General features: G+C 72.2%; 49 protein-coding genes and 3 pseudogenes (2 of these 52 running past the window's edge). 32 read left to right on the top strand and 20 right to left on the bottom strand.

What is annotated here, in order from left to right; translation table 11 throughout:
• Positions 1-836: the 5' portion of an SDR family oxidoreductase gene (locus AC5WS8_RS01320; protein ID WP_496101366.1), read on the bottom strand. It extends 694 nt beyond the left edge of the window; the window shows 836 of its 1,530 coding nt (coding positions 1-836); its start codon is at positions 834-836; its stop codon lies beyond the left edge, outside the window.
• Positions 837-1,033: 197 nt separating this feature from the next.
• Here AC5WS8_RS01320 and AC5WS8_RS01315 point away from each other — a divergent pair, with 197 nt between their 5' ends.
• Entirely contained in the window at positions 1,034-1,207 is a 174-nt protein-coding gene (locus AC5WS8_RS01315) for a DUF8839 family protein (protein WP_496101912.1), read from the top strand.
• A gap of 519 nt (positions 1,208-1,726) precedes the next feature.
• Here the strand turns inward: AC5WS8_RS01315 and AC5WS8_RS01310 are convergent.
• Positions 1,727-2,785, bottom strand: coding sequence for an acyl-CoA dehydrogenase family protein (locus tag AC5WS8_RS01310; RefSeq protein ID WP_496101365.1), 1,059 nt, complete (start codon positions 2,783-2,785; stop codon positions 1,727-1,729).
• Positions 2,786-2,964: 179 nt separating this feature from the next.
• Here AC5WS8_RS01310 and AC5WS8_RS01305 point away from each other — a divergent pair, with 179 nt between their 5' ends.
• Entirely contained in the window at positions 2,965-4,329 is a 1,365-nt protein-coding gene (locus AC5WS8_RS01305; RefSeq protein ID WP_496101364.1) for a phosphoinositide-specific phospholipase C-related protein, read from the top strand.
• A 41-nt stretch (positions 4,330-4,370) separates the two neighbouring features.
• Positions 4,371-5,279 carry an oxidoreductase gene (locus tag AC5WS8_RS01300; protein ID WP_496101363.1) on the top strand — a complete coding sequence of 303 codons (909 nt, stop codon included), beginning with the start codon at positions 4,371-4,373 and terminating at the stop codon, positions 5,277-5,279.
• A 379-nt stretch (positions 5,280-5,658) separates the two neighbouring features.
• On the opposite strand, the gene AC5WS8_RS01295 is transcribed toward AC5WS8_RS01300, so the two are convergent.
• Complete coding sequence (locus tag AC5WS8_RS01295; RefSeq protein WP_496101362.1) at positions 5,659-6,339, bottom strand: phosphatase PAP2 family protein; 681 nt, start codon at positions 6,337-6,339, stop codon at positions 5,659-5,661.
• A gap of 176 nt (positions 6,340-6,515) precedes the next feature.
• On the opposite strand from AC5WS8_RS01295, the gene AC5WS8_RS01290 reads away from it, so the two are divergent.
• The 4 genes from AC5WS8_RS01290 to AC5WS8_RS01275 all read left to right on the top strand — a co-directional run bounded on the left by AC5WS8_RS01290 (position 6,516) and on the right by AC5WS8_RS01275 (position 9,462).
• The gene (locus AC5WS8_RS01290) at positions 6,516-6,887 is read left to right on the top strand and encodes a BlaI/MecI/CopY family transcriptional regulator (RefSeq protein WP_496101361.1); all 372 of its coding nucleotides are present in this window, start codon (positions 6,516-6,518) and stop codon (positions 6,885-6,887) included.
• Positions 6,884-7,810 carry a M48 family metalloprotease gene (locus AC5WS8_RS01285; RefSeq protein ID WP_496101360.1) on the top strand — a complete coding sequence of 309 codons (927 nt, stop codon included), beginning with the start codon at positions 6,884-6,886 and terminating at the stop codon, positions 7,808-7,810. The genes AC5WS8_RS01290 and AC5WS8_RS01285 overlap by 4 nt, the downstream gene beginning before the upstream one ends.
• Before the next feature lie 141 nt (positions 7,811-7,951).
• Positions 7,952-8,344 (top strand): VOC family protein, encoded by a 393-nt coding sequence (locus AC5WS8_RS01280; protein ID WP_496101359.1) that lies wholly within the window; start codon positions 7,952-7,954, stop codon positions 8,342-8,344.
• A gap of 47 nt (positions 8,345-8,391) precedes the next feature.
• Positions 8,392-9,462 (top strand): adenosine deaminase, encoded by a 1,071-nt coding sequence (locus AC5WS8_RS01275; protein ID WP_496101358.1) that lies wholly within the window; start codon positions 8,392-8,394, stop codon positions 9,460-9,462.
• Here the strand turns inward: AC5WS8_RS01275 and AC5WS8_RS01270 are convergent.
• Positions 9,444-9,959 carry a mycothiol transferase gene (locus tag AC5WS8_RS01270; protein WP_496101357.1) on the bottom strand — a complete coding sequence of 172 codons (516 nt, stop codon included), beginning with the start codon at positions 9,957-9,959 and terminating at the stop codon, positions 9,444-9,446. The genes AC5WS8_RS01275 and AC5WS8_RS01270 overlap by 19 nt on opposite strands.
• Positions 9,960-10,017: 58 nt before the next feature.
• On the bottom strand, positions 10,018-10,917 hold the full coding sequence (locus AC5WS8_RS01265; protein WP_496101356.1) for a LysR family transcriptional regulator: 900 nt from the start codon (positions 10,915-10,917) through the stop codon (positions 10,018-10,020).
• Between the two features lie 100 nt (positions 10,918-11,017).
• Here AC5WS8_RS01265 and mgrA point away from each other — a divergent pair, with 100 nt between their 5' ends.
• Together mgrA and AC5WS8_RS01255 are read left to right on the top strand one after the other, a co-directional pair.
• A complete protein-coding gene (mgrA, locus tag AC5WS8_RS01260) occupies positions 11,018-12,034 on the top strand; it encodes an L-glyceraldehyde 3-phosphate reductase (RefSeq protein WP_496101355.1) in 1,017 nt (338 codons plus the stop codon).
• A gap of 234 nt (positions 12,035-12,268) precedes the next feature.
• Positions 12,269-14,800, top strand: a complete 2,532-nt coding sequence (locus AC5WS8_RS01255) for an ATP-dependent Clp protease ATP-binding subunit (RefSeq protein WP_496101354.1) — start codon at positions 12,269-12,271, stop codon at positions 14,798-14,800.
• A 6-nt stretch (positions 14,801-14,806) separates the two neighbouring features.
• Here the strand turns inward: AC5WS8_RS01255 and AC5WS8_RS01250 are convergent, their stop codons facing one another.
• On the bottom strand, positions 14,807-15,193 hold the full coding sequence (locus AC5WS8_RS01250; RefSeq protein ID WP_496101353.1) for a nuclear transport factor 2 family protein: 387 nt from the start codon (positions 15,191-15,193) through the stop codon (positions 14,807-14,809).
• A 297-nt stretch (positions 15,194-15,490) separates the two neighbouring features.
• Between AC5WS8_RS01250 and AC5WS8_RS01245 the strand changes: the two genes are divergently transcribed.
• The gene (locus AC5WS8_RS01245; RefSeq protein WP_496101352.1) at positions 15,491-15,901 is read left to right on the top strand and encodes a hypothetical protein; all 411 of its coding nucleotides are present in this window, start codon (positions 15,491-15,493) and stop codon (positions 15,899-15,901) included.
• Positions 15,902-15,923: 22 nt separating this feature from the next.
• Here the strand turns inward: AC5WS8_RS01245 and AC5WS8_RS01240 are convergent, their stop codons facing one another.
• Positions 15,924-17,138, bottom strand: coding sequence for a streptophobe family protein (locus tag AC5WS8_RS01240; protein WP_496101911.1), 1,215 nt, complete (start codon positions 17,136-17,138; stop codon positions 15,924-15,926).
• 397 nt (positions 17,139-17,535) lie between these two features.
• On the opposite strand from AC5WS8_RS01240, the gene AC5WS8_RS01235 reads away from it, so the two are divergent.
• Complete coding sequence (locus AC5WS8_RS01235) at positions 17,536-17,967, top strand: helix-turn-helix domain-containing protein (protein ID WP_496101351.1); 432 nt, start codon at positions 17,536-17,538, stop codon at positions 17,965-17,967.
• Positions 17,968-18,037: 70 nt separating this feature from the next.
• On the opposite strand, the gene AC5WS8_RS01230 is transcribed toward AC5WS8_RS01235, so the two are convergent.
• The 3 genes and pseudogenes from AC5WS8_RS01230 to AC5WS8_RS01220 form a co-directional block, all read right to left on the bottom strand.
• Positions 18,038-18,640: a ClpP family protease gene (locus tag AC5WS8_RS01230; RefSeq protein ID WP_496101350.1), complete on the bottom strand. Its 603-nt coding sequence runs from the start codon at positions 18,638-18,640 to the stop codon at positions 18,038-18,040.
• A 1-nt stretch (position 18,641) separates the two neighbouring features.
• Entirely contained in the window at positions 18,642-19,280 is a 639-nt protein-coding gene (locus AC5WS8_RS01225) for an ATP-dependent Clp protease proteolytic subunit (protein ID WP_496101349.1), read from the bottom strand.
• A gap of 112 nt (positions 19,281-19,392) precedes the next feature.
• Positions 19,393-19,540: pseudogene (locus tag AC5WS8_RS01220) on the bottom strand (epoxide hydrolase); the annotation flags it as partial.
• A gap of 103 nt (positions 19,541-19,643) precedes the next feature.
• Between AC5WS8_RS01220 and AC5WS8_RS01215 the strand changes: the two are divergent.
• A complete protein-coding gene (locus AC5WS8_RS01215) occupies positions 19,644-20,126 on the top strand; it encodes a VOC family protein (RefSeq protein ID WP_496101348.1) in 483 nt (160 codons plus the stop codon).
• 53 nt (positions 20,127-20,179) lie between these two features.
• Here AC5WS8_RS01215 and AC5WS8_RS01210 read toward each other — a convergent pair whose 3' ends face one another.
• The 5 genes from AC5WS8_RS01210 to AC5WS8_RS01190 form a co-directional block, all read right to left on the bottom strand.
• The gene (locus tag AC5WS8_RS01210; protein WP_496101347.1) at positions 20,180-20,440 is read right to left on the bottom strand and encodes a LamG-like jellyroll fold domain-containing protein; all 261 of its coding nucleotides are present in this window, start codon (positions 20,438-20,440) and stop codon (positions 20,180-20,182) included.
• Positions 20,441-20,519: 79 nt separating this feature from the next.
• Positions 20,520-23,336, bottom strand: a complete 2,817-nt coding sequence (locus AC5WS8_RS01205; protein WP_496101346.1) for an NHLP bacteriocin export ABC transporter permease/ATPase subunit — start codon at positions 23,334-23,336, stop codon at positions 20,520-20,522.
• 2 nt (positions 23,337-23,338) lie between these two features.
• The gene (locus AC5WS8_RS01200; RefSeq protein ID WP_496101345.1) at positions 23,339-25,573 is read right to left on the bottom strand and encodes an NHLP family bacteriocin export ABC transporter peptidase/permease/ATPase subunit; all 2,235 of its coding nucleotides are present in this window, start codon (positions 25,571-25,573) and stop codon (positions 23,339-23,341) included.
• The gene (locus AC5WS8_RS01195) at positions 25,570-26,376 is read right to left on the bottom strand and encodes a hypothetical protein (RefSeq protein WP_496101344.1); all 807 of its coding nucleotides are present in this window, start codon (positions 26,374-26,376) and stop codon (positions 25,570-25,572) included. The genes AC5WS8_RS01200 and AC5WS8_RS01195 overlap by 4 nt, the downstream gene beginning before the upstream one ends.
• 92 nt (positions 26,377-26,468) lie before the next feature.
• A complete protein-coding gene (locus AC5WS8_RS01190; protein ID WP_496101343.1) occupies positions 26,469-26,684 on the bottom strand; it encodes a type A2 lantipeptide in 216 nt (71 codons plus the stop codon).
• Positions 26,685-27,344: 660 nt separating this feature from the next.
• On the opposite strand from AC5WS8_RS01190, the gene AC5WS8_RS01185 reads away from it, so the two are divergent.
• From AC5WS8_RS01185 to AC5WS8_RS01160, 6 genes are all read left to right on the top strand, one after another.
• Positions 27,345-28,826 (top strand): S1 family peptidase, encoded by a 1,482-nt coding sequence (locus tag AC5WS8_RS01185; protein ID WP_496101342.1) that lies wholly within the window; start codon positions 27,345-27,347, stop codon positions 28,824-28,826.
• A 234-nt stretch (positions 28,827-29,060) separates the two neighbouring features.
• Complete coding sequence (locus AC5WS8_RS01180) at positions 29,061-31,514, top strand: SpoIIE family protein phosphatase (RefSeq protein ID WP_496101341.1); 2,454 nt, start codon at positions 29,061-29,063, stop codon at positions 31,512-31,514.
• A gap of 32 nt (positions 31,515-31,546) precedes the next feature.
• Positions 31,547-32,068, top strand: coding sequence for a metallophosphoesterase family protein (locus tag AC5WS8_RS01175; protein ID WP_496101340.1), 522 nt, complete (start codon positions 31,547-31,549; stop codon positions 32,066-32,068).
• 25 nt (positions 32,069-32,093) lie between these two features.
• Positions 32,094-33,008 (top strand): aminoglycoside phosphotransferase family protein, encoded by a 915-nt coding sequence (locus AC5WS8_RS01170; RefSeq protein WP_496101339.1) that lies wholly within the window; start codon positions 32,094-32,096, stop codon positions 33,006-33,008.
• A 136-nt stretch (positions 33,009-33,144) separates the two neighbouring features.
• On the top strand, positions 33,145-35,214 hold the full coding sequence (locus AC5WS8_RS01165) for a GTP-binding protein (RefSeq protein WP_496101338.1): 2,070 nt from the start codon (positions 33,145-33,147) through the stop codon (positions 35,212-35,214).
• A gap of 11 nt (positions 35,215-35,225) precedes the next feature.
• Positions 35,226-37,172, top strand: a complete 1,947-nt coding sequence (locus tag AC5WS8_RS01160) for a cellulase family glycosylhydrolase (protein WP_496101337.1) — start codon at positions 35,226-35,228, stop codon at positions 37,170-37,172.
• Here the strand turns inward: AC5WS8_RS01160 and AC5WS8_RS01155 are convergent.
• Positions 37,087-38,340 carry a YncE family protein gene (locus AC5WS8_RS01155; protein ID WP_496101336.1) on the bottom strand — a complete coding sequence of 418 codons (1,254 nt, stop codon included), beginning with the start codon at positions 38,338-38,340 and terminating at the stop codon, positions 37,087-37,089. The genes AC5WS8_RS01160 and AC5WS8_RS01155 overlap by 86 nt on opposite strands.
• A 154-nt stretch (positions 38,341-38,494) precedes the next feature.
• Between AC5WS8_RS01155 and AC5WS8_RS01150 the strand changes: the two genes are divergently transcribed.
• Positions 38,495-39,154, top strand: coding sequence for a TetR/AcrR family transcriptional regulator (locus AC5WS8_RS01150; protein WP_496101910.1), 660 nt, complete (start codon positions 38,495-38,497; stop codon positions 39,152-39,154).
• A 98-nt stretch (positions 39,155-39,252) separates the two neighbouring features.
• Here AC5WS8_RS01150 and AC5WS8_RS01145 read toward each other — a convergent pair whose 3' ends face one another.
• Complete coding sequence (locus AC5WS8_RS01145; protein ID WP_496101335.1) at positions 39,253-39,618, bottom strand: nuclear transport factor 2 family protein; 366 nt, start codon at positions 39,616-39,618, stop codon at positions 39,253-39,255.
• A gap of 183 nt (positions 39,619-39,801) precedes the next feature.
• Here AC5WS8_RS01145 and AC5WS8_RS01140 point away from each other — a divergent pair, with 183 nt between their 5' ends.
• The 6 genes and pseudogenes from AC5WS8_RS01140 (at position 39,802) to AC5WS8_RS01115 (ending at position 44,855) form a co-directional block, all read left to right on the top strand.
• Entirely contained in the window at positions 39,802-40,095 is a 294-nt protein-coding gene (locus tag AC5WS8_RS01140; RefSeq protein ID WP_496101334.1) for a hypothetical protein, read from the top strand.
• 122 nt (positions 40,096-40,217) lie between these two features.
• Complete coding sequence (locus AC5WS8_RS01135; RefSeq protein WP_496101333.1) at positions 40,218-41,675, top strand: aldehyde dehydrogenase family protein; 1,458 nt, start codon at positions 40,218-40,220, stop codon at positions 41,673-41,675.
• A gap of 268 nt (positions 41,676-41,943) precedes the next feature.
• On the top strand, positions 41,944-43,032 hold the full coding sequence (locus AC5WS8_RS01130) for an S-(hydroxymethyl)mycothiol dehydrogenase (protein ID WP_496101332.1): 1,089 nt from the start codon (positions 41,944-41,946) through the stop codon (positions 43,030-43,032).
• Positions 43,032-43,661: an MBL fold metallo-hydrolase gene (locus tag AC5WS8_RS01125; RefSeq protein ID WP_496101331.1), complete on the top strand. Its 630-nt coding sequence runs from the start codon at positions 43,032-43,034 to the stop codon at positions 43,659-43,661. Before AC5WS8_RS01130 ends, AC5WS8_RS01125 begins: the two co-directional genes overlap by 1 nt.
• 103 nt (positions 43,662-43,764) lie before the next feature.
• A pseudogene (locus tag AC5WS8_RS01120) lies at positions 43,765-43,980 on the top strand (short-chain dehydrogenase); the annotation flags it as partial.
• A 149-nt stretch (positions 43,981-44,129) separates the two neighbouring features.
• Positions 44,130-44,855, top strand: coding sequence for a DUF4232 domain-containing protein (locus AC5WS8_RS01115; protein ID WP_496101330.1), 726 nt, complete (start codon positions 44,130-44,132; stop codon positions 44,853-44,855).
• Positions 44,856-44,916: 61 nt separating this feature from the next.
• On the opposite strand, the gene AC5WS8_RS01110 is transcribed toward AC5WS8_RS01115, so the two are convergent.
• Positions 44,917-47,010 (bottom strand): ArnT family glycosyltransferase, encoded by a 2,094-nt coding sequence (locus AC5WS8_RS01110; RefSeq protein WP_496101329.1) that lies wholly within the window; start codon positions 47,008-47,010, stop codon positions 44,917-44,919.
• Between the two features lie 475 nt (positions 47,011-47,485).
• Here AC5WS8_RS01110 and AC5WS8_RS01105 point away from each other — a divergent pair, with 475 nt between their 5' ends.
• The 3 genes from AC5WS8_RS01105 (at position 47,486) to AC5WS8_RS01095 (ending at position 53,393) form a co-directional block, all read left to right on the top strand.
• Complete coding sequence (locus AC5WS8_RS01105; RefSeq protein WP_496101328.1) at positions 47,486-49,153, top strand: NAD-dependent malic enzyme; 1,668 nt, start codon at positions 47,486-47,488, stop codon at positions 49,151-49,153.
• A gap of 221 nt (positions 49,154-49,374) precedes the next feature.
• Positions 49,375-52,263: a bifunctional glycosyltransferase/CDP-glycerol:glycerophosphate glycerophosphotransferase gene (locus tag AC5WS8_RS01100; protein ID WP_496101327.1), complete on the top strand. Its 2,889-nt coding sequence runs from the start codon at positions 49,375-49,377 to the stop codon at positions 52,261-52,263.
• Positions 52,260-53,393, top strand: coding sequence for a glycosyltransferase family 4 protein (locus AC5WS8_RS01095; RefSeq protein ID WP_496101326.1), 1,134 nt, complete (start codon positions 52,260-52,262; stop codon positions 53,391-53,393). The genes AC5WS8_RS01100 and AC5WS8_RS01095 overlap by 4 nt, the downstream gene beginning before the upstream one ends.
• A 75-nt stretch (positions 53,394-53,468) precedes the next feature.
• On the opposite strand, the gene AC5WS8_RS01090 is transcribed toward AC5WS8_RS01095, so the two are convergent.
• Positions 53,469-53,741 carry a hypothetical protein gene (locus AC5WS8_RS01090; protein WP_496101325.1) on the bottom strand — a complete coding sequence of 91 codons (273 nt, stop codon included), beginning with the start codon at positions 53,739-53,741 and terminating at the stop codon, positions 53,469-53,471.
• Positions 53,742-53,881: 140 nt separating this feature from the next.
• On the opposite strand from AC5WS8_RS01090, the gene AC5WS8_RS01085 reads away from it, so the two are divergent.
• The 3 genes from AC5WS8_RS01085 to AC5WS8_RS01075 all read left to right on the top strand — a co-directional run bounded on the left by AC5WS8_RS01085 (position 53,882) and on the right by AC5WS8_RS01075 (position 56,814).
• On the top strand, positions 53,882-54,559 hold the full coding sequence (locus AC5WS8_RS01085) for a response regulator transcription factor (protein WP_496101324.1): 678 nt from the start codon (positions 53,882-53,884) through the stop codon (positions 54,557-54,559).
• Positions 54,556-55,929: a HAMP domain-containing sensor histidine kinase gene (locus AC5WS8_RS01080; protein WP_496101323.1), complete on the top strand. Its 1,374-nt coding sequence runs from the start codon at positions 54,556-54,558 to the stop codon at positions 55,927-55,929. The genes AC5WS8_RS01085 and AC5WS8_RS01080 overlap by 4 nt, the downstream gene beginning before the upstream one ends.
• Positions 55,930-56,118: 189 nt before the next feature.
• Entirely contained in the window at positions 56,119-56,814 is a 696-nt protein-coding gene (locus AC5WS8_RS01075; RefSeq protein WP_496101322.1) for a L,D-transpeptidase family protein, read from the top strand.
• 31 nt (positions 56,815-56,845) lie between these two features.
• Here AC5WS8_RS01075 and AC5WS8_RS01070 read toward each other — a convergent pair.
• Positions 56,846-57,003 (bottom strand): annotated as a pseudogene (locus tag AC5WS8_RS01070) (gfo/Idh/MocA family oxidoreductase); the annotation flags it as partial.
• A 231-nt stretch (positions 57,004-57,234) separates the two neighbouring features.
• On the opposite strand from AC5WS8_RS01070, the gene AC5WS8_RS01065 reads away from it, so the two are divergent.
• A protein-coding gene (locus AC5WS8_RS01065) for a hypothetical protein (protein WP_496101321.1) crosses the window boundary here: on the top strand, positions 57,235-57,384 show its 5' portion. 39 nt of this gene lie beyond the right edge of the window; the window shows 150 of its 189 coding nt (coding positions 1-150); it begins with the start codon at positions 57,235-57,237; the stop codon falls past the right edge of the window.

Raw genomic sequence — 57,384 nt, 5'->3', positions numbered from 1 at the left:
TGGCGCAGTGACTCGGTGAGGGGCCGCGCGATCGACGGGGGCACGGGGGTCACCAGGCCGATCCAGAGACTGGACAGGCGCGGGGAGAGGACCGGGAGAGAGACGATGACCCGGCGCGGAAGGCCCGCGACCGCCGCGTATCTGACCATCATGTCGTGGTACGTCATCACCTCCGGCCCTCCGATGTCGAAGGCGCGGTTCACGTCGCCCGGCATCGACGCGCTGCCGACCAGGGTCCGCAGCACGTCCCGCACGGCGATCGGCTGGATCCGGGTGCGAACCCAGCGCGGGGTGACCATGACGGGCAGGCGCTCGGTGAGATAGCGCAGCATCTCGAAGGAGGCCGAACCCGAGCCGATGATGACGGCGGCCCGCAGCACGGTGGTGGGAACACCGGAGCCCAGCAGGATGCGGCCGACCTCGGACCGCGACCGCAGATGGGGGGACAGTTCACGCTCGGGCACGCCCGCCGGGGTGAGACCGCCGAGGTAGACGATGCGCCGCACACCCGCGGCCCGGGCCTGCTCACCGAAGATCCGGGCGGCCGTGCGGTCCGTCTCCTCGAAGTCGCGGCCGGCGCCCAGGGCGTGCACCAGGTAGTACGCGACGTCGATGCCGCCCAGCGCGTCGGCCACGGACCGGGCCCGCGTGACGTCTCCGGCCACCACCTCCACCTCGCCCGCCCACGGATGACCGCTCAGCTTCCCCGGAGAGCGGGCCAGACAGCGCACCCGATGGCCCGCGGCGAGCAGTTCCGGGACGAGCCGGCCGCCGATGTAACCCGTGGCGCCGGTCACCAGGCAGCGCAGCCCGGTCTCGGTTCGGCCTGCGTTCATCGGACGTGGCTCCTTCCGGTCGGATTGCTGTCGGGGATTGCTCCCCCTCAGGGATCACTTCCACGGAACGCGCACTGCCGGATGCGGCGAAGGGATACTTTCCGCGAGACAGACATGTCGGCGTCTCCTCCGGGCAGGCGACACACAGGAGAGCCGTCGGTTGGAGTCCATGATCGAATCCGGAGGTGCCGACCACTATGGGCGCGAAGGTGCTGGAGCGGTTTCCCGCGGGAGCTCCCCGCGGATCCTGGCCGGCGGAGGAGTACGCGGCGCGGCGCCGCGCCGAGGGCGAGCCCGCCAAGGTGGTCATGGACCTGAACTCGGACGCGTTCCTGGTGGTGGTCCCGGTCCGCGACCGCGAGCAGAACTGAGGGCCGGTCACCGGGGGTGGGACACCCCCGAACCCGGCGACGCGGCGGAACCCGGCGACGGAGCGCTGCCGGTCGGCATTGCGCGCCGGGGTCTGCTCCGGCGCGGCCTCCGGAGCAGGCCCCGGCCCCCGGCCCCCCAACGGAGGAACGCCTCGTACAGGTCCCGAGCCGCCCTCGGCGCCGACTCCGCAGCATCAGCAGCGCCCGAGTGGTGGTGTCGTCGGCGAGCGGCCGGCAGGTGGCGACGAGCGGCTCGGCCGGCAGGTCCGCGACCGGAACGGCCGGCAGGGCCGTCGGCGGACTGTCCGGGCGCAGGCACACCACCGGCCGTCCCCGGAGCAGTTCCGCGCTGCCGAAGCCGGCCCGCATGCCGTCGCCCGGGAGGCGGTGTACCGGGCCCGGGTCGAACCGCCTTCCAGCAGGCTCCGGTGGATGTCGTCCCGCTGCGTGGCGACCACCTCCACCCGCGTCGGCGGAGGCCTGGCACGGAACGCGCGCGGCACCGGGACGAGCAGCGCCTCACAGGTCCCCTGCGCGAGTTGATCCCCGGGCCGCCAGATGGCCGAGATGGGCCCGGCGCGACTCGGCCGTCTGGCCCTGCACCAGCAGGAACATCCCCTCGCGGGCGAGCCGTTGGGCCGTGCTGGTGAGCAGCAGCGCACGGCCTCCGCCCGCCACCACCGCCGCCGTGGTGGCCGTGCGCATCACCTCGTACGCCTGTGTCCTGAGCGCCAGCCGCTCGCGAAGGTGCTCGTGCGGGGCCGCCCGGTCGGCCAGGGCGTAGGCCCGGCGCCGCACCACGCCGAGTCGGGCCCGCAGGGGCGCGGCGGTGTCGTGGTCCAGCAGACCGAGCGCCGCCTCAGCGACGCCGAACACCGCCGGTGACGTGTTCACCGTCTTCGGCCGGTCGGTGGCCGCCCACCGCTCGTACGGTGTCCGCAGCGCCACCGCCTCCTCCGGCAGCCACAGCCCGTCCAGCTCCAGCGCGACCGTGCGCGCCGCGGTGAGCGCCGCCAGCCGCAGCGGCGCCGACGCCCGCAGCCCCGGCTGGTCGCGCGCCTCGGTGAAGGCGAACAGCGCCTCGCCCCTCTCGGTCACCCCGGCGAGCAGCATCACGTCGTTCAGACCCCACCCGGTGTACCAGGGCACCGTCCCGTCGAACCGCCAGCCGCCCCGCTCCCGCGCGGCCCGTACCGCGATCCGCGGATACGACCGCAGATGTGCGTACGCCACCCCCGACAGGAGCTCCCCGCGCGCCATCGGTCCCAGCAGCCGTTCCCGCAGCGGTGGTTCGCTCTGGGTCAGGGTCAGCACCGGTGTGTGGTGCTGGGTCTGCACGAACCACGTCGAGCAGCACGCCCCCGCCAGGATCTCGGCGGTCTCCCGGGCCACCGCGGCGGGCGCGCCCGAGCCGCCGTACTCCACCGGGGCGCTCACCCCGAGCAGCCCCGACCGCTTGACGGCCTCGACATGGCTCATGGGCACGCCCTCCTGGTCGACACGCTCGGCCTGCGGCGCGAGGAGGTCGGCGGCGAGCTGTCGGGCACGGGCGACAAGAGGGTGCGCTGCGGTGGTCATGGGAGGGATTCTCCGATGCCCGCGGGCGCGGTTCGCGGACGACGGTCGCGTCGCGCCGCCGCGTCACGCGGGCACAGGTCCGGATTTCACCGGGTGCAGACTCTTACCTCCTGACGTCCTGCCACCTGACGTGGTGTCATGCACCTGACCATTCTGACCTTCGACCGAAGGGTCACCTCATGCGAACCCCCCACGCCCTGCTCGCGGCGGCCGGCGCACTGGCCGCCGCGACCGTGGTATCCCCCTCCCCCGCGGCCACCGCGCCTCCCGCCGCCGGTGCCTACTACGTCCAGAGCGTCACCACCGGACTCGGCGCGGCCGACCACGGGGGAGCCGTCGAACAGCACAACCCCCAGGGCAACGAGGACCACCAGCAGTGGAACCTCAGAGCGAGCGGACCGTCGTACGTCCTGGAAAGCGCCGACGCGGCGGGCAGCTGTCTCGGCCGCTCCGGCGACCAGGCCCGTACCGTCGCCTGCGCGAGCGCCGACGCGGCCTGGGACATCACACCGGCCGGCGGCGACCGGTACACCCTCAAGGCACCCGGAACCGACCGCTACCTGACCGTGGCCGCCAAGGCCCCCGGTGCCAACTACCCCGCTCAGCTCGCCATCGGCTCCGCGAGCGACCTCGCCTCCTGGTACCTCACCCCGGTCACCTCGCCCACCAGCCCCATGCCGTCCGCCGACCGGCGCACCCTCGACCAGGTGACCTTCCTGACCGCCCACAACGCCTACGCCAACGGCGTCGACGGCGGCTTCGCCCCGCCCTTCGTGAACCTCGTGCCCAACCAGGCGCGCGGGATCAACCAGCAACTCGCCGACGGCGTCCGAGGGTTCATGCTGGACATCCACCAGACCCCCGACGGCGCCATCCTCTGCCACGACAGCTGCACCCTGGTCAGCAGCCCGGTCGCTCTGTGGGTGGACGTCCAGCGGATCGTGGACTTCCTCAGGGCCCACCCCGATCAGGTCATCACCGTCTTCCTCGAGGACTACGTCGATCCAGGGGTCCTGCGCGGTGAACTGGCCCGGGTGAACGGCCTGTCCGACGTGCTCTACCGGCCCGACCGGACGGGAGTGAAGCAGAACGGCTGGCCGAGGATGGCCGACCTGATCGCCGAGAACCACCGACTGCTGATCTTCACCGACCACAGCCGCGCCTCCGACGAGGCTGCCGGACTCACCCGCGACAGCTTCGGCGTGATGTACCAGAAGGACTGGACCGTCGAGAACTACTGGTCCATGGGCTCGGGCCTCGGGTCCTCCGACTGGTCCTGCCACAGCCGCTGGTACGACGCGAACACGAACATCCCGCTGACCCGCACGGAACCCGGCTTCCGCCCGCTGTTCGTCATGAATCACTTCCGGGACGTGACGATCGCGTCCACGGCGCGCACGGACAACACCAAACTCGCCGACCGCGCCCGGCGGTTCTGCCAGCCGGCCGCCCGCAAGAAGCCCAACTACCTGGCCGTGGACCGCTATGACCTCGGCGACCCCGCCTCCGCCGTCACCACCCTGAACACCTACACCTATCCGTAAAGCGCGTGCCCCGCTGCCCCGGGTGTGCGCATGATCCACCCATGACCTCGCAGATGATCACCGCGGACGCCGCGGGCACCTGGAAACTCGGCGACCTGCCCGTCCACCGCATCGGCTTCGGCGCGATGCGGCTGACGGGCAGCGCCGCCTTCCACCTCGGGACGCCGAGCGACCGTGAGCGGTCGGTCGCCGTGCTGCGCAGGGCCGTCGAACTCGGCGTCAACCACATCGACACGGCCGCCTTCTACTTCTCCTCGCTGCGCTCCGCGAACGAACTCATCAACAGCGCCCTGGCGCCGTATGCGGACGACCTGGTCATCGCCACGAAGGTCGGCCCCTTCCGCGACTGCTCCGGGGAGTGGGGCACCTCGGCCCGGCCCGACCAGCTGCGCGGCCATGTCGAGGAGAACCTGCGGCAGCTCGGCCGCGACCACCTGGACGTGGTCAACCTCCGCCGGATGCCCACGTACGAGTCGATCGCCGAGCACTTCGGCGCGCTCGCAGAACTGCGCGACGCCGGGCTGATCCGGCACCTCGGCATTTCCAACGTCACCACCCGCCACCTCGCCGAGGCGCGGGCGATCGCGCCGGTGGTGTGCGTGCAGAACCAGTACGGGCTCCACCGGCCCGATCCGGAAGCAGACGCACTCCTGCGGATCTGCGGCGAACAGGGCATCGCGTTCGTGCCGTTCTTCGCCATCGCGGGCAGGGGCGCCGAGCGCGGGCCGGCCGGCGGCGAGTCGGAGGTGGTGGACGCCGTCGCACGGGCGCACGGCGTCACCCCCGCCCAGGTCCGTCTGGCGTGGACCCTCCAGCAGGGCCCGCACGTCCTGGCCATTCCCGGTACCGGAAACCCGGACCACCTGGTGGAGAACGTGGCGGCGGGCGGGCTGCGCCTGACCGCCGAGGAGATGGCCCGTCTCGACGTGCTGCACCGTCAGGGGGAGTGAGCGTTCAGCTTGTCGTGCATCGTCCGGGTCCGGACCATGCCTCGGAACTTGGCCGTTCACCAGGGCGTTCTCCGGACATGAGGGCGGCCCGGGCTTGAGCCTGTGCTCCGACCAAGGACGCGCGCACCGGGGCCGTGGACATGAGCGTGCCGCAACAGCCGGAGGGGTGCGAGGCCTTCGCGACACCGTCACGCTTGCGGGCGGAGAAGCAGACGCTCGGGTGGACGAAGCCGCGGCCGCGCGGTGCGCAGGCGGCGGACCTCTGGACCTGGCTGGTGATCGCCCGCACGCACTCGGCTGCGGCTCGTTTGGCCATCGGCGGGCGATCTCCGCGGCCGTGGGAGAAGAAGGCCGAGCAGCACACAGTCGAACGGCACGTTCAGGGCGTCGGTGACCGCACGGACCGCGCGGCGCCCGCGAGTATCCGTGGGGCCAGCCGCGCGACCGCGTACGTGGACAGGCCCAGCCAGCCCGCGGCGAGCAGCCAGCCGCCCAGCACGTCGGAGAACCAGTGCACACCCAGGTACACACGGGTCAGTCCGACCGAGACGCCCCAGGTGAGGACGACGGCCAGCAAGCCGGCTCTGCCGCGCGGAGCACGGAGGAGGATCGCGAGCGCCAGCAGCCCGGCGGTGAGCGCGGCCGTCGTCGTATGGCCGGAGGGGAAGGACCAGCCCGAGGCGTGCGTGACCCAGTCCGAGCGCTCCGGGCGCGGGCGAGCGGCCAGCGACATCACCCCGTACCGCACGGCCTGGCCCCCGGCCAGACAGCCGGCGCAGGCCGCTGCGGCGAGAGTGCGGCGGCGCGCCGTGCGGCCCATCACGACACCCGCCGTGGCGGCCAGGAGGTAGGGGACGGCGCCGGTCCCCGTGTACGTCACCGCGCGCGCCGCGGCGACCGCGGCGGGTGGGCGGTGGGCGAGCGACCAGTGCAGCAGGTCCGCGTCGCCGAACAGCGGGGCGCCGCCGCGCCCGGTCACGGTCAGCGCCAGCAGCACGAACGCCACCAGGGCGCCGAGCGCCGCCGAACCGGCGAGGTCGGCCGTGTCCGCCCGCCTCACGACCGCGTCCCCGGTGCGGGGGCCGGGTGCGGCGGGGCGGTGCGCGGTACGGCGCCCATGGGTGGGAGCCCCTTTCATAATGGACGTGCGGGTCCGGCCGGGCCGGACCCGCGAAGACTACACTCCTGTAGACGGTCTACAGGAATGTAGACGACGAACGGGGTGAGGAAGGTTCCATGGCCGAAGCGAAGGACGAGCGCCGCCCGGCGGGCGAGCTGGAAGCCGGCGTCATGGCCGCCCTGTGGGCCGCGGACGCCCCTCGGACCCCGGGTCAGGTGCAGGAGAGCCTCGGCGCCGGCCTCGCCCGCACGACGGTCACGACGATCCTGTCCCGGCTGCACGAGAAGGGCGTCGTCGACCGCCGCCGTCAGGGTCGCGGTTACGCCTACTTCCCCGTCCAGGACGCCCACGGGCTCACCGCGCGGCGCATGCACACGGAACTGGACCGGGACAGCGACCGGCACACCGTGCTGGCCCGCTTCGTCGCCCAGCTCAGCGAAGACGACGAGCGCGTCCTTCGGGACCTGCTGGAATCCGGTGAGCAGTGACCTTCCTGCTGCTCCTGCCGCTCGCGCTGCCGTTCGTGCTCCCCCCGCTCGCGCGGCGCGCCCTCGAACGGCTCGCGCCGCAGGCCGCGCTGTGGGCGGTGACCTGCTGCACGCTCGTCCTCGCCTGCTGCTCCCTGACCGCGCTCGGCGCCTTCGTGCTCACCGGGCTGCTGAAGCTGCCGCTGTTCGCGGCGCTCGGCGACCTGGTACGCCCGCTGCGCGCCGGATCGGACCTGTTCGTCGTGCCGGCGGCGGCGTTCTCCGTCGGCGCGCTCACGGTGAGCCTGTGGGCCCTGTGCCGTACGGTGCTGCGGCAGGCCCGGACGTTCCGCGCCGCCACCAGTGAGGCGGACCGCCGCCTGACCGCCGGAGACCTCTGCGTGATCGACTCCCCGCGCCCGGACGCGTACGCGCTGCCGGGGCGGCCGCACCGCATCGTCGTCACCACCGGGATGCTGCGCAGCCTCAGCCCCGACGAGCGCGAGGCCCTCTTCGCCCATGAGCGGGCCCACAACGCGGCCGGGCACCACTACTTCCTCGCGGTCGCCGAACTGGCCGCGCTCTGCCACCCCGGGCTGCGGTCCGTGGCCCCGGTCATCCGGCTCGCGGTCGAGCGTGCCGCCGACGAGGCCGCCGCCGCGGTGGTCGGCGACCGACGGCTGACCGCCCGGGCCATCGGCCGCGCCGCCCTCGCCACCCGCACCGCCCCCGGCGAACGGCCGGCCTTCGCGGCCGCCGCGGCCACCGGACCCGTGCCCCAGCGGGTCGCCGCCCTCCTGGCCGCCCCGGGTACCCCGCGCCGGGCCGCCCGCTGGACCGCCGCGCTCCTGGTCGCCTGCGCCGCGGTGTCCGCCTGCGCCTCGGCCACCGGGGTCATCGGCTTCCACCACGAGGTCGAGGTCGCCCAGGGCGAGGCGCACTGACTCCGCATCATCCCTGAGCGGCTCGGGAGGTGGCGCAGCCCACACCGGGGCGCCCGGCGGTATGCCGTACGCTACGTGTTACGTATAACGCCTGTGCACGCCCGGTGCTCCCCTGCCGCACGCCGCACCCCGGAAGGCCCCATGAGACGCATCGCCCTGGTCACCCTCGTCGTGGACGACCACGACACCGCGATCCGCTTCTACACCGAGGCCCTGGGGTTCCGGCTCGTGGCCGACGAGACACGGGGCGACGGGTCCCGGTGGGTCGTGGTGGAGCCCGGTGACGGCGGCCACGGCACGGGGCTGCTGCTCGCCCGGGCCGAGGACGAGGCGCAGCGCGGCAGGGTCGGCGACCAGACCGGCGGACGCGTGGGCTTCTTCCTGCACACCGACGACTTCGCCCGCGACCACGCCCGGATGACCGCGGCCGGCGTCACCTTCCTGGAGGAGCCGCGGCACGAGCCGTACGGCACGGTCGCCGTCTTCCAGGACCTGTACGGCAACCGCTGGGACCTGCTCCAGCCCGCCGAGTAGTCCCCCTTGTAACCCCTGACGAACAACCCGCCGAGGAACCACCGCACATGACCGCCCCGCGCATCGACACCGACACCCTCCGCCGCCTGCCCAAGGCCGTCCTGCACGACCACCTCGACGGCGGCCTGCGCCCCGCGACCGTCGTCGAGCTCGCGCGGGAGGTCGGCCACGCCCTGCCCACCACCGACCCCGACGAGCTCGCCGCCTGGTACTACGACGCCGCGAACTCCGGCGACCTGGTGCGCTACATAGCCACCTTCGAGCACACCCTCGCCGTGATGCAGAACCGCGAGGGCCTGCTGCGCACCGCCGAGGAGTACGTCCTCGACCTCGCCGCGGACGGTGTCGTCTACGGCGAGGTGCGCTACGCCCCCGAGCTGATGGTCAAGGGCGGCCTGACACTGGACGAGGTCGTCGGGACCGTGCAGGAGGGGCTCGCCGCCGGCATGGCGAAGGCGGCGACCGCCGGCACCCCGGTGCGTGTCGGCACCCTGCTGTGCGGGATGCGCATGTTCGACCGCACCCGTGAGATCGCGGACCTCGCCGTCGCCCACCGCGACGCCGGCGTCGTCGGCTTCGACATCGCCGGCGCCGAGGACGGCTTCCCGCCCGCCGACCACCTGGCCGCCTTCGAGCACCTGCGCGGCGAGAGCGTCCCGTTCACCATCCACGCCGGTGAGGCGCACGGCCTGCCGAGCATCCACCAGGCCCTTCAGGTCTGCGGCGCCCAGCGCATCGGCCACGGCGTGCGCATCACCGAGGACATCGTGGACGGCAAACTGGGTCGTCTGGCCGGCTGGGTGCGCGACCGCCGCATCGCCCTGGAGATGTGCCCGACCTCCAACCTGCAGACCGGCGCCGCCGACTCGATCGCCGAGCACCCCATCACCGCCCTGAAGGATCTCGGCTTCCGCGTCACCCTCAACACCGACAACCGTCTGGTGTCCGGCACGACGATGACCCGGGAGATGTCCCTGCTGGTCGAGGAGGCGGGCTGGACGCTCGAGGACCTGCGCGCCGTCACGGTGAACGCGGTCAAGAGCGCGTTCATCCCGTTCGACGAGCGCAACGCCCTCCTCCGGGACGTGGTCCTGCCCGGTTACGAGGCCGCGCTCTGAAGCAGCCCCCGTACGTAGGCGGCCTGTCCGGCGTGCTGCAGATCGTCGGACAGAACGCTCACCAGCCGTACCCCGAGACTGACCGCCGGATCCCAGCGCTCGTCCACGATGCGCTCGAGGTCCTTGGCGGCCAGCCCCCGCAGCGCCTGAAGGGTCTGCTCGTGCACGGCGTCGTAGTACCCGGTCAGCAGGTCACCGGAGTCGACCCGCACCTTGGCGACCTTGGCGGGGGTGTGCCCGTACCCGGTGTCCTGGCGCGGCAGATCGAGGCCGAAACGCTTCTCCCAGCCCTGTGACAGCCACACCTGGTCGAGGTCGAAGGCGTCGGCGACATGGTCGTCCTGGACGCGGCTGAGGTGCCAGACGAGCCAGGCGACGGAGTTGGTGTCGGCGGTGGGCCGGGCGTTGAGGTCGTCCGGATCGAGGCCGTCGACGGCGGCGTGGACTTCTTCCTGGATGCGGCCGTAGCCGTCGATGAGGATGTCCTTGGCATGCATGCATCCACCATCGCGCATCGCCGCCCCGCACGCGTCCGGAATGCCGCTCACGTCCGCGTCACCGAGGGCGTGCTTCCGGACCCCCGGCGTCGAGCAGGCCGATCAGAGCCCGGGCCGCCGGGCCGGTGGCCGGCTCGGGCGGCAGCAGAGCGGCGGTCTCGTACTCCGTCCCGGCCGCGGTCCTGAGGGGAAGCGCGGTCAGCGACGCACGCTTGTGCCGGAAGTGTCGGGGCGCGACCGCGATGCCCAGGTTCTCGTCGACCAGGTCCAGGAGGCTGTGCACGTCGTTGACCTCCAGCGCCACCGTCCGCCGCACGCCCGCCGCGGAGAACGCCGCGTCGGTGGTGCGGCGCGGGCCCCAGTCCGGGTGGAAGTCCACGAAGACCTCCCCGCCCAGGTCGTCGGGCGTGAGCACCGCTCCGGGCGACGCCAGACGGTGGTCCGGATGGCACAGCACGGTCATCGGCTCGCTGGTCAGCGGCACGGACCGGAGCTGGTCGGCGTCCGTCTCGGCGCGGTAGGCGAAGGCCAGGTCCAGCCGCCCGGCCGCGACCTCCTCGGCCAGCGCGCCCGACCCCGCCTGCCGCAGCCGGATCTCCACGTCCGGGTGCCGCCGCCGGAACGCCGCGAGCAGCCCGGCCACCTGCACGCCCGGGATGCACTGCTCGGTGCCGAGCGCCAGCGTGCCGCGCAGGACGCCCTGCACCGCGGCCACCGCCTCGTGCGCCGCCCGGACCTGGGCCAGGATCCGCTCGGCCTCGCCCAGCAGGGCACGCCCGGCCTCCGTGAGGGTCACCCGGCGGGTGGTGCGGACGAACAGCGGGGCCCGCAGCTCCCGCTCCAGCGCCCGGACCGACGCCGACAGGCCCGACTGCGACACCATCAGGCGTTCCGCCGCCCGGGTGAAGTGCTGGTGCTCGGCGACAGCGACGAAGTGCCGGAGGTGGCGCAGTTCCATGATTGAGAAGCGTATCCGCTGAATTCCATCGGATTCTTCTGTTGGACCACTGCCCGCCGGTGGCGCGAGAGTGTGACCCGTTCCCCCGGAACCGCTCACCGTGCGCCAATCCCTCTGGAGTCGCGTTGTACACCGCCCCCCCCCCGACCGCTACGAGGCCATGCCCTACCGCCGCACCGGACGCAGCGGACTGAAGCTGCCCGCGCTGTCGCTCGGCCTGTGGCACAACTTCGGCCCCGACCGCCCGGTCGCCACCCAACGCGCCATCCTGCGCCGCGCCTTCGACCTCGGCGTCACGCACTTCGACCTGGCCAACAACTACGGCCCGCCGCCCGGCGCCGCCGAGTCCGCCCTCGGTGAGGCACTGAAGGCGGACTTCGCGCCGTACCGCGACGAGCTGGTCATCTCCACCAAGGCCGGCTACCTGATGTGGCCCGGCCCGTACGGCGAGTGGGGGTCGCGCAAGTACCTGCTGTCGTCGCTCGACCAGAGCCTGAAGCGGATGGGCCTGGAGCACGTCGACATCTTCTACTCGCACCGCCCGGACCCGGACACTCCGCTGGAGGAGACGATGGGTGCCCTGCACTCGGCGGTCCAGCAGGGCAAGGCGCTGTACGTCGGCGTCTCCAACTACTCCCCGGAGCAGACCCGTGAGGCCGCCCGCATCCTCGGCGAGCTGGGCACCCCGCTGCTGATCCACCAGCCGCGCTACTCGATGCTGGACCGCCGCCCCGAGGACGGGCTGCTGGACACCCTGGACGAGCTCCAGGTCGGTTCCATCGCGTACTCGCCGCTGGAGCAGGGCCTGCTCACCGCCCGCTACCTCGACGGCATCCCGGAGGACTCGCGGGCGGCGAGCGACAGCCCGTTCCTCGACTCGGAAGCGGTCACCGAGGAGCTGGTGGGCAGGCTGCGCGCCCTCGACGACATCGCCAGGTCCCGTGGTCAGTCCCTGGCCCGGATGGCCCTGGCCTGGGTGCTGCGCGACGGCCGGGTCACCTCGGCCCTGGTCGGCGCGAGCAGCCCGCGGCAGCTCCAGGACAGCGTCGCGGCGATCGGCAACCTGGACTTCGACGCGGAGGAGCTGGCGCGGATCGACGCGATCGTCCAGCGGTGAGGCGACCCTGCGGTGCCCGGCGGCGGACGTCCCCCTGCCGCCCGGCACCGCCCCTCGGTCCCACGGCTCGCCGGGCGTCGAAGCCGGGTGCCCCCGCAACCCGTTCCCCATCGCCGCGGTGCCGCCCGCGGTCCTGCGGTTGAGGGGCCGTCCCGGGTGGCCAAGACTGGGCGGGTACGGGTATTCGACTACGGCGGGCGACGCGGCCGTGTCGGCCGCGGACGGGTGGTCATCGTGACGATCTCACCCTTCGGGTCAGGCGACCCGTTCTCCGACCTGTTCAACCGCTTCTTCGGCATGAGCCCGGCGACCTCGCCGCCGGCCGTCCAACGTGTCCCCATCGGACGTCTCCTCAGCGACTCCGCGCACGAGCTGCTCGCCACCGCGGGCGCCAGGGCGGCCGAGGACGGGGCCGATCTCGACACCGTCCACCTGCTGTGGGCCGCCACCCGGGTACCGGCCGCACGCCAGGTGCTGGAGCAGGCGGGCGCGGATCCCGACCGGCTCGCCGGCGACCTGCGGGACTCCCTGCCCTCCGGGACCGGCACCGGGGAGCCTGCGCTGACCCCGGCGGCCAAACGCGCCCTGCTCACCGCGCACGCCCGTTCCCAGGCGGCCGGTGCCTCCTACATCGGCCCCGAGCACATCCTCGCCGCGCTCCTGGACGATCCGCGCTCCCCACTGGCCCGGACCCTGAGGGCCGAGGGAGCCGGGCCCGGCGCGCTCGGCGGCGCGCCCCGCCAGGGTCGGGAGACGGGCGGGCACCCCGACACACCGACGCTCGACGAGTACGGGCGCGACCTCACCGACGAGGCACGCGCGGGACACCTCGACCCGGTGGTCGGCCGGGCGGCCGAGATCGAGCAGACCGTCGAGGTCCTCTCCCGGCGCACGAAGAACAACCCGGTGCTGATCGGCGACCCCGGCGTCGGCAAGACCGCGATCGTCGAGGGTCTGGCCCAGCGCATCGTCGCCGGGGAGGTCCCCAAGGCGCTGAAGGACCGCCGCGTGGTCGCCCTCGACCTCGCCGGGCTCGTCGCCGGGTCCCAGTACCGGGGCCAGTTCGAGGAGCGGCTGAAGAAGGTCATCGACGAGGTCACCGGAGCCGGGAAGAGCGTGGTCCTCTTCATCGACGAGCTGCACACGGTCGTCGGCGCCGGCGGCACCGGCGAGGGATCCATGGACGCGGGCAACATCCTCAAGCCCGCCCTCGCCCGCGGCGACCTCAGCGTGGTCGGTGCCACCACCATCGACGAGTACCGCAAGCGCATCGAGAAGGACGCCGCGCTGGAGCGCCGCTTCCAGCCCGTCATGGTGCCCGAACCCACCGTCGAGGAGACGGTCGAGATCCTGCGCGGACTGCGCGACGCCTACGAGGCCCATCACCAGGTCCGCTACACCGACGAGGCGCTGGACGCCGCGGCCGCCCTCTCCGACCGCTACATCAGTGACCGCTTTCTGCCCGACAAGGCCATCGACCTCATGGACCAGGCCGGAGCCCGCGTCGGACTGCGCAGTGCGGGGGACTCCGCGGAGGCCGCGAACCTCGAGGAGCGGCTGACCCGGCTGCGCCGGGAGAAGGACGAGGCCGTCAGCACCGAGGACTTCGAGCGCGCGAGCCGACTCAAAGGCGAGATCACCGAGGCGGAGGGCCGGCTCGCCTCGGTCGGCGAGGGCGGGGCACCCACGCCGAGCGTCACCCCCGAGGACATCGCCGAAGTCCTCTCCGCCCGCACGGGTATCCCGGTCTCCCAGCTCACCGAGTCCGAACGCGACCGGCTGATGAAGCTGGAGGAGGTCCTGCACGAGCGGGTCGTCGGCCAGGACGACGCGGTCACCGCCGTGGCCCAGGCCGTGCGGCGCGGCCGGGCCGGCATGGGCGATCCCCACCGGCCCACCGGCAGCTTCCTCTTCCTCGGCCCCACCGGCGTCGGCAAGACAGAACTCGCCAAGGCGCTCGCGGAACTGCTCTTCGGCGACCCGGACCGCATGATCCGCTTCGACATGAGCGAGTTCCAGGAGAAGCACACCGTCTCCCGGCTCATCGGCTCCCCGCCGGGGTACGTCGGGTACGAGGAGGCCGGCCAGCTCACTGAAGCAGTGCGCCGCAAGCCGTACAGCGTCGTGCTGTTCGACGAGGTGGAGAAGGCCCACCGCGACGTCTTCAACCTGCTGCTGCAGGTCCTGGACGACGGGCGGCTGACCGACGCTCAGGGGCGTACGGTCGACTTCCGCAACACGGTCGTCATCATGACCAGCAACATCGCCTCCAAGCACATCCTGGACCACCACGGCGACATCGACGAGATCAGGGACGACCTGACGGCGGAACTCCAGGCGCACTTCCGCCCGGAGTTCCTCAACCGGATCGACGAGGTCATCGTCTTCCACGCCCTGGGCCGCCAGGACCTGGTGCGGATCGTCGACCTGCTCCTGGAGGGCAGCCGACGCCGGCTGCACGCCCAGCGGGTCGGCCTGGAGGTCACCGAGAGGGCCAAGGAGTGGCTGGCGAACCGCGGCTATCAGCCGGAGTACGGGGCCCGGCCGCTGCGCCGCACCATCCAGACCGAACTCGACAACCGGCTGTCGAACATGCTGCTCGACGGGACGCTCAACCCGGGGGACACGGTCGTCGTCGACGTCGCGGACGGTGAACTGAGCCTGAGCCTCGGGGCGAAGGAGACGCCACCGCCACAGGGAGCGGCCGCCGCCGGCCCGGAGGACATCGAGGAGGAGCCTCCGAGCTGGCCCGGACCCATCTCCTAGGCCCTCCTAGGCTGCGCCCGCGGGCACACGGTCCAGGAACCCGTGCACGGTGCGGATGCGCCCGTCGTCGTCGAGAGTGATCACGTCGGAGCCGGCGACGGGCGCCGATCCGTCCGCGTCGCTCACCAGCTCCCAGGAGAACCGGGCGAGGTCGTGGTGCCCGTCGACCGCGCCCATGAGCCGGAAGGAGAATCCGGGGAACCGTGCGTGCGCTCCCGTGATCACGGCCGCGATCTGCTCGTGGCCGCCGACGTCGGCCAGGGGGTCGGTGTAGGTTCCGTCCGCGGTCCAGGCGGCGGCGACCGCCTTCGTCAGTGCCTGGGCGTCCCGGGTGTTCCACGCCTCGAAGTAGCGGGCGACGGCGGACTCGTAGCGGTTGGTCTCTGCGGACACGGCGATCAGCCTCCCATGAGGTCACATGCGCTGGTCGGAAGCCGGATCCCGGGGTGTGCTGCCTGCCGGGGTCCGACACCGCAACGATGCCCGGACACGCCTGGGGGCGTCGATTACCTCCCGGGTAAGCGGAGGCGTTCCGGGCGGACACGGCTCGTTTTCGGCCAGGAGGCGGCGGTGAATATGCCAGGAGACTGGCTGAATTCACATGGTGACAGAGTGTCAGGACTGTCGATACTCGAAGGAGCGGGTGAACCGGGTCACGATAGAAAGCGCTACCGCACGGGGGGAGCGATCGTGCACGACGAGTTCCTGTGCCATGTCACGGCGTACGGCATATGCGGAGGGCAATGGGTCGGCGTCCCCCTCGGTACCTATCGCGCCCCCACTCTGGCCCTCGCCCTGTGGTGGATGCGCGACCGTGCCTCCTGGATCGCCGAACGGCTCGACCCGGACCCGGACGACCCGCACTTCCCGCCGAACGCCATGGCCCCCGTCGCCGACACGGTTCCCGATGTGCCGGCCGTCCTGCGCGCCTGGTGCAAGGACGCCGGTCAGCAGGAGAGCGTGGCGGAGCAGCTCGCGGCCGGACGGCTGGTCCGTGTCGCCGTCAGTGACGACACGACCGAGTACGAACTGCTCGCCGAGTCCGTGGACGCGCTGCGGATGCAACGGTTCGTGCCCGCGCTGTCCACCCCGGCGGCCTGATCGAACCTCCGGGCCCCGGCGTTCACGGAACCCCGCCCCGTCGCCGCACCCACCTGGCGAGCAGCCCGCCCGCGAGCCCGGTCACCAGCCCCCACGACGCGGCGAGCCCAAGCGCCGTCCCCAGCCCGGGTCTGAGGAAAACCACGCCGGAGAGACCTCCGCCGAGGTCGCCGACCCCGAGGAGCGACAGGCCGTAGTGCGCCGAGATCCGGCAGAGCAGGCAGATGGCCAGGACCGTCGCCACCAGCGCGACCGCCATGCGCACGGCGTGCCACCACGGCCGCATCCGCGCCGGTGAGCGCACCGCCGCGACGAACGCCGCGGCGAGCAGCAGCACGGCGTCCACGGCCACGAGCCACCACACGCGGCCGTCGTACCGGGCGAGGGTACGCAGGCTCAGCGTCGAGATGTCCGGAGTGCGCAGTACCTCGTCGAGCAGGTGCGGCATGGGCAGCCCGAACGGCCCGTCCACCCGGCCGTGCCAGGTGGCTCCCAGGCCGAGGGTGAACACCGGCCACACCAGGTTGGGAAGCCCCAGCAGGATCAGCGCGAACGTCTCGGCGGGGTGCCCGTGGGTCGCCGCGACCACCAGCGCGGCGACGGTGCCCAGGGCGACGCAGGCGAGCAACAGGGCCACCATGGCGCAGGCGGCGGGACGCACCGACTGTTGCAGGCCCAGCACCCGGGGCGGCAGCGGGGCGTCCCGCGACACCAGCAGGGCCACGACGAGCACGCCCGCCAGCCAGAGCAGACCGAACGGCACGGTCGGCCACAGGTCCGTGGCGAAGCCGATCCGGGGAGACACCCCGAACAGGCTGCCGATGTCGCCGATCGTCCCGGTGCCGAGCGGGACCGGGAAGGTCTGGCGGGCCGCCAGGGCGAGGCCGACGAGCGCCGCCAGCCACAGCACGGCGATCCGCCCGGCCCAGCCCGCCAGTTCACGCGCGCCGGCGACGGCCCGGTGCCGCAGTGGGCGCAGGAACCCCGCGGCGATCGCCAGCGCCCCGGCCAGCGTCACCGACAGCGGCATGACCGTCAGCCCCGCCCGCGTGCCGGCCAGCGCACCGGCGTCGCCCGCCAGCCGCACACTGCCGCCCACCGCGACGACGACCACGGCCACGACCACGCGGGGAAACCCCCTGTCGGGGATGTCGCTGCCGCCGGCCGCCCACAGCCCGAGCGCGGCGAGCGCGCCCATGACGGCCAGCCCGGCCAGCACCGTACCGCCGGCCCCCACCCATCGTTGCGGTGCGAGGGCCGGGCCGCCGGTGCGGGCGCCGGGCCGGCCGCACGAGTTCGGGACGCTCACCCTGCCACGCTAGTGCTGTGGCCGGAAAGGTTCCGGCACGGCACCTCGCCGCGTTGTCGCATCACCCGCGTACATCCAGTACGCGGGCGATGCTCCGCCTTGCGATGCACCGCACCGGACGCCGCGAGCTTTCCGGCAAACCTTTCCGGCCACAGCATTAGGCAGCCCCACGGCGCCCCGCACGGCCAAAGGGGCCTCCTCCGCCACCGCGTCGACGGCCGGGCGGCGTCATCGGTCAACTGCCGTCCCCGCCGGGCCGCACGGCTTCACCCAGGGCAGAACGCCGCTCCCTTCCCGTGACGCCCCGGATCCCTAGGCTGAAGGGGTGAGCACTCATGCGCCGAACGAAGCCCGCGTCATTCCCCTGCGCCCGCAGACCGCGGCGGCCGACCCCGCTGCGGCGCCCCGCCCCCCGCAGCGAGCGGCGGGCGCCCCGCAGCCGACCGCGCCCAAGGAGCCCCTGTGGCGCGACCTGGTCGGCGATGTGCTGCGCCGGGAGCGGCTCGCCCAGGAGCGCACGCTGAAGGACGTCGCCGAGGCGGCGCGGATCTCCATGCCGTACCTGTCCGAGCTGGAGCGCGGCCGCAAGGAGGCCTCCTCCGAGGTCCTCGCGGCCGCCGCCCAGGGCCTCGGACTCGGCCTCGCCGACCTGCTCTCGCTCGCCCAGGACGAACTGGCCCGGTACGCCCGGAGCCGGGTGAGCCGGGGCCGCAGGTCGCCCACGGCGCAGTACGACGGCCTCTGCCTCGCCGCCTGACCGGTCCGCCGGCCGGTACGGCGCGCGCCACCGCCGTACCGGCCCCGCATCCGACCCGGCCGCGCCGGAGTCAGACGAACGCGAGCCGCCGGCTCAGCACCTCGTCGGCGAGCCCGTAGGCGACGGCCTCCTCGGCGGTGAACACCTTGTCCCGGTCCATGTCCGCGCGCAGCGTCGCCACGTCGTGGTGCGTGTGCCGGGACAACACCTCTTCCGCCTGGGACCGGATGCGGATCATCTCCTTGGCGGCGAGACTGAGATCCGCGACGGTGCCCTGCCGCCCTCCGCTGGCCGGCTGACCGAGCAGCACCCGCGCGTGCTGGAGCACGAACCGCCGCCCGGGATCGCCCCCGGCCAGCAGCACCGCGGCCGTCGACGCCGCCTGGCCGACACAGAACGTGGAGATCGGCGACTGCACGAACGTCATCGTGTCGTAGATCGCCATCAGCGAAGTGAACGATCCCCCGGGCGAGTTGATGTAGATCGAGATCTCGTGTTCCGGGTTCGACGACTCCAGATGCAGGAGTTGGGCGATGACCACGTTGGCGACCCCGTCGTCGATCTCGGTGCCGAGGAAGATGATCCGCTCGTTCAGGAGCCGGCTGAAGACGTCGTAGGACCGCTCGCCCTGCGCGGTCCGCTCGACGACGTAAGGAACCGTGTAGGACCCCATGTCACAACCCCATCCGCCGACGCGAGGCGGCCGGGCGGACGTCGGCGAGCGACTCCACCACCCGGTCCACCATTCCGTACTCCCTGGCCTGTCCCGCCGTGAACCAGCGGTCCCGGTCGCCGTCCCGCGCGATCGTCTCCTCGCTCTGCCCGGTGTGCTCGGCGGTGATCCGCTCGATGGCCTTCTTGGTGAACTGGAGGTTCTCCGCCTGGATCTCGATGTCCGCGGTGGTGCCGCCGATGCCCGCCGACGGCTGGTGCATCATGATCCGCGCGTTCGGCAGCGCCAACCGCTTGCCCCGCGTCCCCACGGTGAGCAGGAACTGCCCCATGCTCGCGGCGAACCCCATCACCAGGGTCGAGACGTCGTTCGGGATGAGACGCATGGTGTCGTAGATGGCCAGACCCGCGGTCACCGACCCGCCGGGGCTGTTGATGTACAGGCTGATGTCGCTGCGCGGGTCCTCCGCCGACAGCAGGAGCAGCTGCGCGCACACCCGGTTGGCCGACACCTCGTCGACCTGCGTGCCCAGGAACACGATCCGCTGGGCGAGCAGCTGCGCGGCGAGGTGGTCGTCGAATCGGCTGGGCGCGGTGTCGCCCTCCTCGGCCCGGGGCGCGAGGGTGGTGAGTGGAGTCATCGGGTCTCCTTGTCCATGGCACGGATGCCGTCGACTCCACTGTCGACCTCGAGAGACGCCGTCCTGCGGTTTCTCTGCCCGCCGCAGATTCGCCACGGGCAGAGCCGGTGCCTCAGCCCTTCTCGCGCAGCTGCCGGGAGAACACCCGTACGTCCTCCACCAGCAGATCCCTCCTCCACGGCCGCGAAGTGACCGCTCCGGCCGAACCCCGTCCAGCGCACGATGTTCTCGGTCCGTTCCGCCCTGTGCCGCAGCGGGACGGTACGGGGACCGCCACACGCGTCGAGCCGCGCTCCGGCCGATGAGTTCCGGGGGAAGGATCGGTCTGCACAGGTGACCGCTTCCACACTCCAGGAGGTACACATGGCCACCGAGGGATTCACCACCTGTCTCTGGTTCGACGGCCAGGCCGAGGAGGCCGCGCACCACTACGTGTCGATCTTCAAGAACTCCGGCATCGGACGCATCGGCCGCTACACGGAGGCCGGCCCCGGCCCCGCCGGTTCCGTGATCGCCGTCGACTTCACGGCGAACGGGCACAAGTTCGTCGCCCTGAACGGCGGGCCCCAGTTCACCTTCAGCGAGGCGATCTCCTTCCAGATCTACTGCGAGAGCCAGGAGGAGATCGACCACTACTGGAACAAGCTCACCGAGGGCGGCGGCCAGCCGGGCCCCTGCGGCTGGCTCAAGGACAAGTACGGCGTGTCCTGGCAGGTCATCCCGGACGGGCTGATCGACATGATCGGCGACCCGGACCAGGAGAAGGCGGCCCGCACCACGCGCGCGATGCTGGCGATGGGCAAGCTCGACATCGCCGCCCTGAAGAAGGCGTACGCGGGGGAGTAGCCACCGCGGGGCGACGGCCGGCCCACCCCGGACAGGGTGAGCCGGCCGCCCGGCTACGCCTGTGCCGGCGCCGCCACCTCGGCGGCGCTCAGCGTCCGCCCGTACACCCGGAGGTCGTCGACCGCGCCCTTCGGACAAGGGCCGGCGTACTGCGACCAAGGGCCGGCGTACTGCGACCGGCCGATGGGCCCGGCGCGGACGTGACTGCCGAAGTACCGCGGCTCCACGGTCACCTTCGCGTTGCGGCCCGCCTCCGCGCCGACCGCGTACAGCACGGTGGTGCCGCCCCGTACGTCACCGCCCCATCCGGGCATGGAGGGACGGCAGGTGCCCACCGCACGCCCTCCTGCCGAGCACCGGCCGCCCGGACGGGCGGCCGGTTGAGCGGAGGTCCTACGCCATCTGCCGCCGCACCAGCTCGTGCAGCCGGCCGGCCGTGTCGGCCAGCAGCCGGCCGGGCGGGCCCTGCTGGGTGATCCTGCCGTCCTCCATCACGATGACGCGGTCCGCGTCCAGCACCGTGGACAGGCGGTGGGCGATCACGATCCGGGTGGCGTTCAGGGCGCGGGTGGACTCGATGACCTTCCGCTGTGTCTCGTTGTCCAGCGCGCTCGTCGCCTCGTCGAAGAACAGGATGCGCGGCCGGCGGATCAGCGCCTGAGCGATCATCAGCCGCTGCCGCTGGCCACCGGAGATCGCGCCACTGCCCTGGACGATGGTGTGCAGCCCCATCGGCATCCGCTGGATGTCCTCCGCGAGACCCGCCATCTCGGCCGCCGCCATCGCCTCCTCGGGGGTGTACGGCTCGGTGCCGCAGATGACGTCCAGGACGGACCCGTTCATCGGCTGCGCGTGCTGGAGCACCACCCCGCACTGGCGGCGCACCGCCGACTGGTCGAGTGCGGCGAGGTCCTGGCCGTCGTAGAGCACACTGCCGGACACCGGCTTGTCGAAGCCGATCAGCAGCCGCAGCAGGGTCGACTTGCCACAGCCGCTCGGGCCCACGACGGCCACGAACTCACCCGGCTTCACCTCGAAGGACACGTCGTCGAGGACCAGGGGACCGTCGTCGGCGTACCGGAACGAGAGCCGGCGCGCCTCGACGGCCCCGGACAGGACCCCCGGCCGGGTGCTCGCCGTGCGCACCTCGGGGGTCGCGTCCAGCACCGGCCTGATCTCCTCGAACAGCGGCAGCGCGGCCACCGCCGACACGAACGCGCCGGTCAGCTGGGTGACCGAGGTCAGCAGCATGGTCATGGAGGTGTTGAAGGTGAGGAAGTCCGCGGCCGAGAGCGCACCCTTCGCAGGCCCCGCCAGCAGCATGAACAGCAGCAGCGAGCACAGCGGCAGATACACCGCGCCCAGCACCGTCGTCAGGTTCTTGATCCGGCCCACCTTCTGCTGCAGCTCACGGCTGCGCGCGAACTCCCGCGCCCAGGCGGCGTAGGCGTAGTTCTCCGCCGCCGCCACCCGCAGCTTGGGCAGGCCGCGCAGGGTCTGGAACGCCTGGTTGTTCAGTTTGTTGGTGAGCCGCACCAGCCGCCGCTGCCAGCGCACCTGCCACAGCCCGAGCCCGAGGAAGACAGCGGCGATGACGACGAGCATGCCGATCGCGGCCATGGCCATGGGCACGCTGTACCACAGCAGCAGCCCCAGGTTCATCGCGCCGACCGTCACCGCCTGGGCCACCGTCGGACCCACTCCGGCGAGCAGCCGCCGGATGGCGCTGACACCCATCGCGGCGCTCGCCAGCTCACCGGTGGACCGTTCGGTGAAGAACTTGGTCGGCAGCCTCAGCAGCCGGTCCCACACCGCGGGCTGGAGGGTCGCCTCGATCCGTCCCTCGAGGCGCAGGACGGTCATGTTCTCCAGCAGCATGAAGGCGGCCGCCACCACGCCGGTGACCATGAGGGCGAGGCAGACCTGGACGATCAGCCCCTCCTGCGCCTTCGGCACGTACTCGCCGAGCACCTTGCCGGTGGCGATCGGCACCAGCGCGCCGATCGCGACGGTCACCAGCCCACTGAGCAGCAGGCCCGTCAGATCGCCGCCCGTGCCGCGCATGCTGAACCGCAGCAGCCCGAGGGGACCGAGCCGACGGTCGGGCAGCGGACGGTAGAACATCACGGCACGCGGCGCGAACTCGGCGGCGTTCGCCTTCTCGATCGGCGTCTCGCGTCCCGACGACGGGTGAACGGCGACATAGCCGGCTCGCCGCCACAGCAGCGCGACCGGCGCGCCCGACAGGGCCCGGTGCCCCACCAGCGGGCCGACGTTCTCGTGCCACCAGCGCCCGTCGAGCCGTACCGCCCGGGTCCGGACGCGGGAGGCGACGGCGATGCGTTCCACCGGATCGAGGCGGTCGCTCTCGGCGCCGCTCCGCGCGGGCTCGGCGAGGGTGATGCCGGCGGCGCGGGCCACGAGTCCGCACGCCGCGTAGGTGGCGTCGGCGTCGGCGTCCGTCGTGCGCCGCTCCGACGACTTCCCGATGGACGCCAGCAGCGTCCGGTCGGCCTGGGCGCGAACGGCCTCACCCGCCTTGATACCGGCCGCGGTGCGGGTCGCGTGGGTGCGCTCCAGCTGCTCGATCCACCGGTCCAGGGTGGCGAGGAGGCGGTACTGCTGGTCGACCATGCCCTGCCAGACGGCGGGGTCCACCAGCAGGTCGGCAGCGGCCTCCGCACCGTACAGGGAGCCGTACTGGACGCTGCCCGGCGGGACCTGCATCCAGAAGACGTCGTCGTCGGTGATGTCGGCGGCCCGTTCGGTGGCCATCGGCGCCTGGAACAGAATGGAAAGACTCCGGCCGACACCGAGGGCGAGGGCGTACTCCAGGGGGCTCGTCGTCGGTGGCACGTACTGCGGGTTGCCGTACTGGTCGTAGGACCAGGTCTGGGTGTCGACCGGCTGGTACAGCTCGCGGAGCTGGATGCGGCGCACCACGCAGTCACGGACCGGCCGGGCGACCAGGGTGTGCTGGGGTCCCGCCACCGGGCCGAGCAGCAGGGAGCCCGGCCCGAGACGGCCAAGGTGGTGCCAGTGGCCCTGTACCGCCGCGTCGACGGCGAAGAGGTCCAGCGCGCCGGACGCCACCAGCCACAGCACCTGCGGCCCCTCCAGGTCGAGCCGGCTCAGGCCCGAGCAGTCGACGGGCGCGCCCATCGCGCCCAGAGCGCCCAGGACGACGTCGCCCTCGTGTACCGCCGTCATCCTCACCGCTCCCTGACCAGCTCGGCGTACGCCCCGCCGGCCGCCACCAGGGCGTCGTGCCGCCCGCGTTCCACGATCGTGCCGTGCTGGAGCACCACGATCTCGTCGCTGTCGCGTACCGTGCTGAGCCGGTGTGCGATCACCACGCACGCGCAGCCGCGCTTGCGCAGGTTGTCGATCACGGTCTGTTCGGTCTCCGCGTCCAGCGCGCTGGTGACCTCGTCGAGCACCAGGATGCTGGGGTCGCGCACCAACGCGCGTGCGACCTCCAGGCGTTGCCGCTGCCCGCCGGAGAAGTTCCGCCCGTCCTGCTCCACCCGGCTGTGGATGCCGCCGGGGCGGCGCATCACCACCTCGTACAGGGCCGCGTCCCGCAGGGCGGCGACCACCGCCTCGTCCGGGATCGACGGGTCCCACAGCGCCACATTGTCGCGGACCGTGCCTTCGAAGAGGAAGATCTCCTGGTCCACGAAGGAGACCGAGGCGGCGAGCGCGCCGCGCGGAACGTCCTCCAGGCGCCGCCCGTCGATACGGATCTCGCCCTCCCACGGCGTGTACAGGCCGGCGATCAGCCGGGACACCGTGGACTTGCCGCTGCCCGAACCGCCGACCAGCGCCACCTGCTGACCCGGCCCGACAGTCAGGCTGAAGCCGCTCAGCAGTGGCTTGTCGAGCGGGCTGTAGCCGAACGTGATGTTCTCCAGCTCCACATGACCGTGCAGCCGCCGTGTCGACGCGCCACCGCCGGAGCGGCCGTAGAGCGGGTCGGCCCGGAAGTTCTCCACGTCCTTCAGGCGGGCCACGTCCGCGGCGAAGTCCTGGATACGGCCCGCGACCCCGTTCAGGCGCGTCAGCGGCGCGGTGAACCGGGTCACCAGGGCCTGGAACGCGACCAGCAGACCCACCGAGATGTGCCCCTCGACGGCCCTCAACCCGCCGATCCACAGGATCAGCGCGCTGTTGAACGTGGCGAGCGTCGGCGCGACCACGCCCAGCCAGGCGCTCGGCACGCCGAGCCGCTGCTGCTCCTCGAGCGTGGTGGCGTGCTGGCCCGCCCACTTGCGGAAGTAGCCGTCCTCGCCGCCGGTCGCCTTCATCGTCTCGATCAACTGTAGGCCGGTGTAGGCCGTGTTGGTCAACCGTGCGGTGTCCGCGCGCAGTTTCGCCGTGCGCGTCGCACGCAGCCGTACGACCACCCGCATCGCCACCACGTTGAGCAGGGCGACGCCGATGCCGACGAACGTCAGCTGCGGGTCGTAGGTGTACAGCAGCACCGCGTACAGCACGACGACGATCGCGTCGACGCCCGCCGCGGCGAGGTCGCGGGCCAGGGTCTCGGCGACCGCGTCGTTGGACTGCAGTCGCTGCACCAGGTCGGCGGGGCTGCGCTGGGCGAAGAACGTCACCGGCAGCCGCAGCAGATGCCGCAGGAAGCGGGCGCTGGAGAGGGTGGAGGAGATGATCCGGCCGCGCAGGAGGTTCGCCTGCTGCAGCCAGGTCAGCACGATCGTCAGCAGGACGCAGGCGGCCATCGACGCGAACAGCACGCCCAGCAGGGAGGTCTGGCCGCCGATCAGGAACGTGTCGATGTACGTGCGGCTCAGCGCGGGCAGTGCGGCACCCACCGCCACCAGGAGCAGGCTCGCCAGGACGGCGACGGGCAGTGTGCCCGCCGTGCCGCGCAGCCGGCCCGGCATCGCGCCCAGGATGCCCGGCCTGCGGCCGCCCCTGGTGAAGCCCTCGCCGGGTTCCATCACCAGGACGACCCCGGTGAAGCTGGTGTCGAAGTCCTCCATCGGCACGAAACGGCGGCCCTTGCCCGGGTCGTTGACGTGTACGCCCCGGCGGCCGAAGCGGCGTCCCATGCCGTCGAACACGACGTAGTGGTTGAACTCCCAGAACAGGATCGCGGGCCCGTTCACCTCGGCGAGCGCGCCGGTGTCCATCTGCATGCCCTTGGCCGTCAGACCGTAACTGCGTGCGGCCTTCAGGAGGTTGCCGGCGCGCGAGCCGTCCCGGGAGACACCGCAGGCGATGCGCAGCTCCTCCAGCGGTACGTGCCGGCCGTAGTGGCCGAGCACCATCGCCAGGGAGGCGGCGCCGCACTCGACGGCCTCCATCTGCAGCACGGTGGGGGTGCGGACGGTCTTCCGCCGGGACGTGGGCACGGTGCGCCTGGGCGGCGCGGCGCGGCGTCTGCCCCGGACCGGGGGCAGGGTGTCCTGGGGAGTGGTCACGGCAGGAGCCAATCGACGGGACGCTGATCGGCCAGGCGGATCGAACCCGTGGCCAGGGTCATGGAGGAGAGGGCGAACGGCGGGCCGTCCGCGGACGACCACTCGTAGCCGCTCTTGGTACCGGACGACGTGTCCAGCCGCACCAGCACGGCCACCGGGCGGCCCTTCCTGGTGAACTGCTCGCCCAGCTGACCGTCCCCGAGGAACGCGGCGATCTGCTGGGCCGACTGGGCCGTGCGGTCCACGGACCTCACATGGCCGCGCAGCACGCCGTACTGCTGGGCCGGCACCGACTGGACGGTGAGGTCGACGGCGGCGTTCGCCGGTATCGACGCCGCGTTCTCGGCGGGCACGTAGACCGTCGCGTACAGCGGGTCCGAGGCGTGCTCCACCTTCTCCACCGCGGCGACGTTCGCCCCGGTGCGGATGATCTGGCCGATGGTGGCGGAGAGCTCGGTGACACGGCCCGCGGCGACCGTGCGGACCACCGACTCGCCCTGCTCCGTGCGGACCTTCAGCACGGGCGCGTTCGCGGGCAGCCGCTCGCCCTGCTCGGCGAGGACGGCGGTGACCTGTCCGGCCACCGGGCTCTGCAGGAGGTAACTGCCCTCCGCGTGCGTGAGGACGGCGGGTGCGCTGACCGTGGAGGCCACCGAGCCGGTGACGGCCCACACCGACGCGGCGGCCATGGCGACCACCGTCACGGTCAGGGCCAGCCAGCCCTGGGGGCGGGCGAAGCGCACCGGGAGGTCGAGCTCCTCGGGCGCCTGCAGCTTGGCGAGGGCCTGCTGACGGAACTGCACGGAACTTCCCTCACCCACTCCAGAAGATTCAGGGCATCCGAGAGTCCCGGAACCGGGGAGCGGTTCCGGGACTCAGCGGCACGACACTGCGATCAGAGACCGGCGACCAGGTTCGTGACCGGGGCGGTGTTCAGGCCGGTGACACCCTTGACGGTGCCGACGGCCGTGCCGACCAGGCCGGAAACCGGGGCGATGCCGTCCACCAGGCCGGTCGCGGTGCCCACGGCGTTGATCTGCAGGCCACCGGACACGGCGTCGAGCTCGGCGTCCGAGATCTCGGCGGTCTCAACCTGGGGGGTGGAGTTCATGATGGAACTTCCCTTCGTATGGGTATTCACAAGGGGGAGCGGCCCCTCTGGGGACAGACGGTCGGCCGCGATCCGCGAGCGCCGGGCACCCCGCTGCCGGGACCCTGGGGTGGCCCCCGCGGTGCAACGGATCAAAGCACGGCGGCGCGCGGCGATTCCAATCAACCAGCGCCCCCACCTGGGCAATTGACGTCCCGCAGTGCCAATCCGTGCAGGTGTGCGCACGTCTTGGCGTCGACTTCTTCACATGCTGCGCGGCATCGTCGCGTACGGCCTCTTGCCGCCCCGGTGGGGAATGGGACAGTCCGGGTTCAATGGCGCGGCGCCCGGCGGACGCCTGTGCAGATCCGCCGTACACGGTGACCCGCTTGCGCATTGGATGTGCAGATTCCCTGAAGCCGGAATTCGACCCTGCATCACGAACCCAGGGTTACTGGCCGGTAGCACACGGTGGCCATCCTCTCGCGTGAGTCGATTCTTGTCGTCGGCCCCGCCCGGCAGGCGCCTTTGCCACCTATCTCACGCTTTCGCATACGCCAACTCGGCCAGTTGCAGAGTCGGTTGAACGCCCCACCGGAGGTGCGCGTATCAACTGGCATCCAGGCGCCCCAGTCAGCTGCCGGACGGCGGCAACGGACCCCGTCCCCAGGAGGTCGAGAGTTGAGTCACAAACGCATACCCAAGCGCAAGGCCGCGATCGCGGTCGGAAGCGTGGCGGCGCTCGGAGCTGCGGCCCTTCTGCTGCCCAACGCCAACGCGTCCCAGACGGATTCGGCGTCGGGCGACACGCCGAAGACGTTCAAGGCGGCCGATGTCTCGCTCGTCGCCAAGCAGCTCGCATCGCAGTTGGGTGATGCCTTCGCAGGGTCCTACTACAACGCCGACAAGCAGCAGGTCGTCGTCAACGTGGTCGGTGACATCGGCAAGGCCGCGGACGCCGTCAGAAAGGCGGGTGCCGTCCCCAACCAGGTACGGAACAGCACGGCCGAGCTCCAGGCCGCCGCCCGCACACTGCGCACCAGGGCGACGATCCCCGGCACCGCGTGGTCCGTCGACCCCAAGACCAACGAGATCCGGGTCACCGCCGACAGCTCGGTCACCGGCGCCAAGTGGAACACGCTTCAGTCGACGGTCAAGAGCCTCGGCTCCGGCATGGCGACCGTCAAGAAGTCGGCGGGCGCCTTCAAGACCTTCGTGTCGGGCGGCGACGCGATCTTCGCTCGGGCGAACGGCGGCGGTGTCCGCTGCTCCCTCGGTTTCAACGTCACCGCGAGCGACGGCAGCCCCGCCTTCCTGACGGCCGGGCACTGCGGAGTCGCGGCGAAGCAGTGGTCCGACTCCCAGAACGGCCAGCCGATCGCCACCGTGGACCAGGCCACCTTCCCGGGCAACGGGGACTTCTCCCTCGTCAAGTACGACGACCCGAAGACCCAGGCGCCGAGCGAGGTCAACGTCGGCAACGGGCAGACGGTCCAGATCACCCAGGCCGCGGACGCGGTGGTGGGCCAGCAGGTCTTCCGGATGGGCAGCACCACCGGGCTGCACGACGGAACCGTCACCGGGCTCGACGCCACCGTCAACTTCCAGAGCGAGACCAACCCGGGCGGCGTCGACACCGTCACCGGGCTCATCCAGACGAACGTGTGCGCCGAGGCCGGTGACAGCGGAGGCTCGCTGTTCACCAAGGACGGCAGCGCGATCGGCCTGACCTCGGGCGGCAGCGGTGACTGCACCAATGGCGGCGAGACCTTCTTCCAGCCGGTGACCACGGCGCTCCAGGCGACCGGCGCGACCCTCGGCGCCGGTGGTGCGGGTGCGGGTGCGGGCTCGGGCGCGGGTGACCAGTCGGCGAACCCGGGTGGCCAGGCGGGCGCGGGTGACCAGTCGGCGAACCCGGGTGGCCAGGCGGGCACCGGCGACCAGTCGGCGAACCCGGGTGGCCAGAGCGGCGCCGGTGCCGGTGACCAGAGCGGTGCAGGTGCCGGCGCCGGTGACCAGAACGGCGCCGGTCAGCAGTCGGTGAGCCCCGGTGACCAGTCGGGTGGGGCTGCCGATCAATCCGGTCAGGCCGGTCAGTCCGGCAACGCCGGCGCCCAGTCGGGCAGCGGCGTCGGCGACGGCTCCGGACTCTCCAGCCACTGACCGGGGAGCAACAGCGGTTCCCCCGGTCAGTGGAACGGTCCGGCCCTCCGGCGGGAGGGCCGGACCGCTCCGTGCCCGGGCCGTCCGAAGGAGCGCGCGCGCCCAGTGGGCGGCCCGTCACCCTCAGTGGCGGGCGCGCCGCTCGCCGCGTCCGCTCTGCCGCGCACCCGCGAGCCGTCGGTCGATGCGCTCACAGGGGCTGCGCGAGCGTCCGGGACGCGCTCTAATTGCAGAGTGGGCAGTGAGGGCACTGCGGGACGCAGAACGAGAACGCTGCGCGCGGAACTTGCCCTCAAGACGCTCGCAGCGGACCTCGACCCGCGCGAGCGCCTGCGCCGCGTGCTCGAACAGGTGCTCGTGTTCACCGGTGCCACCCTCGCCGCCGTCTACAGCCCGGAAGACGGAGGCGACCAGCTGACCCTCACCGAGTCGGTCGGCGTACCGCGGACGCTGTACGGGCTGCGCGACTCCTACTCCCTCTCCGGCACGGCCCCCGCCGCCGAGGTGCACCGCTCCGGGCAGCCGCGGTGGCTCACCCCCGAGGACATCGGCCACTGCGCCGACGCGCGCGGGATGCCCGACCAGGACTTCTCCCTGGCCGTCCTGCCGCTGCGCGGCGGGGGATGCCTGGCGGCCGTCAGCGACGGCCCGGACGGCTTCGACACCGATGACCGCACGTGCCTGAAGCTCTTCGCCGAGGCCGTCACCTGCCCGCCTCCGGGCGCGGCCGGCACCGGTGGGCCGCCCGGCAGCTCCTTCACGCTCGACATGGACAGCGGCCGGGTCCAGGTCGACGACGAGATGCTGGGGTTGTTCGGCATTGACACCGGCGAGTTCGACGGCCGTGTGGAGACCCTGCTCGCCCGGACCGTCCCGGAGGACCTGCCTTCCGTGATGTCCGTCGTCGAGGCGGAACACATGTCCATCGGCGACCGGGAACTGGAGTTCCGCATCCTCCAGCCCTCCGGCGAGCCGAGGTGGTTGCGGCTGCGCGGGCGCCTGCTGCCCGCCGGGGACGGACGCCCGGTCCGGCTCGTCGGCACGGTCACCGACGCGTCCGAGCTGCGCCCCGGGGTCAGCGACGTCACCCGCATCCAGCGGCTCGCCGCCGCCCTCGCCACCGCCGGAACCGTCCGCGACGTCAGCAGGGCCGTCGTCGCCGCCCTGCGGGGGCCCCTGCGGGCGGACCGTATCGCGCTCGCCGAGCTGGAGTCCGACCGCCTCGTCGTCACCGTCCTGGACCCGCCGGAACCGGAGGCCTGGCCGGAGCTGTGGCGCACCGAGTGGCGCTCGGAGTGGCCCGACGCCCCGGTCCGCGCCATGCCCACCCTCGCCACGGCGCTCAGGGAGGGCCGCGCCGCGATCTGGCCCGCCGGCACCCCGCTGGAACCGGCGCTCGCCGAGGTCGGTCCCGGCGGTCTCGCGGTGCTGCCGCTGCCCGCCGGCGGGCGTATGGCCGGCGCCTGCCTCGTCGGCTGGGACAGCCCGCACGACTTCGGTCCCGACGAACGCGCCCTGCTCACCGCCGTCGCCGGTCTCACCGGGCAGGCGCTGATGCGCGCCCACGCCTTCGACGCCGAGCACGAGCTGATCGGCATGCTCCAGCGCGCCCTCCTGCCGCGCCGCCTGCCCGCGCTGCCCGGAGCCGTCGCCGTCGCCCGCTACCTGCCGACCACCGCCGGTCTGGAGCTCGGCGGCGACTGGTACGACGTGATCCCGCTGCCCGACAACCACGTCGCCCTCGTCATCGGGGACGTCCAGGGCCACAGCGCAGGCGCGGCCACCCTGATGGGCCAGATGCGCACCGCGCTGCGGGCGTACGCGGCCGAGGGCCACCCCCCGGACGTCGTCGTCTCGCACGCCAACCGGCTCCTCGTGGACATGGAGTCCGACCTCTTCGCCACCTGCTGTTACGTCGACGTCGACATGGAGCAGGGCACCGCCTGGTGCGTGCGGGCCGGGCACCTCCCACCCCTGCTGCGCCACCCGGACGGCAGTACCGAGATCATCGAGTCGGAGGGCGGACCGCCCCTCGGGGTCGTCACCCAGGCCGACTACCCGATGAGCCCGCTCAGGCTGCAGCCGGGCACGGTCGTCGCCCTCACCACGGACGGTCTGGTCGAGTCCGCCGACGTCGACATCGAGGACGGCCTCGCGCGGATCGCCGACGAGCTGTCCGCCGCCGACCCCGAGCACCTCGGCCTCGTCGCGGACGCCCTGCTCGCCGAGGCCAACCGCAGCGACGACGTGGCCCTGCTCCTGGTGCGCTACGACGGCATGGCGATGCTCCCGCTGCGGGAGAGCTGGACGGTGTGGCGCGTTCCCGAAGCGGTCCGGCACGCCCGCCGCTTCACCCGGCGCACCCTGCGCTCCTGGGGCGTCCCGGAGGAGGCCGACACGGTGCTCCTCGTCGTCTCCGAACTCGTCACCAACGCCCTCGTCCACACCGACGGCCAGGTCCGACTCGACCTCACCCTGTCCAACCACCGGCTGCGCGTCGCGGTTGCCGACTCCTCACCGCGCACGCCCGTCAAGCCGACCAGCATCGGCTGGGAGGCGACGGGCGGCCGTGGCATCCTGCTCGTCGAGGCCATGTCCGACACCTGGGGGACACTCCCGGTCAGCGGCGGCAAACAGGTGTGGGCGGACATCGTCCTGGAGCACTCGCCGGCCGACGCGCAGACCTGAGCGTCCCTGTCCAGGGGTGACACCCTGGTGTCGTGCGCCTGCTCCTGATGTCCGACACCCACCTGCCCAAGCGTGCGAAGGAACTGCCCGCGCCGCTGCTCGCCGACGTCTCGCGCGCGGATGTCGTGATCCACGCAGGCGACTGGGTGGACGTGGCCACGCTCGACCTGCTGCAGAGCCGGTCCGCCCGGCTGATCGGGGTCCACGGCAACAACGACGGCCCCGCCCTGCGCGCCCGGCTCCCCGAAGTGGCCCGCGCCGACCTGGACGGGCTGCGCCTCGGCGTCGTCCACGAGACGGGACCCGCCCAGGGCAGGGAACGCCGCTGCGCCGAGCGGTTTCCCGACCTCGACGTGCTGGTGTTCGGCCACAGCCACATCCCCTGGGACACCACCACGGACACCGGGCTGCGCCTGCTGAACCCCGGCTCCCCGACCGACCGCCGCCGCCGGCCCCACTGCACGTACATGACGGCCGCCGTGACCGGGGGTGAACTGACGGACGTCCGGCTGCACCGGCTGCCCCCACGCACCGGAAAACCGCTGGACCGCTGACAACCCCTTCGGGTGAGATGGCCGGGTGCTGATCGATGTCGACCTCGTGCGCCGTCTGCTGACGGCCCAGTTCCCGCGATGGGCCCACCTCCCCATGGCACCGGTGGCATCCCCCGGTCTGGACAACGCGACCTTCCGGCTCGGCGAGGAACTGTCCGTACGCCTCCCGCGCTACCCGCACTGGGCCGGTCAGGTGGAGCGGGAGCACACCTGGCTGCCCCGGCTCGCGCCCCGTCTGCCGCTCCCCGTCAGCGAACCCGTCGCCAAGGGTGAACCCGGCGAGGGCTACCCCTACCCGTGGTCCGTCTACCGCTGGCTGGAGGGCGAGACAGCCACTCCCGAAGGCCTCGCCGACCCCCGCCGCACCGCCCTGGAACTGGCCGGGTTCCTGACCGCGCTGCAGTCGATCGACCCCACGGGCGGCCCCCCTCCCGAGCAGAGCAACGCCTTCCGGGGCGTGCCGATGGGCGACGAGCGGGACTCGCTCGCCTGCGAGGCGCGGGTCCGGCCCAAGATCGAGGCGCTGAAGCGGTCCGGACTGATCGACGCCGACGCGGTGACGGAGGTATGGGAGACGGCTCTCGCCGCGCCCGCCTGGGACCGGCCGCCCGTCTGGATCCACGGCGACCTCGCGGCCGGCAACCTGCTCTTGGCCGACGGCCGGCTGAGCGCCGTCATCGACTTCGGCACCCTGGCCGTCGGCGACCCCGCGGTCGACCTGCTCGCCGCCTGGAAGTTCCTGCCGGACGGGGTTCGCGGGGACTTCCGGACCGCGCTCGGTGTCGACGACGCCACCTGGGCCCGCGGCCGGGGCTGGGCCCTGGCGGGCTCCCTGCCGGTGCCCGACGACCCGTACTACCGGCAGGACCCGGCCAGGGCGCGCGCCGCCCTGCGCCAACTGGAGCAGCTCATCGCCGACCATCGGAGCGAGCGCGCCTGAAATTCCGTTGCTGTCGCCGCCGCGGTCCTGCTGGACTGCACGGGACAGAGTTGTCGAAACCGAGGAGTCCCCATGCGCACAGCGTTCATGTCCGTCCGGCAGACAACCAGCACCCACCCCGAGGACATGACGCTCTGTGCCCACACTGAACCTGGGAATCCTCGCGCACGTAGACGCGGGTAAGACAAGCCTCACCGAGCGGCTGCTGCACGCCACCGGTGTCATCGACGAGATCGGCAGTGTCGACGACGGCAGCACCCGGACCGACACCCTCGCGCTGGAGCGGCAGCGCGGCATCACCATCAAGACCGCCGTCGTCTCGTTCACCCTCGACGGCGTCACCGTCAACCTGATCGACACCCCCGGACACCCCGACTTCATCGCCGAGGTGGAGCGGGTGCTGGGCGTGCTCGACGGCGCGGTGCTGGTCGTCTCCGCCGTGGAGGGCGTCCAGGCCCAGACACGCATCCTGATGCGCACCCTGCGAAGGCTGCGGATCCCCACCCTCGTCTTCGTCAACAAGATCGACCGCGGCGGTGCCGACGACGGCCGGACCCTCACCGCCCTGGCCGAGCGGCTCACCCGGTCGGTGGTCCCGATGGGACGGCCGTACGGACTCGGCACCCGCGATGCGCACGTGGTCCCGTACGACGCCGACGACACCGCCTTCACCACCCGGCTGCTCGACGTCCTCGCCGAGCACGACGAGGAACTGCTGGCCGCGTACGTCGAGGACGCGGTGTCGCCCGACCGGCTGCGCACCGCCCTCGTCGAGCAGACCCGGCACGCCCGGGTGCACCCCGTGTTCTTCGGCTCGGCGATCACGGGAGCGGGGGTGAAGGAGCTGATCGGGGGACTCACCGAACTGCTGCCGGCCATCGAGGGCGACACCGAGGGGCCGGCCTCCGGCAACGTCTTCAAGGTGGAGCGCGGACCGGCGGGGGAGAAGGTCGCGTACGCGCGGGTGTTCTCCGGGACCCTGCGGACCCGCGACCGGTTGGTGTTCCCCGGCGGACGGGAGGGCAGGGTCACCGCCATCGGCGTGTTCGACCGGGGCGGAGCGGACCGCGAGGCATCGGTGACGGCGGGCCGCATCGGCAAGCTGTGGGGTCTGACCGACGTCCGTATCGGCGACACCTTCGGCGAGGCACCGTGCGCCGGTCAGCCGGAACACCTCTTCTCCCCGCCCACCCTGGAGACCGTCGTCGTGCCCGCCCGACACCGCGACGGAGGAGCGCTGCACGTCGCGCTCACCCAGCTCGCCGAACAGGACCCGCTCATCGCGTTGCGGCAGGACGAGCTTCGCCAGGAGGTCTCCGTCTCCCTCTACGGCGAGGTCCAGAAGGAGGTCATCCAGGCGACCCTGGCCGAGGAGTACGGACTTGCCGTCACCTTCCGCGAGACGACGCCGCTGTGCGTCGAACGGCCCGTCGGCACGGGCGCGGCGGTCGAGTTCAACAAGAAGGACTCCCATCCCTTCCTGGCCACCGTGGGACTGCGCATCGACCCGGCCCCGGTCGGCTCGGGCGTCGCGTTCCGCCTGGAGGTGGAACTCGGTTCGATGCCGTACGCCTTCTTCAGGGCCGTGGAGGACACGGTCGACGAGACGTTGGCGCAGGGCCTGCACGGCTGGCGGGTGACCGACTGCACGGTCACCATGACGCACTCGGGCTACTCCCCGCGGCAGAGCCACGCCCACCAGGGCTTCGACAAGAGCATGTCGAGCACGGGCGCGGACTTCCGGGGCCTGACCCCGCTGGTCGTGATGGCCGCCCTCAGGCGGGCGGGCACCCGGGTGTACGAGCCGGTGAACCGCTTCCGGATCGAGGCCCCGGCGGACACGCTCGGCGCGCTGATGCCGGTTCTCACCCGGCTGCGCGCGGTCCCGGAGACCACCTCACCACGCGGGCGGACCTGTGTTCTCGAAGGCCGGGTGCCGGCCGCGCAGGTGCACGAGCTGCAGCAGACGCTGCCGGGGCCGACCCGCGGCGAGGGTGAGCTGGAGTCCGCGTTCGACCACTACGCGCCGGTGACCGGCGGCGAGGTACCGAGCCGCTCGCGGACCGATCACAACCCGCTCGACCGGGAGGAGTACCTGTTGCGGGTGATGCGGAGGGCGCCGGGGCGGGCGGCGGGTGTGCGTCCTGAGGGCGGTGAACGAACCGGAGGGTGCACGGGTGTTGACATAGGCCGTAAATCGCCCTGAGTGTAATGTGCATGGCAAAGTTACGTGTGCGTCTGTGCGGCGTTCTCGTGGCTCTCACCGGCCTCGCGGCGGTCACGGGTGCCCGGCCCGCGGCCGCCGACTCCCTCCCCGACTCCCTCTGGTTCGACCCCCAGGCGTCCGCCACCCTCACCGTCCGGGGCGGCCGCTTCACCGACGGCCTCGGCCGCGAGGTCGTGCTGCGCGGCTACAACGTCTCCGGCGAGACCAAGCTGGAGGAGAACGGCGGACTGCCCTTCGCCTCCGTCGCCGACGCCCGGAAGTCGGCGACCGCCCTGCGCGTGCTCGGCGGCGGCAACACGGTCCGCTTCCTGCTCTCCTGGGCCCATGCCGAGCCGGTGCGCGGCCAGGTCGACACCGCCTACCTCGCCGCGGTCACCGACCAGATGCGCGCGTTCCTCGACGCCGGGATCCGCGTCTACCCCGACTTCCATCAGGACCTCTACTCCCGGCACCTCTTCAACCAGGGCAGCTGGTACACCGGTGACGGCGCCCCCGAGTGGGCGGTGGCCGCCGGGAACCACCCCGCCGAGTCCTGCGGGATCTGCCTGTTCTGGGGCCAGAACATCACCCAGAACCAGGCGGTGACGAAGGCGTCGTACGACTTCTGGCACAACGCCTACGGGGTGCAGGACGCCTTCCTCGCCACCGCGCAGAAGACGATGGCCTACATCCGGCAGCACCTGACCGTCGACGAGTTCGGGGCGGTCATCGGCTTCGACCCGTTCAACGAGCCCTACGCGGGTACCTACGACTCCGGGCAGACCAGCCGCAGCTGGGAACGGGACATGCTCTGGCCGTTCTACGCCAGGTTCCGCGCGCGGATGGATGCGGCGGGCTGGCAGGACAAGCCCGCCTTCGTGGAGCCGAACCTCTTCTGGAACGCCAACATCTCCAGCCAGAAGCAGGAGGGCGGACTCCTCGACGCCGGCACGATCGGCCCGCGGTACGTCTTCAACACGCACTTCTACGACCAGAAGGCCATCTCCGGCATCTTCATGTGGGGCAAGGCCGGTGACGGGCAGTACGCGACGGACTTCGGCACGGTGCGCGACCGGGCCGGTGCGCTGGGCACCACCGCGATCGTCAGCGAGTTCGGCCATCCGCTGTCCGGCTCCGTCTCCGACAAGGCGCCGACCGTGCTCAAGGCGATGTACCAGGCGCTCGACTCCCGGATGAAGGGCGCGAGCTGGTGGTCGGACCCGGCCGGCTCCGGCCCGGTGCTGTCCGGTACGCAGTGGCAGTGGGACCTCTACAACGGCCGCCACCACGAGCTGATGAACGGCAACCCCGACAAGGTCCTCACCTCCGGGGACGCCTGGAACGACGAGGACCTCTCCGCGGTCGCCCTCGACGACTCGGGTACCCCGGTGCTGCGCCAGGACGCCCGCCTGCTGGACCGGCTCTACCCGAGCGCCACCGCCGGCACGGCCCTCGCCTTCACCTACGAGGACCGCTCCCGGGACGGCTCGACGACACTGACCTGGAACCCGGTTCCGGGCTCACTGCCGAGCGTGGCGCAACTGGTGGGCTCGGGGCAGTACGGCCTGCTGGTGTGGCGCTCGAACGGATCGGCGGCGCCCACGGAACTGCATCTGCCGGCCTCCTTCCCGGCCGCGTCCACCACCGTGGTCTCCGACCTCGGCACCGCGGCGGGCCTGCCCGCCTACACCAGGTCGACCCCCCTCGCCGTGGCGGACGAGACGGGTGGCACCGGCAGCGAACGGCTCCTGCTGACCGCCTCCGGCCCGGGCGCCGTGCACTACGCGCTGGTCACCAACGGGGCGACGGCTCCGTCCGCGTCCCTGCTGGGCGCGGCGCGGACGGAGCTCTCGGCGTGGGCGGCGAAGGAGTTCAGCCGGCGGACGGACCGGTCCAGTCCGCGGGAACGTGGCCCAGGCGGACCCGCTGCGGGTGGTCGCCGACGTCCACGCTGGTGACCTTCTGGCCGGTGGTGAAGTCGATCGCGGTGACCTTGTCCGCGCCGGCCTCGGAGATGACGCAGTCCTTGCCGTCGCCGCTCACGGTCGCCCAGTACGGCGTGGACGCGGGGATCAGCGGGCCCTCCTGGAAGGAGGCCCGGTCGACGACGGTCGCGTAGTTGTCCATCGTGCCCGCGACACACAGCTTGGTGCCCTCGGGGTTCATCGAGATGCCGTGGTGGCGGGAGTCGAGGAGCCATGTGGTGCGGTCCGGGTTGGTCGCCGGGTTCTCCGGCAGCGTCTTCACCCGGGTGATCTTGTCGGCCGCCACGTCGTACTCCAGGAAGCCGTTGAAGAACGACACCTGGAAGTACAGCTTGGACCAGTCGGGGGTGAACGCGGCGGGCCGCACCGCGTCGGAGAAGTCCTTCAGGCCGATCGCGTCCAGCCGGCTGCGCATGTCGATCGTCCTGACCTGCTTGAAGGTGGTCGCGTCCACGATCGTGAGGTGGCGGTCACCCTTCGTCCAGTCCGCCGACGGGTCGTCGAGGGAGGTGGTGACCTCGCCGATGGACATGTTCCAGATGTACTTGCCGCCGCCTGTGAAGAAGTTCTCGTGCGGCTTGTCGCCCGTGCCGAACTCCCCGAGTTCCTTGCCCGTGTCGATGTCCAGCACCTGCACCTTGTTCGCCGTCGAGGCGGAGACCGCGACCTTCGTGCCGTCGGGGGAGACCGCCATGTGGTCGGCGCGGTAACCGGCCACGGGGAAACGCCAGTTGATCCTGTCGGTGGCCAGGTCGATCGACACCACGTCGGCGAAGCTCGGCCGGGAGACCACCACCGACCTGCCGTCCGGCGTGGAGTACATGTCGTCCACGTACTGGTCGTGGCCCTCACCGACCTGGTTGCGGACGGTCATGTAGGCGATCCACTTGATCGGGTCGGTGTTGATCTCCGCCAGCCGCTGCGCCTTGTCCGGGACGACGTTGATCCGGCCGACCTTCGCGAAGTCCCCCGTGGACTTGATGACATCGGCGGTCCCCTCCCAGTTGTTGCCCACGAACAGCACCTCGCGCAGCGCGGCGGCGGAGGAGTCCTGCGCGGCGGCGGCCGTCGCGGTGCCGCCGGCGGACAGAGCCAGCGAGGCGAGGAGGCAGAAGAGAGGCCGGGATCTGAGAACAGGCATGGTGGGGTCCCTGTCTTGGGGCTGAATCTGAACACGCTTGAGTTCACAGTGACTTACTGGAAAGTAAGGAGAGGGTGACCCTCTTCACAAGACTCCGTGCACGACAAAATTGAGCGAGAGGCGAACGGATCATCGAACGATGGAGGGGGCGCGGGTGGCGGGCAGGCTCAAGCGGCCGACGGGCCGGTACGGCGGCAGGACGGCCGAGGAGCGGCAGGCCGAGCGACGCCGCCGGTTCCTGGAGGCCGGGCTCCAGCTGTTCGGCGCGCGTCCCGGCTACCGGTCCACCACGGTGGCCGCGTTGAGCGAGGCGGCGGGGCTGTCGACGCGGCAGTTCTACGAGGAGTTCCACACCCTGGAGGACGTGCTGGCCGCGCTGCACCTCCAGGTCAACGACTGGGCGGAACAGGCCGCGGCCACCGCCCTCGCCGAGGCCCGCGACCTGCCGCTCGCCGAGCGGGCCGCCGCCGTCTTCCGGGCGTACGCGGCGAACGTCACCTCCGATCCGCGCCGGATCCGTATCGCCTTCGTCGAGATCATCGGAGTCAGCCCACGCCTTGAGCAGCAGCGGCTCGAACGCCGCTCCCGCTGGGTGGACTTCATCTGCGCGGAGGCCGCCCGGGCCGCCGCGCGCGGCGAGGCGGCACCGCGCGACTACCGGCTCTCGGCCACCGCGTTCATCGGCAGCGTCAACGGCCTGCTGCACGACTGGCGGGCCGGCTGGGTGGACGCGACCCTGGAGGAGATCGTGGACGAACTGGCCCGCCAGCTCCTCGCCATCCTGCGCCCGCCGGGCCGGCTGCCGGACGCCTGAGCCGGCTGACAGGCCGAACCGCTGCCCGTCGGAGGAATCCCTCCGCCCGGCGGCTCACGGGCCACCGGCCGGTCCGGGCTCTCCCCGCCGTGGTCCGCCTATTCGTCCCACACCTGGACGAGCACCTGGTCGGTGATCTTGCCGTTCCGAAGCGAGGCCATCGAGGTGGCCAGCACCCGCATGCCGTCCGGGTACTCGCAGGACTCGGTGAACGCGACATGATCGCCCTGGACCACGCACTGGTCCAGGTGGTGGGTCATGTCACGGCTGTAGACGTCGCTGAGCATCTCGCTGATCTGGTGCCGGCCGTGCAGGACCTTGGGGTGGCTGGGCTGGGTGTCGCGGTCGACGACGCGTATCTCCGCGTCGTCCGCGTACAACGACAGCAGAGCCACCGTGTCGTCTCCTTCGATGCCCCGGCGCAGAGCCTCCGTGTCGAAGCCGCCGCCTGCCGCGGTGCCCATGGTGACCTCCTCCGACGCCCTTGGAAGGCCGCGCCCGACGCTCGGCGGGCCGTTCGAGGGCCTCTGCTCCGAGCCTCCCCCCGGCGCGCGGCACCGGCAAACGCGCCGGGCGCCGGTGCGCCTCTCGGGTGAGTGGTGCCAGGAGCCCGTGACCGGGTTCCGCGAGGTGCCGTTGCTGAGGGCATGATCCCCACACGACGCATCGTCGCCGCGGTCGGTCTCGCCGTGGGCGTGGCCGGCCTCGGCGCGCCGACGGCCACCGCGGCGAACGCAGGTAGCCCCGACGCCGGCAGGCTCAACCCGGTCACCCTGCTCGACTCACTGTCCCGCAGCGGTGTCCCCGAGGACCGGCGGAACGAGATCCCGCGGCTGTCCGGCCAACTGACGGGCCTGAACCACCTGCGCGACCTCAATCAGCTCCACCAGGCCACTGATCTGGCCGCACCCGTCACGGGGGTGCTCCCGGCCGTTCAGTAGCCGGCGGCGGTGCGGGGCCCCCGTCTGTCCGCGGCCGGGGGCCTTGACTTTCCCCGAGGTCCGCCGGAGCATCGCGGTGATCGGTGAATGCGATTTCACTACGCGAACAAAAGGAAGACGCCGTGCCCGTCTCCCGCGAACTGCTCATAGGCGGCAAGGACCAGCCCGCCGCCTCCGGCCGCACCACCGTCGACGTCAGCCCGTACACCGGTGACGTGTACGCCACGGTGGCGGCCGCCGGGCCGGAGGACGTCCGGCGCGCCGTGGACGCCGCGGACGCCGCCTTCCCCGCCTGGGCGGCCCTGGCACCCTTCGCCCGCCGCGCGATCTTCCTCAAGGGGGCCGACATACTGGACGCGCGCGGCGACCAGGTGGCCGAGATCATGGCCCACGAGGCGGGCGGCACCCGGCCCTGGGCCCACTTCAACGTGGTTCTCGCCGCGAACATCCTGCGTGAGGCGGCGGCCGCGATCACCGCCCCGCGCGGCGAGGTGCTCAGCGCTCAGGAGGCGGGCGCGCTCGGGCTCGCGGTGCGCGAGCCGCTCGGCGTGGTGGCGGCGTTCGCGCCGTGGAACGCGCCGGTCATCCTCGGCGTGCGGGCCGTGGCGGCGCCGCTCGCCGCGGGCAACACGGTGGTCGTCAAACCCAGCGAGGACGCGCCGATCGCCTGCGGACTGCTCGTGGCGGACGTGCTGCGCGAGGCCGGGCTGCCGGACGGCGTGCTGAACGTGGTCACCAACGCCCGCGAGGACGCGGGAGAGATCGCCGAGACGCTGATCGGCGACGAACGGGTGCGGGCGGTGAACTTCACCGGCTCCACGGGCGTCGGCCGGATCATCGGCGAGCTCGCCGCGCGCCGTCTCAAGCCCGCCGTCCTGGAGCTGGGCGGCAAGAACGCCGTGATCGTGCTGGACGACGCCGACGTGGACTACGCCGTCGACGCCGTCACCTTCAGCGTGTTCATGAACGCCGGGCAGATCTGCATGTCCGCCGACCGGATCCTCGTCCACGCCTCGCTCGCCGAGGAGTTCACGGACAAGTTCACCGCCGGGGCCGCCTCGCTGCGGGCGGGCGATCCCGCGCATCCGCAGACCGTGATCGGGCCGCTGGTCAGCCCGTCGGCCGCACAGCGGGTCGCCGCCCTGGTGCGGGACGCCGTGGCCAAGGGGGCCAAGGTCCTCGTCGGAGGAGAGCCCGACGGCTCGGTGCACCCGGCCACCGTCCTCACCGGTGTGCCGAAGGACGCGGACCTGTACCACGCCGAGTCGTTCGGCCCGGTCTGCGTGCTGGAGACGTTCACCGCCGACGACACCGCGGCCGCTCTCGCCAACGACACCGAGAACGGGTTGACCTGCGGGATCATCACAGAGAACGCCACCCACGGACTGGCCGTCGCGCGCCGGGTGCGCACCGGCATCGTGCACATCAACGACCAGTCGGTGGCCGACGAGCCGCACGCTCCCTTCGGCGGGGTCAAGGCCTCCGGCTACGGCCGCTTCGGCGGACGCTGGGGCATCGAGGCGTTCTCCAACACCCGCTGGGTCACCATCGCCACCCGGCACGCCCACTACCCCTTCTGATCGGGCCCTCTTCCCGTTCGGCTCACACGCGCCCGGCGCGTCGAACTCACCAGCCGGGGCAGGAGGCCATCGACCGTACCCGCGCCGGGGGCGTCCGCGGCATGCGGGCGACTCTCGCCGCGTGGTCGCCCGACGACTCGATCGCGCTTCCGTGGCGCGGAAGACGTGCGGAAGACGTGCCCGCCGCGCAAGGATCATGTGTGGGGGCCGCGGTGGCCCCCGTCGGGCGCGCACGGCGCCCGGACCACCGACGGAAGGCAGCAGCACCATGGCGCAGGAAGTACGCGGCGTGATCGCCCCTGGCAAGGACGAGCCGGTGCGGGTGGAGACGATCGTCGTGCCGGATCCGGGCCCTGGCGAGGCGGTGGTGAAGATCCAGGCGTGCGGGGTGTGCCACACCGACCTGCACTACAAGCAGGGCGGCATCAGTGACGACTTCCCGTTCCTGCTCGGTCACGAGGCCGCCGGCCTCGTCGAGTCGGTCGGCGACGGTGTCACGGACGTCGCCCCCGGTGACTTCGTCGTGCTCAACTGGCGGGCGGTGTGCGGGAAGTGCCGGGCGTGTCTGCGCGGCCGCCCCTGGTACTGCTTCGACACCCACAACGCCGAGCAGAAGATGACCCTCGCCTCGACCGGACAGGAGCTCTCCCCGGCCCTCGGCATCGGCGCCTTCGCGGAGAAGACGCTGGTCGCGGCCGGACAGTGCACCAAGGTCGACCCGTCCGCCTCCCCGGCCGTGGCGGGCCTCCTCGGCTGTGGCGTGATGGCCGGCATCGGGGCCGCCATCAACACCGGGGGCGTCGGCCGAGGGGACTCGGTGGCGGTCATCGGCTGCGGCGGAGTCGGTGACGCGGCGATCGCCGGATCCTTCCTGGCGGGCGCCGCGAAGATCATCGCGGTGGACATCGACGACCGCAAGCTCACCACCGCCAGGGAACTGGGCGCGACCCACACCGTCAACTCCGGGGAGACCGACCCCGTCGCGGCGATCCGCGAGCTGACCGGCGGCTTCGGCGCCGATGTCGTCATCGAGGCGGTCGGCCGCCCGGAGACCTACCAGCAGGCCTTCTACGCCCGCGACCTCGCCGGAACCGTCGTCCTCGTCGGCGTCCCCACCCCCGAGATGAAGCTCGAACTGCCACTCCTCGACGTCTTCGGACGCGGCGGCGCCCTGAAATCGTCCTGGTACGGCGACTGCCTGCCCAGCCGTGACTTCCCGATGCTCATCGACCTGCACCTGCAGGGACGCCTGCCGCTGGAGAAGTTCGTGACCGAGACGATCGCCCTCGACGAGATCGAGAAGGCCTTCGAACGGATGCACCACGGCGACGTGCTGCGCTCGGTGGTGATGCTGTGATGACCGCCCGCATCGACCACCTCGTCACCTCCGGCACCTTCTCGCTCGACGGCGGCACCTGGGACGTCGACAACAACGTGTGGATCGTCGGCGACGACCAGGAGGCCGTCGTCATCGACGCCGCCCACGACGCCGCCGCGATCGCCGAGGCCGTCGGCGACCGGCGGCTCACCGCCATCGTGTGCACCCACGCCCACAACGACCACATCGACGCCGCCCCCGCCCTCGCCGAACGGACCGGCGCGCAGATCTGGCTGCACCCCGACGACCTGCCGCTGTGGAAGCTCACCCACCCCGACCGCCTGCCCGACCACTGGCTGGCCGACGGCCAGGTCATCGAGACGGCCGGCACCGACCTGACCGTCTTGCACACCCCCGGCCACGCCCCCGGCGCGGTGTGCCTCTACGACGCGGGCCTCAGCACGGTCTTCACCGGTGACACCCTCTTCCAGGGCGGTCCCGGGGCCACCGGACGCTCCTACTCGCACTTCCCGACGATCATCGACTCGATCCGCGACCGGCTGCTGACCCTCCCGCCGGACACCGTGGTCCGCACGGGGCACGGCGAGGCGACGACCATCGGTGACGAGGCTCCCCACCTCGAGGAGTGGATCGCCCGCGGCCACTGAGCCGACGCCCCCGGCCACCCTTCGGCACGAAGAAGCGACAGAAGATGTCCGGCTTCCGCGAGAACGTCGACCCGGGGCGGTCCCACGGACACGGAGGTCGGACATGCCGGGACCACGCGAGGGCAGGGCCGCACTCGTCGTCCGGGCGACGCACAGCGCGGGGCGGGGCAGCGCCGTGGAACCCGGCGCGGCCGGGGCCACCGTCCACGCCACCGGGCGCAGCACGCGCGAGCGGCGCTCCGAGTACGACCGGCCCGGGACCGCCGAGGACACCGCCGACCTGGTGACCGCGGCCGGTGGGCAGGGCAGTGCCGTATCACCGACGACCTCCTCCCCGCTCACGCCCCGACCGGACGCCGCGAACTTTTGCGCGTGAGCGGGCATCGGACAGGATGGACGGAGCATCCCGGCACCGTCGACGACGCGCGCGCCCGGCTCGGGCCGCCCGAGTTTCAAGGAGCAATGCACATGGCGAGCTTTCGGCGCGGCACAGCGGGCCCGGACCCCGACGGCACGGTCCCCTTCCTGACGGCGCGACGCATGGTGTCCGCGCTGGGCGCGTTCGCCGCCCTCACCCTGCTCACCGCCTGCGGAGACGACCACGGCACCGCCGGCGCTCCGCAGAAGCCGCCCGGCACGGCACAACCCGCCTCCGGCGACCGGGCGACCGGCGACGGCACCGCGACGAGCACGGGCGGCAGCTCCACGGCTTCCGCGGCATCGGGTACCCACGGCGCGTCCTCCACGGCGGCCACCGTGGGCGGCACCACCAGCAGCACCCGTTGCCATACGTCCGAACTGCGCGCGTCCGTCGGGGCGAACAACCCCGGAGCCGGGCAGGAGAACTTCCCCCTGGTCCTGACCAACCGCTCCGGGCGGACCTGCACCATCGACGGCTACCCGGGCGCCGCCTTCGTGGACGCCTCCGGCAGGCAACTGGGTCCGGACCCCAGGCGCAGCCCGGGTGGCCACACCAAGGTCACGCTGGCGCCGGGCAGGAGCGCCTGGGCCGGACTGACCTTCTCCAACCCGGGGGTCAGCGGCGCCCGCACGGCCACACCCGCGGCCGTCCTGATCACCCCGCCCGACGAGAGGGCCTCCCTGAAGGTGACGTGGTCCGGCGGCGCGGTACCCGTGTCGGGCACCTCCTCGTCGGTGTTCCTGACCGCCTTCCAGGCGGGCACCGGCGCCTGACCGGCCCTGCCCCGCGCCCCGTAACGGCGACGAGGGGCGAGCCGAGCCGCTGCCGGGCGGTTCAGCGGCCGGTTCGCGGGTCGCACCGGTAGAGCCGGAGTGGGACGGAGCCGGTGCCGCCGTACGCCGTCGGCGGCACCGCCGCGCAGTGCGTGGTGACCCAGCGGGTGATCGCGGCTGCGGTGGGGGACGGGGCGGTGACGGGGTGCTGCCCGCTCGCGTCGTACCGGGTCCTTCCGCCGTGCGGGGCCCGTAGGGCGACGTAGCGCAGTTCGCCGGAGCCGACCAGCCGGCCGAGGCCGTCGGGGGCGGGGAAGGGGACCTGCCCGGTGAAGCCGCCCATGGGGAGCACGGACGCGTCGGCGCCGATGACGTAGGGCGCGGCATCGGCCCAGTCCGGCATGGCCGCGAGGTACTTCGCCCCCTCCCTGTGCGCCGTCAGGTAGGCCAGGAGCCGTGCGCGCTGCGGCGTCAGGCGGTTCGGCCCGCCGCCCCCCGGGCGGCTGGCGGGCCCGACCCTGCCCATGCCGCCCGGCTGGTTGTAGCGCGGGGACAGCGCAGAGGCCGACCACGTGGCCGGTATCAGGAGCACCGCGGCGAGCCCCGCCGCCAGTCCCGCCACGCCTGTGCGTCGCCGCCGGGCCGCCACCGCGCGGCCCGCGCCGGTGAGTACCAGGGACAGCACGCACAGGCCGGCGGCGGCGGGAGCCGACCACCCGAAGAAGTGCCGGTAGTGCAGCGTCAGGGCCACGGCCCACAGGACGTTCGCGGCGGTCACCGCCGGAAGCACCCAGGCACGGCGGCCACCGGACCGGTGGGCCTCCCAGGCCCGCACCAGCCCGGCAGCGCTCAGCGCGGCGAGGGCCACGGCGACGACGCCCATGTAGTACGTGTGGCCGGTGACGCTGCCGAAGCTGAACGCGGCGAAGAAGGTGGCCAGCCACACGCCCCACAGCAGATAACCGGCGAGCACCGGATCGGTGCGCGGGACACGGCGGCGCCGCGCGGCGGCGAGCCCCCACAACAGCCCGCACCCGGCCAGCGGGTACAGCCAGCCCGTCTGGGTGGCCAGTCCCGGGCTGAACATCTTCAGCACGCTGTTGCCCATGCCCGGGCCCCGGTGGCGGGCTCCCCGTGCGGTGCGGCCGGTGCCGCCGCCCGCCGAAGTGCCGTGGCTCGAGGGGCTGTTGACGACCGCGTGGAGCGGGCCCGTCTCGCCGGTGACGACGCTGCCCGTGTCCGCCGCGTCCACGCCCAGCGACGTGAACCGGGTCAGGAAGTTGTAGCCGACGACCATGCCCACGGCCGAGTTGTTCGTGGTGCCGTCTATGTACGGACGTGACTGAGCGGGGACGACGGTCGCCACGGCCACCCAGGACGCCGACACCGCCACGGCGACCGCGCCGGCCGCCGCGACATGGCCGATCCTGCGCCGCAGGGTCGTGGGAGCGGCCACCAGATAGGTGACGGCCAGCGCCGGCAGCACCGCCCAGGCCTCCAGCATCTTGCACTGGAACGCCACCCCGACCCAGACGCCGGACGTCAGCAGGGTGCGCAGCCGGGCACGGGTGACGGCCCGCCAGGTGGCCTCGGCGGCCAGGAGCAGCAGCAGGACGAACGGCGCGTCCTCCACGATCGACCGGCCCAGCCCCACGGCCACCGGGGTGAGCGTCAGGAACGCCGCGGCCAGCAGTCCCGCCGGGACCCCGGCCCAGCGGCGCACCAGCAGGTGCAGCAGGAGAACGCAGGCCACGCCCTCGACCGCCTGGGGCAGCACCAGTGCCCAGGGGCGGAAACCGAAGACCAGGGCCGACAGCGCCTGCGGCCACAGGAAGCCGGGCTCCTTGTCGAGCGTGATGGAGTTGCCGGGGTCGAACGAACCGAAGAAGAACGCCACCGGGTTGTCGGTCATGCTGCGCACGGCGGCGGCGTAGAACGTGTGGTAGACGCTGCGGTCGATGCCCCACGTGTACAGAACCCCCGCGAGCGCCGCCACGGCCCCGAGCACCGGAAGCTCGTAGTGCGGCCGTGGCGGCCGCGGGCTGCGGGGAGGCGGCCCTCCGTCATGTGTGCGGCCGGCGGTGGGCGCGGTCGGCGTGCCCGCCGCCGGCGTGGCGTCGCGCGCTGCGGTCTGCTCCGAGTGAGCGCTGAGCATAGGTGGCCTTCCAGGACTGCCGCTGTCTTCTCACCGTCGCGTCGGCCCGCTGCGCGGCACGTGCGACCGGATGATCCGACTACGAAGAAGTAGGCATTCCGTGGCCGTGTTGCATGAGACGTACAGGACGTCGGTAAGAGCGTGCCCCTTTCGGACGGGCACCCGACGGGGAGATGGCGCGCGGGTGACCGGGCCGTTGCGGAAGGGGGCACAGGCGTCCGGCCCGCCCGCAGCCTTCGGTCCCGGGACGCGCGTCACGCGCGGCGTCACGGCGACGGGGAGGCGGAGCCGGTCAGCTTCGCGGGGCCCATGGAGGTGTTGTGGCCGATCGCCACGTACACGAACCAATCCGCACCCTCCCACCGGTACTCCCCGCGGTGAAGGAGTGAAGGAATACGTCCTGTCGGCCGGGTGGACGGTACGGAAGCGGGGCAAGGGGAAGAGAATGGTCGATCCCTCCAGGTTGGACCGTACGATGACGCACCTCACCGGACAGACGAACGCCCGCGGCACCGCCCTGCTCGCCGACCCGTTGCTCAACAAGGGCACGGCCTTCACCCGCGACGAACGCGCGGAACTCGGTCTGGACGGACTGCTGCCGCCCGCCGTGGAGACCCTCCAGGAGCAGGTCGCCCGCGCCCACCAGGCGTTCCTCGGGTACGACAAACCGCTCAACCGGCACATCTACCTGCGGCAACTGCAGGACACCCACGAGGTGGTGTTCTACCGTCTGGTCACCGAACACCTCGAGGAACTGCTGCCGATCGTCTACACCCCGACCGTCGGGGACGCCTGCCGCCGCTTCAGCGAGATCTACCGGCGGCCCCGCGGCCTGTTCCTGTCCTGGGAGGACCGTGACCGGTTCCGGGAGATCCTGCGCAACCGCCCGCACAAGGGCGCCGTCGACGTCATCGTCGTCACCGACGGCCAGCGCATCCTCGGTCTCGGAGACCAGGGCGTCGGGGGCATGGGCATCCCGATCGGCAAGCTGAGCCTCTACACCGCCATCGGCGGCATCCACCCGGCGCGCACCCTGCCGATCCTGCTCGACGTCGGCACCGACAACGAGCAACTGCTGTCCGACCCGCGCTATCTGGGCCGGCGGGAGCACCGGCTCACCGGCTCACAGTACGACGAGATGATCGAGGCGTTCGTCTCGGCGGTGGAGGCGGAGCTGCCGAACGCGCTGCTGCAGTGGGAGGACTTCGCCACCGTCCACGCCCGGACGATCCTCACCCGCTACCGCGACCGGCTGCTGACCTTCAACGACGACATCCAGGGCACCGCGGCGGTGGCACTCGGCGCCCTGTCTACGGCCTGCCAGGTGGCGGGTACGCCGCTGACCGAACAGCGGCTGGTCGTACTGGGAGCGGGTTCGGCCGCCGTGGGCGTCGCCGACATGATGCGCGCCGCCCTCGTGGACGAGGGACTCTCCGAGAAGGAGGCCGCGGACCGGTTCTGGTTCGTCGACGTCGACGGACTGCTGGTGGACTCGCGCGGCGATCTGACCGACGAACAGCGGGTGTACGCGCGCCCCGGCGACGAGGTGGCCGACTGGGGAGGTACCGGGCTCGCCGAGGTGGTGCGCCGTATCGAGCCGACGGTGCTCATCGGGCTGTCGACGGCGCACGGCGCGTTCACCGAGGAGATCGTGCGGCAGATGGCGTCCACCTGCGAACGACCGGTGATCTTCCCGCTGTCCAACCCGACCTCGCACGCCGAGGCCGAGCCCGCCGACCTCGCCCGCTGGACGGACGGCAGGGCGCTGATCGCGACCGGCTCGCCGTTCCCGCCGCTGGAGGTGGACGGCCACGAGGTTCCGGTGGCGCAGGCCAACAACGTGTACGTCTTCCCCGCGATGGGGCTCGCGGTGGCCGCCGTCGGCGCCACCCGGGTCACCGACCGGATGCTGGTCGCCGCCGCACGCGCCGTCGCCCGGCGGGCCGCGGAGGCGGCCGGCGGAGTTCAGGGTCCGGCCCCGCTGCTGCCGCCGCTCGGCGGCATGCGGGAGGCGGCCCGGGAGATCGCGGTGGCCGCCGCGATCGCCGCCGTCGAGGAGGGGGTGGCCCCGAAGGCGACCGAGGCGGAGGTGCGCGAGGCGGTCGAGAAGACGCAGTGGATACCGGACTACCCGGCCTGCTGACGCCGAGCAGATCACGGACCAGAGCCCTGCCGGGCCGTCCCGTCGCGGGGAGGAGCGGCAGGGCGCCGCCCCCCGCAGTGGCCCGCAGGGCTGCGGTGGCCGGGGGCGGAAACCCGGCGCACCCCCGTCCGCGGGACGCCTTCGCGGACACCGCCGAACCCCTGCGGTGACGGGGCCGCCGCCCGGAGAGTCGTCGATCCGAGACGAGAGGTGCCGTGCCGATGGATGCCCATGAGTCGGACGGGGCGGAACCGGACATCAGCGTCGTCGTCATCGTCTACAACGACGCCCCGCGCCTGCCGGCAGCCGTGCGTTCCGCGCTCGGTCAGACGTTGCGCAACGTGGAAGTCGTCATCGCCGACGACTGTTCGACCGACGGGTCGTACGACGTGGCACGCTCCCTCGCCGCCGCCCACCCCGGCCGGGTGCGCGTGGTCCGGCTGGCCGAGAACAGCGGAGGCTGCGGCGAGCCCCGCAACCAGGGCCTGGCCGTGGCCCGCGGCCGCTATGTGATGTTCCTGGACAGCGACGACGCCCTCGAGAGCAACGCATGCCGCAACCTGCTGGAAGCGGCCGACCGCACCGGCGCCGACCTGGTCTCGGGGCTGTGTGTGCGGGTGTACACCGACAGCAGACACGACAAGCGGATCCCCTGGTACCCGTGGCTCTACCGGTCCACGCGCACCGTCGAGTCCATCGCCGAACTGCCGGACCTCTTCGTCTTCGACACCCTGTCGACGAACAAGTGCTACCGGCGCGCGTTCCTCCTGGAGAACGGGCTCGCCTTCTTGCGCGGCGTCCACTACGAGGACCTGCTCTTCTCCGCCCAGGCCTACCTCGCCGCCGGACGCATCACCGTGATCCCCCACACCGTCTACTTCTGGCATGTCGTCGAGAAGGCCACGGCCAAGTCGATCAGCAACCGGCGGCACGAGATCAACAACTTCGCCGACCGGCTCGCGATCCACCGCCGCATCGACGAGGTTCTGCAGCGGCACGGCCTGGACGAGCTCAAACTGCGCAAGGACGCCAAGTTCCTCAAGCACGACCTCGCGCTCTACCTCCGCGACCTGCCGTTCCTCGACGACGGCTACCGCCACCGGTTCGCCCGGCTGGCGCGCGGCTACATCCAGGACTTCCCCGAGGCGGCGTACGCCGAGCTCGACCGGGTGCACGCCATCTGCGCCTACCTGCTGGTGCGGGAGGACTGGGACACCCTGATGCCGGCCGTCGACACGCTGATCAACCGCTCCAAGATCTCCACGCCGCTCGTCGAGCGCGACGGCCGTATCTACTGGTGCGACCGGTACCTCGACGACCCGAGGGCACGCGACATCATGGATGTCACCGCCCTCGGCCACCACGGCAGAGAGCTGGACGGGATGCTCCTGCGCAACGCGCTCACCGGATACGCCGTGCACGGCGACCTGGTGGTGCTCGAGGGCGCCGTGGTCAACCCCCTGCGCACCGTCCCCCCTCACGCCCGCCTCACCGCCGAGCTGGAGTTCCGGGCCCGTCGCCGCAGCGTGCAGACCTTCCGCTTCCCCGTGACGGCGGTACGTCACGCCGGCGACACCCTCACCTGGCGCGCCGCCGTCCCCCTGACCGCACGCTTCCGGCCGGTCGGCGTCGTCGACGAGGTGTGGGACGTCCGGCTGCACCTGACAGCGGACGGCAGGCGCACCACGACCCGCATCACCGCCGGGAACGTCGACCTGGAGAACTCCGCGCCCGTGCCCGTACGCCCCAGGCTCGGCCGGTTCGTCGCCGACCGGCTCGAACCGCAGGTCTCCGCCAAGGGCCACCTGGCCTTCCGGCTCACCCAGCACGGCCCGGCCGCACGGCGCGGCCGCGCGCTCGTGGACCGCCACCTGCACGGCTCCGCGGCCCGGGCCGTCAAGGGCACCTACATCGCCGTGCGGGCCGTGCGCAGGGACCTGGCCTCCCGTTCGCGCAAGGCGCAGGCCTACCACCGCATGCTGCGGCTCCTGCCGGTCCGCAAGGGCACGGTCGTCTTCGAGAGCCACCTCGGCAAGCAGTACAGCGACAGCCCACGTGCCATCCACGAGGAGCTGCGGCGCCGCCGGGTGCCCGTCACCGCGATCTGGTCCTACGAGGGCGAGGGGCCCGAAGGGTTCCCGGAGGACGCCGAACTCGTCCGCCGCTGGTCCTGGCGGTACATCAGGGCGCTCGCCCAGGCCGAGTTCTGGATCGACAACCAGGGCTTCCCGCTCATGCTCCGCAAACGTCCGGAGACCACCTACATCCAGACCTGGCACGGCTCCGCCCTGAAGCGGATGGGCTTCGACGAGCCCTCCCACCGGGTGATGTCCGAACCCGAACAGCGCGCCTTCCAGCAGGCACTGGACCGCTTCGACCACTTCCTGGTGCGCACCGAGCACGACGTGCGCACCCTCGCCCGCGCCTACCGCATTCCCGAGGGGAAACTGCTGCGTACCGGCTACCCGCGCAACGACGCCCTCGTCCGGGCGGCCCGCGACCCGCAGTCGGCCGAGCAGGCGGTGCGCCGGCTCGCCGAGCGCCTCGGCATCCCTCCGGACAGCCGCGTGGTGCTGTACGCGCCCACGTTCCGCGCCCGCCCCGACGGAGGCGTACGCGACTTTCAACCGCCCTTCGACCTGGAGCGCTTCGCCGACCGCTTCGGCGACCGGTACACGCTCCTGGTCCGCGCTCACTACCTGAACCGGGTCACCCTGCCTCCGTCGGTGGCCGGCCGGGTGATCGACGTGACGCGGGAGCCGGACATCACCCCGCTGCTGCTCCTCGCCCACGCCCTGGTCACCGACTACTCCTCCATCATGTTCGACTACGCCCTGCTGCACCGGCCGCTCCTCTTCCTCGCACACGACTGGGAGGAGTACTCCCAGGACGTGCGCGGCACCTACTTCGACCTGTTCGAACAGGCCCCGGGCCCGGTCGTGCGCACCGAGGACGCGCTCTTCTCGGCGCTGTCCGACCTGCCCGCCCTGACCACGCGGTACGCGGCACGGCTGAAGGAGTTCGTGGACAAGTACGGCGAGTACGACCGCGGGGACGCCGCGGCCCGCGTCGTGGACCGTTTCTTCGCACCTGGGGGAGAGGGCCGATGACAGCCCGTCAGATCTTCTTCGTCGCCAACGAGGTCAACGAACTGGGGGGAGTCGGCCGCTGGCAGACCCAGATGGCCCGGCTGTTCGCGGAGCGCGGCCACCGGGTGACGATCATCGGCGTCTCCCCGCCTCAGGTGCCGATGACCCTCGGCGACGACCCGCCCTTCGAGACGCACACCCTGTACGAGAGGCGTCCCCCGGCCCGTCGCCGGGCACGCCCGCTGCCGGGCCTGTTCGACCCCGCGGTCCGGCGGTGGGAGGCGGACCGGCGCGCCGCCGCGGAGCGGCTGTCCCGCTTCTTCCGCGCCGCCCGGCCCGGCGCCGTGGTCATCGTGACCCAGGTCTGGGCGATGGAGTGGGTGGCGCTCGCGGACACCGCCGGGCATCCGGTGATCGGCATAAGCCACGAGTCCTTCGAGGCCTCCCGCTCCTCCTCGCGTTTCGAGCGGGTGCTGACGCACTACAGGAACGTGGACCGGCTGCTGGTCCTCACCCGGGAGGACGCCGACCTGTGGGTGGGCGAGGGCCTGAACAACGTCGGCTTCATGCCCAATCCGCTGCCGCTGACACCCGGCACCCCGTCACCGCGCACGGAGAAGGCGGTGGTCTGCATCGGTCGGCTCAGTCATGACAAGGGTGTCGACCTGCTGCTGGACATGTGGGCCGAGGCCGCGCCCAGGCAGCCCGGCTGGACCCTGCGGATCCATGGCGCGGGCGAGAAGGAGACCGAGTTGCGGCAGCAGTGCGCGGAGCTGGGTCTGGACGACTCGGTGGAATGGGCGGGGCAGACCGACGACGTGGCCCAGGCGCTGCGACGGTCCTCGGTGTGTGTGCAGTCCTCCCGCAGGGAGGGCTTTCCCCTGGCGCTGCTGGAAGCGATGGCTTGCGGGGTGCCGTGCGTGGCGTTCGACTGCTCACCCGGCGTGCGGGAGATCGTCCACGACGGCGAGGACGGGCTGCTGGCCCGCCACGGCAACACCTCGGAGCTGGCCCGCCACCTCGTGCGGTTGATGTCCGATCAGGGGCTGCGCGACGCGATGGGGGAAGAGGCGCGGCGGAACGTCCGGCGTTTCGCCCCGGACGTGATCACCCGCCGGTGGGAGGAACTCTTCGACCTCCTGGAACGCTGACCCCCCGGCGGGAACGCCGGTGCCGGTCCGCCCGGCGGGGCGCGAACCGGCACTCGGTGCGATGGTCAGGAGCGGTCAGTACTCCCCGTGGTCGTAGCCACCGTGGTCGTACCCGCCGTGGTCGTAGCCGCCGTGGTCGTGGTCGTAGCCGCCGTGGTCGTACCCGCCGTGGTCGCAGTCACCCCACCAGCCCCAGTCGTCGCAGCCATGGTGGTTGGTCTGGACGGAGGGGTGGGTCGTCGTGGGGGCCACCGTCGGCGTGCTCGCCATCGCGACCCCGCTGCTCGCCGCGCCGGCCAGCAGCATCGTGCCGGCGACCAGTGCAACCCTGCGTCGGACGCTCGTCATCGTGTCCTCCTTGGTCACGGGCATGGAGGCCCGAATTGTCCCGTTCCGTTCCAGATTGGGGCAAGCTCCCTGAGAGGAGGCTGAGAGCAGTCGACGCGCGGCCGTGACCGCGCCTTCGTAGGGTGGAGGAGAGGTCGGGCATGCGCGTGCTGGTGATCGAGGACGAACGGGGACTCGCCGCGGCGATCGCTCAGGGGCTCGCCGCGGAGGGCTTCGTCACCCGTGCCGTCCATGAGGGCGTCGACGGCCTGTGGCGGGCCGTGCACGAGCCCTACGACGTGATCCTGCTGGACCTGATGCTGCCGGGCATCTCCGGGTACGAGGTGCTCAAGCGGCTGCGGGCCGCCGGCGTGTGGACGCCCGTGCTGGTCCTGACCGCGAAGGACGGTGAGTACGACGAGGCGGACGCCCTCGACCTCGGTGCCGACGACTACCTCAGCAAACCGTTCTCGTACGTGGTCCTCGTCGCCCGACTGCGGGCCCTGCTGCGGCGCGGGGCGCCGGCCCGGCCCGCCGTGCTCGCGGCGGGCGACCTCGCCCTGGACCCCGCACGGCGCCGCTGCCGCCGTGCCGGCCGGGAGATCACCCTGACCGCACGCGAGTTCACGCTGCTGGAGTTCCTGCTCCGGCATCCCGACGAGGTGATCAGCAAGACGGACATCCTCGACCACGTCTGGGAGGAGAACTTCGACGGCGACACCAACATCGTCGAGGTCTACATCGGCTATCTGCGGCGCAAGATCGACGTCCCCTTCGGCCGCCGGACCATCGAGACGGTGCGGGGGGCCGGCTACCGGCTCGACGCCGCCGGGAGATGACCGTGCGCGTCCCCGCCCCCACATGGTGGGCCCGGTGCTCCCTGCGCCTCAGACTGACCGCAGCGGCCGCCCTCGTGATCGCGGCCGCCCTGGTGGGCGCGGCCTGTCTGCTGGTCGTCTGGCTGCGCATGAGCCTCATCACCGGTCTCGACCAGGCCGCGCTCCAGCGGGCCGAGGTCATCGCGGCGAGCGTCGACACGGACAGTCTCGCCCGCGTGCTGCCGCCCTCCGGCAGCGGTGACACCGCCGTCCAGGTCGTCGACGCCCGGCACGTGGTGCGCTCCAGTTCCGCGAACCTCGAGGGCCGGCCCGCGTTGTTCGCCTTCCGCCCGTCCTCGTCCGGCACGGCCCACACGGTGCACGGACTGCCCCTGAGCGGAGACGGGACCTGGCGGACGGTCGCCCTCGAGGCCGGGAACGGCGAACCGATGACCGTGTACGTCGCGGTGCCCACCGCGGCCGTCGACCACAACCTGGCCCAGCTCACCGTGGGCCTCGCCATCGCCGTACCGCCGGCCGTCGCCCTGCTCACCGGCGTCTGCTGGCTGCTCACCGGCCGGGCGCTGCGCCCCGTGGAGGCCCTGCGCGCCCAGACCGCCGAGATCACCGCCTGCGACCTGGGCCGCCGCCTCGACGTGCCCCCGGCCGACGACGCCCTGGGCCGGCTCGCGCGGACCCTCAACGACCTGCTGGCCCGGCTGGACGTCGCCACCCAACGGCAGCGCCAGTTCATCGCGGACGCCGCGCACGAGCTGCGCTCCCCGCTGAGCAGCCTGCACACCCAGCTGGAGGTGGCCGTCCGGCACCCCGCCACGGCCGACTGGGCCACCCGCGGGCCCGCTCTCGTCGAGGAGAGCGAGCGGCTGTCCCGGCTCGTCGACGACCTGGTGCGGCTGGCCCGCCAAGACGCCCGGCCCCGGCTGCGCATGGGCCCCGTGGACCTGGACGAGATCGTCTTCCACGAGGTCCGCCACGCGCGCCGGCACACCTGCCTCGTCATCGACCAGACCGCCGTCGGTGCGGCCCGGGTGTACGGCGACGGGGACGCTCTGGCCCGCGTCGTGCGCAACCTGTTGGACAACGCCATCCGGTACGCCGTCCGGCGGATCGAGGTCAGCCTGGGTGTCCGGGACCGCACCGCGCAGCTGATGGTCGCCGACGACGGCCCCGGCATCCCGGAGGCCGACCGCCGCCGCGTCTTCGAGCGCTTCACCCGCCTGGACGGGGCCCGCGCCCGGGACACCGGGGGAAGCGGCCTCGGCCTCGCGATCGTCCACGACGTCGTCGCCGCGCACCACGGCCGCATCGCCATCGAGGACAACGCCCCCGGAGCCCGTGTCGTGGTCCGCATCCCGGCGACCGACCTGTGAGCGGCGGCCGGGGCATGCGCCACCGGGCGTGGACACTGTGCCCCTGATACTTCGGATACTTCACCGTCTTGTCACAGTGTGAGCATTACCACAACCGCCTGGGCCCCCTGCCGGTCTAGCGTGCAAAGGACCACAGAACACGACAGACCGCAGACCGGACGCAGAACACAGGGAAGGCAGGGGCCCGGCATGGGGGACATACGCAGGCGAGGGGCCGTCGCGCTCGGGATCACGGCACTGGTGGCGCCGCTCACCCTCGCGCTCACCGCCTCTCCCGCGGACGCCGCGAGTTGCACGACGCGGACCGGGCCGTACCAGAAGCAGGTGGAGAAGTTCCTCGGCCGCCCGGTCGACGGCAGGCAGTCGCCCGCCGACTGCAAGGCCGTCCAGGCCTTCCAGAACAAGCACGGCATCACACCCGCCGTCGGCTACGCGGGGCCCGTCACCTGGGGGGTGATGGAGCTGATGAACAAGCAGAGGGCCGTCGGGAACAACCCCGGCAGGGACGGCAAGTGCCCTGTCAACAGGGGACGCATCGCCTGCGTCAACCTCTCTCTCCAGCTCAGCTGGATCCAGGACGGCAGCCGTCTGGTCTACGGGCCGGTGCCGGTGCGCACGGGACGCAAGGGGTACGCGACCCGGACCGGTCTCAAGAAGGTCTACTGGCGTGACCTGCACCACGTCTCCACGGTCTACAACGTCCCCATGCCCTACAGCCAGTTCTTCGACGGCGGCCAGGCCTTCCACTCGGTCGGCCTCAGCATGTGGAACCCGCCGGGCTCCCACGGCTGCGTCAACATGACCACGGCCGACGCCAAGAAGTACTGGTCGCTGCTGAAGGTCGGCGACGACGTCTTCGTCTACGGCCGCAAGCCGGGCACCTGAGTCGGGCACCCGGCTCGAGGGGGCCGGAACGTCACACCGCCGGGGCGTCCCCCAAGTCCGGGATCTCCCAGCGCGCACCGTCCTCAGCGCGGACTTGTGCGCGATGGTCCCGGGCAGGGTGGAGCGGGCCGCGACCCAGGCGTGCACGGACGGCAGGGTCCGGGTGTTGACCGCGGTCACGAAGTCGTCGGTGCCGGCGCACGAGCGGTCGCGGCTGCCGCGGAGACCGAGGTCTCCGACTTCCCTACTTCCCGACTGGCCGCGCGGAGCGGCGGTGCCGGCCGTCCAGGAGCTGGTGCTGGGCGCCGTGGACGGATGACGTGTTCGTCACGTTTTCGTGCGACCGGACGTGATCAGCTTCACGGTCCGGAATGTCGGAAGGCGCCCGATTGCTCACATCACCTTCACGCCGGGGCTCGTATGCTTCACAGCATGTCCACCACTCCTGAACCCGTGGCGGAGCGGTCCGCCGACGAGGTCAACGAGGAGATCCGGGCACTGTGGTTCCGCAGCGGCGGAATCCTGAGCCTCGAGGAGCGGCGGGAGTACCAGCGACTCGTCCTGGAATGG

This window comes from Streptomyces sp. PTL18, from assembly GCF_059510295.1.
Note: the sequence above shows the minus strand (reverse complement) of the source record. Positions and strands in the feature narration are given on the sequence as shown.

Coding starts and splice junctions, on each gene's coding strand:
- AC5WS8_RS01210 (WP_496101347.1), bottom strand. CDS start 20,440: ATGCCCGGATGGGGCGGTGACGTACGGGGCGGCACCACCGTGCTGTAC.
- AC5WS8_RS01095 (WP_496101326.1), top strand. CDS start 52,260: ATGACAGCCCGTCAGATCTTCTTCGTCGCCAACGAGGTCAACGAACTG.
- AC5WS8_RS01105 (WP_496101328.1), top strand. CDS start 47,486: ATGACGCACCTCACCGGACAGACGAACGCCCGCGGCACCGCCCTGCTC.
- AC5WS8_RS01225 (WP_496101349.1), bottom strand. CDS start 19,280: ATGACTCCACTCACCACCCTCGCGCCCCGGGCCGAGGAGGGCGACACC.
- AC5WS8_RS01305 (WP_496101364.1), top strand. CDS start 2,965: ATGCGAACCCCCCACGCCCTGCTCGCGGCGGCCGGCGCACTGGCCGCC.
- AC5WS8_RS01160 (WP_496101337.1), top strand. CDS start 35,226: ATGGCAAAGTTACGTGTGCGTCTGTGCGGCGTTCTCGTGGCTCTCACC.
- AC5WS8_RS01205 (WP_496101346.1), bottom strand. CDS start 23,336: ATGACGGCGGTACACGAGGGCGACGTCGTCCTGGGCGCTCTGGGCGCG.
- AC5WS8_RS01290 (WP_496101361.1), top strand. CDS start 6,516: ATGGCCGAAGCGAAGGACGAGCGCCGCCCGGCGGGCGAGCTGGAAGCC.
- AC5WS8_RS01310 (WP_496101365.1), bottom strand. CDS start 2,785: ATGACCACCGCAGCGCACCCTCTTGTCGCCCGTGCCCGACAGCTCGCC.
- AC5WS8_RS01110 (WP_496101329.1), bottom strand. CDS start 47,010: ATGCTCAGCGCTCACTCGGAGCAGACCGCAGCGCGCGACGCCACGCCG.
- AC5WS8_RS01075 (WP_496101322.1), top strand. CDS start 56,119: ATGGGGGACATACGCAGGCGAGGGGCCGTCGCGCTCGGGATCACGGCA.
- AC5WS8_RS01155 (WP_496101336.1), bottom strand. CDS start 38,340: ATGCCTGTTCTCAGATCCCGGCCTCTCTTCTGCCTCCTCGCCTCGCTG.
- AC5WS8_RS01115 (WP_496101330.1), top strand. CDS start 44,130: ATGGCGAGCTTTCGGCGCGGCACAGCGGGCCCGGACCCCGACGGCACG.
- AC5WS8_RS01130 (WP_496101332.1), top strand. CDS start 41,944: ATGGCGCAGGAAGTACGCGGCGTGATCGCCCCTGGCAAGGACGAGCCG.
- AC5WS8_RS01190 (WP_496101343.1), bottom strand. CDS start 26,684: ATGAACTCCACCCCCCAGGTTGAGACCGCCGAGATCTCGGACGCCGAG.
- AC5WS8_RS01230 (WP_496101350.1), bottom strand. CDS start 18,640: ATGGGGTCCTACACGGTTCCTTACGTCGTCGAGCGGACCGCGCAGGGC.
- AC5WS8_RS01300 (WP_496101363.1), top strand. CDS start 4,371: ATGACCTCGCAGATGATCACCGCGGACGCCGCGGGCACCTGGAAACTC.
- AC5WS8_RS01315 (WP_496101912.1), top strand. CDS start 1,034: ATGGGCGCGAAGGTGCTGGAGCGGTTTCCCGCGGGAGCTCCCCGCGGA.
- AC5WS8_RS01265 (WP_496101356.1), bottom strand. CDS start 10,917: ATGGAACTGCGCCACCTCCGGCACTTCGTCGCTGTCGCCGAGCACCAG.
- AC5WS8_RS01280 (WP_496101359.1), top strand. CDS start 7,952: ATGAGACGCATCGCCCTGGTCACCCTCGTCGTGGACGACCACGACACC.
- AC5WS8_RS01080 (WP_496101323.1), top strand. CDS start 54,556: ATGACCGTGCGCGTCCCCGCCCCCACATGGTGGGCCCGGTGCTCCCTG.
- AC5WS8_RS01090 (WP_496101325.1), bottom strand. CDS start 53,741: ATGACGAGCGTCCGACGCAGGGTTGCACTGGTCGCCGGCACGATGCTG.
- AC5WS8_RS01085 (WP_496101324.1), top strand. CDS start 53,882: ATGCGCGTGCTGGTGATCGAGGACGAACGGGGACTCGCCGCGGCGATC.
- AC5WS8_RS01140 (WP_496101334.1), top strand. CDS start 39,802: ATGATCCCCACACGACGCATCGTCGCCGCGGTCGGTCTCGCCGTGGGC.
- AC5WS8_RS01145 (WP_496101335.1), bottom strand. CDS start 39,618: ATGGGCACCGCGGCAGGCGGCGGCTTCGACACGGAGGCTCTGCGCCGG.
- AC5WS8_RS01100 (WP_496101327.1), top strand. CDS start 49,375: ATGGATGCCCATGAGTCGGACGGGGCGGAACCGGACATCAGCGTCGTC.
- AC5WS8_RS01270 (WP_496101357.1), bottom strand. CDS start 9,959: ATGCATGCCAAGGACATCCTCATCGACGGCTACGGCCGCATCCAGGAA.
- AC5WS8_RS01125 (WP_496101331.1), top strand. CDS start 43,032: ATGACCGCCCGCATCGACCACCTCGTCACCTCCGGCACCTTCTCGCTC.
- AC5WS8_RS01215 (WP_496101348.1), top strand. CDS start 19,644: ATGGCCACCGAGGGATTCACCACCTGTCTCTGGTTCGACGGCCAGGCC.
- AC5WS8_RS01275 (WP_496101358.1), top strand. CDS start 8,392: ATGACCGCCCCGCGCATCGACACCGACACCCTCCGCCGCCTGCCCAAG.